This is a genomic window from Hyphomonas sp. CY54-11-8 (assembly GCF_000682735.1).
GTDB lineage: Bacteria > Pseudomonadota > Alphaproteobacteria > Caulobacterales > Hyphomonadaceae > Hyphomonas.
Genome location: NZ_AWFD01000023.1, coordinates 169,691 through 226,154, shown reverse-complemented (window position 1 = coordinate 226,154; position 56,464 = coordinate 169,691). Strand labels below are relative to the sequence as shown.

General features: G+C 62.2%; 52 protein-coding genes (2 of these 52 cut by a window edge). 32 read left to right on the top strand and 20 right to left on the bottom strand.

What is annotated here, in order from left to right; genetic code table 11:
* Positions 1–1,640, bottom strand: partial view of a hypothetical protein gene (locus HY17_RS12270; RefSeq protein ID WP_034766857.1) — the 5' portion only. Its footprint begins 163 nt before the window's first position; the window shows 1,640 of its 1,803 coding nt (coding positions 1–1,640); the start codon lies at positions 1,638–1,640; its stop codon lies beyond the left edge, outside the window.
* On the bottom strand, positions 1,630–1,764 hold the full coding sequence (locus HY17_RS20555) for a DUF945 domain-containing protein (protein ID WP_139068928.1): 135 nt from the start codon (positions 1,762–1,764) through the stop codon (positions 1,630–1,632). The genes HY17_RS12270 and HY17_RS20555 overlap by 11 nt, the downstream gene beginning before the upstream one ends.
* Positions 1,765–1,873: 109 nt before the next feature.
* On the opposite strand from HY17_RS20555, the gene HY17_RS12265 reads away from it, so the two are divergent.
* From HY17_RS12265 to HY17_RS12255, 3 genes are read left to right on the top strand one after another with little or no spacing between them, the layout of a single operon-like run.
* Entirely contained in the window at positions 1,874–2,446 is a 573-nt protein-coding gene (locus HY17_RS12265; RefSeq protein ID WP_034766856.1) for a shikimate kinase, read from the top strand.
* On the top strand, positions 2,443–3,573 hold the full coding sequence (aroB, locus tag HY17_RS12260) for a 3-dehydroquinate synthase (RefSeq protein ID WP_034766854.1): 1,131 nt from the start codon (positions 2,443–2,445) through the stop codon (positions 3,571–3,573). The genes HY17_RS12265 and aroB overlap by 4 nt, the downstream gene beginning before the upstream one ends.
* Before the next feature lie 20 nt (positions 3,574–3,593).
* Complete coding sequence (locus HY17_RS12255) at positions 3,594–4,856, top strand: HlyC/CorC family transporter (protein ID WP_034766852.1); 1,263 nt, start codon at positions 3,594–3,596, stop codon at positions 4,854–4,856.
* On the opposite strand, the gene HY17_RS12250 is transcribed toward HY17_RS12255, so the two are convergent.
* Positions 4,836–5,213: a hypothetical protein gene (locus tag HY17_RS12250; RefSeq protein WP_034766851.1), complete on the bottom strand. Its 378-nt coding sequence runs from the start codon at positions 5,211–5,213 to the stop codon at positions 4,836–4,838. The genes HY17_RS12255 and HY17_RS12250 overlap by 21 nt on opposite strands.
* A gap of 72 nt (positions 5,214–5,285) precedes the next feature.
* Complete coding sequence (locus HY17_RS12245; RefSeq protein WP_034766849.1) at positions 5,286–5,564, bottom strand: BolA family transcriptional regulator; 279 nt, start codon at positions 5,562–5,564, stop codon at positions 5,286–5,288.
* 31 nt (positions 5,565–5,595) lie between these two features.
* On the opposite strand from HY17_RS12245, the gene HY17_RS12240 reads away from it, so the two are divergent.
* The 3 genes from HY17_RS12240 to HY17_RS12230 all read left to right on the top strand — a co-directional run bounded on the left by HY17_RS12240 (position 5,596) and on the right by HY17_RS12230 (position 8,853).
* Positions 5,596–6,228 carry a J domain-containing protein gene (locus HY17_RS12240; RefSeq protein ID WP_034766847.1) on the top strand — a complete coding sequence of 211 codons (633 nt, stop codon included), beginning with the start codon at positions 5,596–5,598 and terminating at the stop codon, positions 6,226–6,228.
* An 8-nt stretch (positions 6,229–6,236) separates the two neighbouring features.
* On the top strand, positions 6,237–7,736 hold the full coding sequence (locus HY17_RS12235) for a glycerol-3-phosphate dehydrogenase (RefSeq protein ID WP_034766845.1): 1,500 nt from the start codon (positions 6,237–6,239) through the stop codon (positions 7,734–7,736).
* A gap of 127 nt (positions 7,737–7,863) precedes the next feature.
* Positions 7,864–8,853 carry a complex I NDUFA9 subunit family protein gene (locus HY17_RS12230; RefSeq protein WP_034766843.1) on the top strand — a complete coding sequence of 330 codons (990 nt, stop codon included), beginning with the start codon at positions 7,864–7,866 and terminating at the stop codon, positions 8,851–8,853.
* Position 8,854: 1 nt separating this feature from the next.
* On the opposite strand, the gene HY17_RS12225 is transcribed toward HY17_RS12230, so the two are convergent.
* A complete protein-coding gene (locus HY17_RS12225; RefSeq protein ID WP_034766841.1) occupies positions 8,855–9,709 on the bottom strand; it encodes an undecaprenyl-diphosphate phosphatase in 855 nt (284 codons plus the stop codon).
* Positions 9,710–9,940: 231 nt separating this feature from the next.
* Between HY17_RS12225 and HY17_RS12220 the strand changes: the two genes are divergently transcribed.
* Both HY17_RS12220 and gltB read left to right on the top strand, forming a co-directional pair.
* Entirely contained in the window at positions 9,941–11,383 is a 1,443-nt protein-coding gene (locus tag HY17_RS12220) for an NAD(P)-dependent oxidoreductase (protein WP_034766839.1), read from the top strand.
* A gap of 4 nt (positions 11,384–11,387) precedes the next feature.
* Positions 11,388–15,929, top strand: a complete 4,542-nt coding sequence (gene gltB / locus HY17_RS12215) for a glutamate synthase large subunit (RefSeq protein WP_034766837.1) — start codon at positions 11,388–11,390, stop codon at positions 15,927–15,929.
* A 65-nt stretch (positions 15,930–15,994) separates the two neighbouring features.
* Here gltB and HY17_RS12210 read toward each other — a convergent pair whose 3' ends face one another.
* Positions 15,995–16,930: a DUF4349 domain-containing protein gene (locus HY17_RS12210; RefSeq protein WP_034766835.1), complete on the bottom strand. Its 936-nt coding sequence runs from the start codon at positions 16,928–16,930 to the stop codon at positions 15,995–15,997.
* A 327-nt stretch (positions 16,931–17,257) separates the two neighbouring features.
* Between HY17_RS12210 and HY17_RS12205 the strand changes: the two genes are divergently transcribed.
* A complete protein-coding gene (locus tag HY17_RS12205) occupies positions 17,258–18,421 on the top strand; it encodes a histidinol-phosphate transaminase (RefSeq protein WP_034766833.1) in 1,164 nt (387 codons plus the stop codon).
* 30 nt (positions 18,422–18,451) lie between these two features.
* Here HY17_RS12205 and HY17_RS12200 read toward each other — a convergent pair whose 3' ends face one another.
* Complete coding sequence (locus tag HY17_RS12200) at positions 18,452–19,999, bottom strand: acyl-CoA carboxylase subunit beta (protein WP_034766832.1); 1,548 nt, start codon at positions 19,997–19,999, stop codon at positions 18,452–18,454.
* 209 nt (positions 20,000–20,208) lie between these two features.
* Here HY17_RS12200 and HY17_RS12195 point away from each other — a divergent pair, with 209 nt between their 5' ends.
* From HY17_RS12195 to HY17_RS12180, 4 genes are all read left to right on the top strand, one after another.
* Positions 20,209–20,511 (top strand): SCP2 sterol-binding domain-containing protein, encoded by a 303-nt coding sequence (locus HY17_RS12195; protein ID WP_034766830.1) that lies wholly within the window; start codon positions 20,209–20,211, stop codon positions 20,509–20,511.
* 82 nt (positions 20,512–20,593) lie between these two features.
* On the top strand, positions 20,594–21,544 hold the full coding sequence (locus HY17_RS12190) for an alpha/beta fold hydrolase (RefSeq protein ID WP_034766829.1): 951 nt from the start codon (positions 20,594–20,596) through the stop codon (positions 21,542–21,544).
* A 35-nt stretch (positions 21,545–21,579) separates the two neighbouring features.
* Positions 21,580–23,049, top strand: a complete 1,470-nt coding sequence (locus HY17_RS12185; RefSeq protein WP_034766827.1) for an AMP-binding protein — start codon at positions 21,580–21,582, stop codon at positions 23,047–23,049.
* A 74-nt stretch (positions 23,050–23,123) separates the two neighbouring features.
* Entirely contained in the window at positions 23,124–24,128 is a 1,005-nt protein-coding gene (locus HY17_RS12180) for an NAD(P)-dependent alcohol dehydrogenase (protein WP_034766825.1), read from the top strand.
* A gap of 150 nt (positions 24,129–24,278) precedes the next feature.
* On the opposite strand, the gene phbB is transcribed toward HY17_RS12180, so the two are convergent.
* Positions 24,279–25,004: an acetoacetyl-CoA reductase gene (gene phbB, locus HY17_RS12175; protein ID WP_034766823.1), complete on the bottom strand. Its 726-nt coding sequence runs from the start codon at positions 25,002–25,004 to the stop codon at positions 24,279–24,281.
* Between the two features lie 152 nt (positions 25,005–25,156).
* On the opposite strand from phbB, the gene phaR reads away from it, so the two are divergent.
* Positions 25,157–25,741, top strand: a complete 585-nt coding sequence (gene phaR / locus HY17_RS12170) for a polyhydroxyalkanoate synthesis repressor PhaR (protein WP_034767076.1) — start codon at positions 25,157–25,159, stop codon at positions 25,739–25,741.
* Positions 25,742–25,817: 76 nt separating this feature from the next.
* Here phaR and HY17_RS12165 read toward each other — a convergent pair whose 3' ends face one another.
* Positions 25,818–26,384, bottom strand: a complete 567-nt coding sequence (locus tag HY17_RS12165; protein ID WP_233348775.1) for a hypothetical protein — start codon at positions 26,382–26,384, stop codon at positions 25,818–25,820.
* Between the two features lie 148 nt (positions 26,385–26,532).
* Positions 26,533–27,264 carry a glycosyltransferase family 2 protein gene (locus HY17_RS12160; RefSeq protein WP_081813124.1) on the bottom strand — a complete coding sequence of 244 codons (732 nt, stop codon included), beginning with the start codon at positions 27,262–27,264 and terminating at the stop codon, positions 26,533–26,535.
* 169 nt (positions 27,265–27,433) lie between these two features.
* Between HY17_RS12160 and HY17_RS12155 the strand changes: the two genes are divergently transcribed.
* The gene (locus HY17_RS12155) at positions 27,434–29,428 is read left to right on the top strand and encodes a glycosyltransferase family 39 protein (RefSeq protein ID WP_034766819.1); all 1,995 of its coding nucleotides are present in this window, start codon (positions 27,434–27,436) and stop codon (positions 29,426–29,428) included.
* Here HY17_RS12155 and HY17_RS12150 read toward each other — a convergent pair.
* Positions 29,425–31,638 (bottom strand): TonB-dependent receptor, encoded by a 2,214-nt coding sequence (locus tag HY17_RS12150; RefSeq protein ID WP_051600042.1) that lies wholly within the window; start codon positions 31,636–31,638, stop codon positions 29,425–29,427. The genes HY17_RS12155 and HY17_RS12150 overlap by 4 nt on opposite strands.
* A gap of 191 nt (positions 31,639–31,829) precedes the next feature.
* On the opposite strand from HY17_RS12150, the gene HY17_RS12145 reads away from it, so the two are divergent.
* Complete coding sequence (locus HY17_RS12145; RefSeq protein ID WP_034766817.1) at positions 31,830–33,146, top strand: amidohydrolase; 1,317 nt, start codon at positions 31,830–31,832, stop codon at positions 33,144–33,146.
* Positions 33,147–33,156: 10 nt separating this feature from the next.
* Here HY17_RS12145 and HY17_RS12140 read toward each other — a convergent pair whose 3' ends face one another.
* Together HY17_RS12140 and HY17_RS12135 are read right to left on the bottom strand one after the other, a co-directional pair.
* The gene (locus HY17_RS12140; protein ID WP_051600041.1) at positions 33,157–33,729 is read right to left on the bottom strand and encodes an ActR/PrrA/RegA family redox response regulator transcription factor; all 573 of its coding nucleotides are present in this window, start codon (positions 33,727–33,729) and stop codon (positions 33,157–33,159) included.
* Between the two features lie 48 nt (positions 33,730–33,777).
* On the bottom strand, positions 33,778–35,163 hold the full coding sequence (locus HY17_RS12135; protein WP_051600040.1) for an ActS/PrrB/RegB family redox-sensitive histidine kinase: 1,386 nt from the start codon (positions 35,161–35,163) through the stop codon (positions 33,778–33,780).
* Positions 35,164–35,227: 64 nt separating this feature from the next.
* Here HY17_RS12135 and HY17_RS12130 point away from each other — a divergent pair, with 64 nt between their 5' ends.
* Positions 35,228–35,839 (top strand): SCO family protein, encoded by a 612-nt coding sequence (locus tag HY17_RS12130; protein WP_034766815.1) that lies wholly within the window; start codon positions 35,228–35,230, stop codon positions 35,837–35,839.
* Positions 35,840–35,856: 17 nt separating this feature from the next.
* On the opposite strand, the gene HY17_RS12125 is transcribed toward HY17_RS12130, so the two are convergent.
* A complete protein-coding gene (locus HY17_RS12125) occupies positions 35,857–36,639 on the bottom strand; it encodes a 3-hydroxybutyrate dehydrogenase (RefSeq protein WP_304412372.1) in 783 nt (260 codons plus the stop codon).
* 93 nt (positions 36,640–36,732) lie between these two features.
* On the opposite strand from HY17_RS12125, the gene HY17_RS12120 reads away from it, so the two are divergent.
* The 6 genes from HY17_RS12120 to HY17_RS12095 all read left to right on the top strand — a co-directional run bounded on the left by HY17_RS12120 (position 36,733) and on the right by HY17_RS12095 (position 42,635).
* A complete protein-coding gene (locus HY17_RS12120; RefSeq protein WP_034766813.1) occupies positions 36,733–37,164 on the top strand; it encodes a DUF350 domain-containing protein in 432 nt (143 codons plus the stop codon).
* Between the two features lie 21 nt (positions 37,165–37,185).
* Positions 37,186–38,007, top strand: a complete 822-nt coding sequence (locus HY17_RS12115) for a serine protease (RefSeq protein ID WP_034766810.1) — start codon at positions 37,186–37,188, stop codon at positions 38,005–38,007.
* Positions 38,004–38,903 (top strand): orotidine-5'-phosphate decarboxylase, encoded by a 900-nt coding sequence (pyrF, locus tag HY17_RS12110; protein ID WP_034766808.1) that lies wholly within the window; start codon positions 38,004–38,006, stop codon positions 38,901–38,903. Before HY17_RS12115 ends, pyrF begins: the two co-directional genes overlap by 4 nt.
* Positions 38,904–39,022: 119 nt before the next feature.
* Positions 39,023–41,170 (top strand): PQQ-dependent dehydrogenase, methanol/ethanol family, encoded by a 2,148-nt coding sequence (locus HY17_RS12105; RefSeq protein WP_034766806.1) that lies wholly within the window; start codon positions 39,023–39,025, stop codon positions 41,168–41,170.
* 61 nt (positions 41,171–41,231) lie between these two features.
* Positions 41,232–41,771 (top strand): hypothetical protein, encoded by a 540-nt coding sequence (locus HY17_RS12100; RefSeq protein WP_034766804.1) that lies wholly within the window; start codon positions 41,232–41,234, stop codon positions 41,769–41,771.
* Positions 41,772–41,807: 36 nt separating this feature from the next.
* Positions 41,808–42,635: a sulfotransferase family protein gene (locus HY17_RS12095; protein WP_034766802.1), complete on the top strand. Its 828-nt coding sequence runs from the start codon at positions 41,808–41,810 to the stop codon at positions 42,633–42,635.
* Here HY17_RS12095 and HY17_RS12090 read toward each other — a convergent pair.
* Both HY17_RS12090 and HY17_RS12085 read right to left on the bottom strand, forming a co-directional pair.
* Positions 42,619–43,299 (bottom strand): glutathione S-transferase, encoded by a 681-nt coding sequence (locus HY17_RS12090; RefSeq protein WP_034766800.1) that lies wholly within the window; start codon positions 43,297–43,299, stop codon positions 42,619–42,621. The two genes, HY17_RS12095 and HY17_RS12090, sit on opposite strands and share 17 nt — an antisense overlap.
* Positions 43,296–43,592, bottom strand: coding sequence for a YciI family protein (locus tag HY17_RS12085; RefSeq protein WP_034766797.1), 297 nt, complete (start codon positions 43,590–43,592; stop codon positions 43,296–43,298). The genes HY17_RS12090 and HY17_RS12085 overlap by 4 nt, the downstream gene beginning before the upstream one ends.
* Before the next feature lie 134 nt (positions 43,593–43,726).
* Here HY17_RS12085 and HY17_RS12080 point away from each other — a divergent pair, with 134 nt between their 5' ends.
* Complete coding sequence (locus HY17_RS12080; RefSeq protein WP_034767067.1) at positions 43,727–44,326, top strand: TetR/AcrR family transcriptional regulator; 600 nt, start codon at positions 43,727–43,729, stop codon at positions 44,324–44,326.
* A gap of 262 nt (positions 44,327–44,588) precedes the next feature.
* On the opposite strand, the gene tsaD is transcribed toward HY17_RS12080, so the two are convergent.
* Positions 44,589–45,698, bottom strand: coding sequence for a tRNA (adenosine(37)-N6)-threonylcarbamoyltransferase complex transferase subunit TsaD (gene tsaD / locus HY17_RS12075; RefSeq protein ID WP_034766795.1), 1,110 nt, complete (start codon positions 45,696–45,698; stop codon positions 44,589–44,591).
* A 104-nt stretch (positions 45,699–45,802) separates the two neighbouring features.
* Between tsaD and HY17_RS12070 the strand changes: the two genes are divergently transcribed.
* The 3 genes from HY17_RS12070 (at position 45,803) to HY17_RS12060 (ending at position 48,695) form a co-directional block, all read left to right on the top strand.
* On the top strand, positions 45,803–46,324 hold the full coding sequence (locus tag HY17_RS12070; RefSeq protein ID WP_034767064.1) for an RNA polymerase sigma factor: 522 nt from the start codon (positions 45,803–45,805) through the stop codon (positions 46,322–46,324).
* A complete protein-coding gene (locus HY17_RS12065) occupies positions 46,317–46,904 on the top strand; it encodes a hypothetical protein (RefSeq protein WP_034766793.1) in 588 nt (195 codons plus the stop codon). Before HY17_RS12070 ends, HY17_RS12065 begins: the two co-directional genes overlap by 8 nt.
* A gap of 102 nt (positions 46,905–47,006) precedes the next feature.
* Complete coding sequence (locus HY17_RS12060) at positions 47,007–48,695, top strand: serine hydrolase (protein WP_034766791.1); 1,689 nt, start codon at positions 47,007–47,009, stop codon at positions 48,693–48,695.
* Here HY17_RS12060 and HY17_RS12055 read toward each other — a convergent pair.
* Positions 48,692–49,531 carry a class I SAM-dependent methyltransferase gene (locus HY17_RS12055; RefSeq protein ID WP_034766790.1) on the bottom strand — a complete coding sequence of 280 codons (840 nt, stop codon included), beginning with the start codon at positions 49,529–49,531 and terminating at the stop codon, positions 48,692–48,694. The two genes, HY17_RS12060 and HY17_RS12055, sit on opposite strands and share 4 nt — an antisense overlap.
* Before the next feature lie 72 nt (positions 49,532–49,603).
* Here HY17_RS12055 and HY17_RS12050 point away from each other — a divergent pair, with 72 nt between their 5' ends.
* A complete protein-coding gene (locus tag HY17_RS12050; protein ID WP_034766789.1) occupies positions 49,604–50,029 on the top strand; it encodes a helix-turn-helix domain-containing protein in 426 nt (141 codons plus the stop codon).
* Between the two features lie 3 nt (positions 50,030–50,032).
* Here the strand turns inward: HY17_RS12050 and lepA are convergent, their stop codons facing one another.
* Positions 50,033–51,838 (bottom strand): translation elongation factor 4, encoded by a 1,806-nt coding sequence (gene lepA / locus HY17_RS12045; protein WP_034766788.1) that lies wholly within the window; start codon positions 51,836–51,838, stop codon positions 50,033–50,035.
* 199 nt (positions 51,839–52,037) lie between these two features.
* Between lepA and HY17_RS12040 the strand changes: the two genes are divergently transcribed.
* The 4 genes from HY17_RS12040 (at position 52,038) to HY17_RS12025 (ending at position 55,893) form a co-directional block, all read left to right on the top strand.
* Entirely contained in the window at positions 52,038–53,138 is a 1,101-nt protein-coding gene (locus HY17_RS12040) for an aromatic ring-hydroxylating dioxygenase subunit alpha (protein ID WP_034766787.1), read from the top strand.
* A gap of 28 nt (positions 53,139–53,166) precedes the next feature.
* Positions 53,167–54,441, top strand: a complete 1,275-nt coding sequence (locus tag HY17_RS12035; protein ID WP_034766786.1) for an SDR family oxidoreductase — start codon at positions 53,167–53,169, stop codon at positions 54,439–54,441.
* Positions 54,441–54,911 (top strand): DUF2269 domain-containing protein, encoded by a 471-nt coding sequence (locus HY17_RS12030; RefSeq protein WP_051600039.1) that lies wholly within the window; start codon positions 54,441–54,443, stop codon positions 54,909–54,911. The genes HY17_RS12035 and HY17_RS12030 overlap by 1 nt, the downstream gene beginning before the upstream one ends.
* Positions 54,912–55,095: 184 nt before the next feature.
* Positions 55,096–55,893: a helix-turn-helix domain-containing protein gene (locus HY17_RS12025; RefSeq protein ID WP_034766785.1), complete on the top strand. Its 798-nt coding sequence runs from the start codon at positions 55,096–55,098 to the stop codon at positions 55,891–55,893.
* Between the two features lie 6 nt (positions 55,894–55,899).
* Here the strand turns inward: HY17_RS12025 and HY17_RS12020 are convergent, their stop codons facing one another.
* Positions 55,900–56,464 carry the 3' portion of a hypothetical protein gene (locus tag HY17_RS12020; protein WP_034766782.1) on the bottom strand. The gene runs 293 nt beyond the window's last position, so 565 of the gene's 858 nt are visible here — the last part of the coding sequence; the start codon falls outside the window, past its right edge; its stop codon occupies positions 55,900–55,902.

Below are 56,464 nucleotides of genomic sequence, written 5' to 3'. Positions count from 1 at the left end.
GCGGCGGTGCCGGACCGGGCTGCGGCCCAGATGGCAATCGCGTCGCCGGGGGCGGACGAGGAGTCTGCCGTCGGGCTTTCGATGGACAGGAAGGTCCGCGCCTCGGATGGTGGCGCCGTCCCGGCTGCGGACCAGAGTGCGAACATGCGCGCGGCGGCTTCGGCCTTTTCTTCATTCTGTGCGGCCGCGATCAGCTGGTCGGCCGCGGCCTCAATGGCGTCCTTGCGGGCGTCAGCATCTGCAAGAATGACCAGCGCGCCGATCCAGGCAGCCTCGAAAGTCGGCGGCTCTGCAACGGGGTCTTCTTCGTCCGGCAGCATTTCGCCTTCTGCGAGAAGCTCATCGGAAGCCTCCTCCGCATCGGTATCCTCCGGCGGGCCGCCAGTTTCGATCGTGATGCCGGTCGGGACCAGCAGGTTTGCCGGGCCGCTTGCCTCGGCGTCTTCCGGGGCGGGGCCGATCTCTTCAAGCGTCGGTTCAGGGGCGGCAGGTTCCGGTTCCGGCTCTGGCGGCGTGACCCAGCGGATAGCTTCATCGAATTCACCGGCAGCAATATTGGCGCGGGCGAACAGGAAGGCCTTGTCCTCGGTGTCGGGACTGAGCGGCAGCTTCGCCATCCCGGCCCGCAACAGGCTGGCCGTCGCGGCGAAATGGGCCGGGCTTTCTTCTGCCTCGATCAGCGCGGCAGCGATGGCCTTTGCCGTTTCAGCGTCGCTGCTCATCCCGTCGGCGGCAGCGAACATGGCTTCGCTGAGCAGGGTGCGCGGATTGAACCCGTCGGCGGCGAGGGCGGAATTGTAGGCGATGCGGAATTCTTCGCGGTCGATCAAGCCCGCTTCGGCGGCAATCTGGGCCGCTTTGACGCGCACGTCCGGCGGCGTCAGCTTGCGGCGCGCCATGGCGGCGGCGATGTCGGCCCGGTCTTGCGGGACGGCGTCGGGCGTGACTTCCAGAACGGCGCGGTTCGACATGGCAAAGCCGATGCCGCTGTCGAATCTTGCCTTGGGCGGGTTCGGCGTGACGCCGGACATGGCGAAGATCGCGCTTGCCAGCCAGCCATCATCCACGCCTTGGGCCTGCGCCATCTCCATGGCAAGCTCGGCGCCGGACGTGTTGCCCGCAAGCGCGGCGCAGACGGCGCGCAGCCTCGGCCAGTAGTCGCTCTCAGGGTTCGGCGTGTTCAGCGCCTCGCAGGCGGTCGCTTCATTGCCGAGGACAAGGTTCAGGTCTGCGGCCATAGCAAGGGCATCCACACCGGGCGGAGGTGACTTCAATTCAGAGAACTGACCCGCAGCCGCCGCGGCTTCGCCAAGCTCGAACGCAATCCGGGCGCGTTCGGCGAGCAGGGTGCCACGGTCTTCACCCTCCGGGGCGCGCCCGCCCGACAAGGCCAGGCGGCGCATAAGGATCTGTTCGGCGGGGCTGAGGCCCTTGGTGCGGGCATCCTGCATCAGCGCCAGCAGGTCTTCCCCGCGCGCGCCGCGCCACATGCGCGTTCGCAGGGCCGGTTCGTCCTCGCCGAGGTAACTGATTCCCCAGGGATCGACCTGTTCGAGCCAGCTGTCCTCGATCTGCGCGTGCGCCGGACAACCAAGGAGTGTAGCCAGAACCGCGCCGGCAAGGGCCCGTCTAGACCACATCTTCAACCTCGATCCGAATCTCGCCCGGGGCCGGCTTGCCTTGCTCTGCCTTGGTGCCCAGCCACCACAGGCCTGCCAGCCCAATCACCGCCAAGAGTCCGAGCAGGATCAGGAATTTGCGCATGAGATCACACCTCTGGGTTGTATTCGGTCTTTTGCGGCCCACCTTCACCAATTGCGAAGGCCTTACCGTCTCTATAGGAAATGAACCGAACCGGCCATGAAAGTCCAGAATGCCATCTGACAGCGACAGTCCAGCGCAAGAAAAACCGGCGGCTCTGCCTTATGAGTCGCGCACAATTGCGCTTGTCGGCCTGATGGGCGCCGGCAAATCGACTGTCGGGCGGCGGCTCGCCGAGAAGCTGGGCCGACCATTCTATGACAGCGACACCGAAATCGAGAAGGCGGCGGGCCTGTCGATCTCCGACATCTTCGCCCTGCATGGCGAGGCGGATTTCCGGCGCGGCGAACAGCAGGTGCTGAAACGCCTGCTGGCGATGCCGCCGCATGTGCTGGCCACCGGGGGCGGAGCCTATCTCAATGAGGAGACCCGCGCCCTGATGCGGGAGCACGCCGTGACCGTGTGGCTGAACGCGGATCTCGAAACCCTGTGGAAGCGCGTGCAGAAGCGCGATACACGCCCGCTGTTGCAGCGCGGCGATGCCAAGAGTGTGCTGACGAACCTGCTGGCAGAGCGCACGCCGATCTATTCGCAGGCCGATCTCGTCGTGCGCTCCAAGGACGGTCCGCACACGAACACGGTGAATGCCATCCTGAAGGCCCTGAAGACCTGGAAACCCGAATGAGCGTGACTGCCCCCGAACTGGAAACCGTGTCTGTCGATCTCGGCGCCCGGTCTTACGATATCCTTGTCGGCCATGGCGCGCTGGAGGAGCTCGGCCCGCGCCTTGCGCCGATGCTGAAGCAGAAGCGCGTCTTCGTGCTGACCGATGAGCATGTCGCCGCTGCGCACCGGGCCCGTGTCGAGGCGGTGCTGTCGGCTTCCGGCATCACGTCCAGCTGGCTGATGCTGACGCCGGGCGAGAAGACCAAGAGCTTTTCCAATCTCGAAGCCATTCTCGACTGGCTGCTTGAAGGCGGGGCGGACCGGTCCGACATGCTGATCGCGCTCGGCGGCGGCGTGATCGGGGATATTGCGGGCCTCTCGGCCAGCCTGATGAAGCGCGGCATGGGCTTTGTGCAGGTGCCGACGACGCTGCTGGCGCAGGTCGATTCCTCCGTTGGCGGAAAGACAGCGGTGAACAGCCCGCGCGGCAAGAACCTGATCGGCGCCTTCTACCAGCCCCGGCTGGTGATCGCCGACACGGAATTGCTCGCCACGCTGCCGGCACGGGAGCTGCGCGCGGGCTATGCCGAGATCGTCAAATACGGCCTGATCAGTGACCCGGCCTTTTTCGACTGGCTGGAAGCGAATGGCGCGCGCGTGCTGGCACTGGAAGCAGACGCGATCACTTATGCTGTTGCCGTCAGCTGCCGGGCGAAGGCCGCCATCGTCGCGGAGGACGAAACCGAGAAGGGCGTGCGCGCGCTGCTGAACCTTGGCCATACATTCGGTCATGCGCTGGAAGCGGCAAACAATTACCGTCCGGACCTGCTGCACGGCGAAGCGGTCTCCATCGGCATGGCGCTCGCCTTCCGGTATGGCGCCGCCAAGGGTATCACGCCGGCGGAAGATGCCGCGCGGGTACGCCGGGTGCTGGAAGCCTCTGGACTGCAAGCGGCCATTCCCGGCCGGCAGGGCGGGACGTATACGGCCAGCGAACTCGTCCGCCTGATGCAGCAGGACAAGAAGGCCAGCGGCGGGAAAGTGCCGCTGATTCTCGCCCGCGGCATCGGACAGGCATACATTCATCCCGATGCAGACCTTGCCGCAGTGGAAGATTTCCTGCGCGGCGAGACACTTGAGGGATAACAGGGGACATACGGGCTGACATGATCGCCGGTTACATCATCGCCATCTTCGTCTTGCTGGCGCTTTCAGGCTTCTTCTCGGGATCTGAGACGGCGCTGACGGCGGCCTCGCGCGCGCGCATGCATGCGCTGGAAAAGGACGGCGACAAGCGCGCCGCCGCCGTGAACCGGCTGATCTCCAACCGGGAAGGGCTGATCGGCTCGATCCTGCTGGGCAACAATGTGGTGAACATCCTCGCCTCCGTGCTTGCGACGTCGCTGTTTACCCAGCTGTTCGGGCAGGGCGGTATGGCCATGGCGATGGCGACCGGTGTGATGACGATCCTCGTGCTCGTCTTCGCCGAAGTCATGCCGAAGACCTATGCGATCGGCCGCCCGGATGCGATGGCGATGACGGTGGCGGGCATCATTTCCGTCCTCGTGGCGCTGGTGTCGTGGATCGTGACGGCGATCCAGGCAATCGTTACGGTGACGCTGAAACTGCTGGGCCTTGGCGCGCCGGCCGAAGCGATCACGGCGGATGAGGAGATCCGCGGTGCGATCGACCTGCACGCCTTCGAAGGCGGTGTCGCCGCCGCCGACCGGCAGCGCCTCGTCGGCGCACTGGATCTCAAGGAACTGACCGTCGAAGACGTCATGATCCACCGCAAGAACATCAAGATGCTGAGCGCCGATCTGGACCCGCGCCAGATGGTGATGAAGGCGCTGGCCAGCCCCCATACGCGCATCCCGCTCTATCGCGGTGAGAAGGAAGAGATTGTCGGCATCCTGCATGCCAAGGATTTGCTGCGTGCGATCATCCCGCTCGGCGGCAATCTTGCCAGCCTCGACCTCGATTCCATCATGCGCAAGCCCTGGTTCGTGCCGGAAACGACACCCGTCCAGGACCAGCTCGATGCCTTCCTGAAGGAGCGCAGTCACTTTGCCCTCGTCATCGACGAATATGGCGAGCTTCAGGGCCTGATCACACTGGAAGACATTCTCGAAGAGATCGTTGGTTCAATCCATGATGAGCATGACATTGCCGTACAGGGCGTGCGCCCGCAGGAGGATGGCTCGGTCAATGTCGATGGCTGGGTGCCGATCCGCGATGTGAACCGCGCGATGAACTGGAACCTGCCGGACGATGAAGCCGTCACGGTGGCGGGCCTTGTGATCCACGAAGCGCAGACCATCCCGGAAGCCGGACAGAGCTTCGTGTTCCACGGCTACCGGTTCAATGTGCTGCGCCGCCAGCGCAACCAGGTGACAGGCCTCAATATCTCAGTAATCGAACCCGCCTGAGTCCGGCGTCACGGTCGACACATTCATGGAAGCCTGCTGGCGCGCCGCCGGGCTGTGGCAGCCATGGCGGATCAGCCAGACGCGCTGGTCGGGCGTCACGACATGGGCGCTGATCATATTCAGATTGTCTGTTGGCACGAGGGCGTAGCTCATCTCGCTTGTGGGCACGTCGTGAGACACCGGCAGGAACAGCACTTCGTCACCTGTCGCGCAGACCGTGTCGCGAATCTGGTACAGCATGCCGAGGTCAGCACGGGCTTCGAATCGCGTATCGAAACTGGCGCTTGTCTCCTGGGCGGACGCTGCGCACACGCAACCGCCTGCGGCCAGCGCCGCCATGATCATCCTGATTACCATCACCCGTTCTCCTCGACGGTGTTGAAGAGAATACGTTCAGGTAGGGAAAGGGGTTCCGAAGAATCCCAAAAATCAGGACTTTGGCGCATTCGCCTTCAGGGCCAGCGCATGCAGGCCGGTATCGAATTCCTGTTGCAGGGCCAGCATCACACTGCGCTGGATCTGTACGCGTGACAGGCCTTCGAAAGCCGCGGAGATGATTCTCACGCTGTAATGTGTTTCGCCTTCGGGGCGGGCGCCCGCATGACCGGCATGTTTTGCGCTGTCATCTGTGATTTCCAGCTCCACCGGCTGAAAAGCTTCAGTCAAAAGCTCATGAATCCGCGACAGTCTGTCAGTCAGTTGTGGCATCTTTAACGCGCACTCCCTATTATCCCGGGTCATGTCCGATGGCGATCCATACCCATACCGTGTCAAGTTCACCGATATAAGGGTGAACCCGCCGGCCGACGAGGTGTCGCGTGAGCGCGCGCGCAAGACTCGTGTCTGCGATCACAAGGGATGCGACCTCGAAGGCAGTCACCCGGCGCCGAAGCGCGGGGCCAAGGGGAACGGGCGCCATTACTTCTGCGCCAAGCACATCGCCGAATACAATCGCAGCTTCAATTTCTTCGAAGGTATGTCTCAGGCCGAAGCCGCGGCCTTCGCGCGGGCCGAGCGATTCGGCCACAAGCGTACCTGGCGTTTCGGTACCGGACCGATGGCTGGCAAGAAAAGCGCTGACCAGTTCGATCCGCGCCGCTGGGCAGGCCGCCGTTTCTTCGACATGGACGATGTGGCCGAGGCGACCGGCAATGCCACTGGCGGCCGCCGCTCCGGCCTGCAGGCCCGGGCGCTGCGCGAACTGGATCTTGAGATCGACGCTTCGCCGAACGAGATCCGCGCGCGCTATGCCGAATATGTCCGCCGCTTCCACCCGGACTCTAACAAGGGTGACCGGTCGTCGGAAGACAAGCTTCAGCGCGTGCTGCGGGCAGGCAAGCTGCTCAAGGCCGCCGGCCTGATGAAAGGGTAGGGCGCCTCGTGCAGGACCTGCTCGTCATCGGCGGGGGCATCAACGGCACCGGCATTGCCCGCGATGCGGCCGGACGCGGACTGGATGTCGTGCTCGTCGAGAAGGACGATCTTGCCCAGCATACATCTTCCGCCAGCACCAAGCTGATCCATGGTGGGCTGCGCTACCTTGAAATGTATGATTTTGCGCTGGTGCGCAAAGCACTGATCGAGCGGGAAATCCTGCTGCGCGCCGCGCCGCATATCATCTGGCCGATGCGGTTCGTCCTGCCGCACGACAAGGGTCAGCGCCCGGCCTGGCTGATCCGGCTGGGCCTGTTTATCTATGACCATCTCGGCGGGCGGAAATTGCTACCCGCGACCTCCACGCTGCACCGGGGCAAGACGGACAAGCTCGATCCGCTCAAGGAGGAATTCCGGCTGGCCTTCGAATATTCCGATTGCTGGGTGGAAGATTCGCGCCTTGTCGTGCTGAACGCAGTGGACGCGAAAGAGCGCGGCGCAGAGGTGCTGACGCGCACGGCCTGCACGAAGCTCGTCCGGCACAAGGACCATTGGGACGCAACATTCGCGTCAGACGGGGGAACGGAGACCCGCCAGTTCAAGGCAGTGGTGAATGCGGCAGGCGGCTGGGTGGACGAGATCATCGATCTTGCCGATCCACAGGATGAAACCACGCACCTCCGCCTCGTCAAAGGCAGCCACATCATCGTGCCGAAATGGCATGAGGGCGAGCATGCCTATTTCTTCCAGAATGCCGACGGCCGGATCATGTTCGCCATCCCATACGAGCGCGGCGAGTTCACCCTGATCGGTACGACAGACATTCCGTACACCGCCGACAAGGACAAGGTTGAGATCAGCCAGGAAGAGATCGAATATCTCTGCGCCGGTGCGAGCGAATACTACCAGCGCGCCATCACGCCTGACGATGTCGTTGCCACCTATTCCGGCGTGCGCCCGCTTTATGACGATCATGCGGCGTCTGCCTCCAAGGTCACACGGGATTTTGTGCTGCACTATGAAACAGAGGGCGGCGCGCCGATCCTGTCTGTCTTCGGCGGCAAGATCACAACGTATCGGGAACTCGCGGAGGAAGCGGTGGCAGAGCTTGCCCCCCTGTTCGAGGGCCTGCCGAAGACCTGGACACGCCATGCCAGCCTGCCGGGAGGCGACATTCCAGCGGCGAATTTCGACGCTTATCTTTCCGGCCTCGTCCTGACCCATCCGCACCTGCCGGTCGAATTTCTGACCCGGCTCGCCCGCGCCTATGGCACCCGCACGCGGGACCTGCTGGGCGATGCGGAGACGCTGGCAGACCTCGGCCGGGAATTCGGCGGCAGCCTGACCGAGCGCGAGGTCGCTTGGCTGGTCGATCAGGAGTTTGCCCGCAGCGCTGAGGACATCCTCTATCGGCGCTCCAAGCTCTACCTGCACATGACAAAAGAAGAGCAGGGCGCCTTCACCGACTGGTTCAATACCAGTCATCCCGTCACCCCTCCCGCCTGACGGCGCGCCTGCTGACATTATGTGCAGGCGCGCATGCGCTGCTGTGCCCCGTACGGCGGCCATAGACAGGCCCGGCGGCGTGTGGTGAAAGGCGGAAAATCAAACGTTCAGGCAGGGTTTGACCAACATGACCAAGGGCTTGGTGACCATTTTCGGCGGTTCGGGCTTCATCGGGCGCTATGCGGCCCGTGAGCTGGTGAAAAAAGGCTGGCGTGTGCGTGTGGCCTGCCGCCGGGTAAATCTGGCCGGCGATGTGCGTCTGGCTGGCGCGCCGGGCTGGGTCGACATCGCTCAGGCCAACATCCGCGACCGTGCCTCGATCGAGCGCGCGCTGGAAGATGCCGATGCGGTGGTGAACCTGGTTGGCGTCCTCACCGAAAAGGGCAAACAGACCTTCGAATCGACGCAGGCCGAAGGCGCGGCCCTGCTGGCCGAGATTGCGGCAGAGAAGGGCATCACCCGGTTCGTTCAGGTTTCCGCCATCGGCGCCGACGCAGAGTCGAAGTCTGTCTACGCAAGGACCAAGGCAGAAGCTGAAGCCGCCGTGCGCGAAGCGATCCCGACCGCCACCATCCTGCGTCCGTCCGTCGTGTTCGGGCCGGAAGACGAATTCTTCAACCGCTTTGCCCAGATGGCTCGCGTGGCCCCGCTGATGCCGGCCATCGGCGGCGGGAAGACGAAGATGCAGCCGGTCTATGCTGGTGACGTGGCCGAGGCGATTGCCGTGGCCGTCGACGATGAGGCGACCGAAGGCAAGACCTATGAACTCGGCGGTCCGCGCGTCTACACGATGAACGAGATCTATGATTTCGTCTGCAAGACGATCTCCCGCCCGCGCTTCAAGATCACGCTGCCGTTCTTTGCCGCCAAGCCGATCGGTTACCTGTCAGGCGCTGTCTGGCGCTACGTTCCGCCATTCTCCTGGGGTTTCCTCGGCGACGCGCCGGTGACGGGCGACCAGGTCGAGCTGCTGAAGACCGACAATGTCGTCGCTGAAGGCGCCCTCACGCTGGCGGATCTCGGCGTCACCACGCTGGAAACGCCCGAAGCGATCGTGCCGACCTATCTCTGGCGCTTCCGCGACTACGGCGAGTTCCACAAGGCGTCTGAAGCCTGATCTAGAACAGTCCGATCAGGGGTGAGCCCAGCAGGAGCAGGGCCCCCAGAAGGAATCTGTACAGCACGAAGGGCAGGAAGCTCATCCGTCTGAGCAGGGCCATCAGGCCCCAGATGGAGGCGAGCCCGGTGATGAAGGCAATGCCTGCCACGACCAACCCATCCTGCAGGGTCAGTACGGCGCTGCCGTCTGTTTCTGCCGTGAAGAGGCCATAGGCGCCGTAAAGGCCCGCGGCAGCCAGGATCGGCGCACCGATCAGCATGGAAATCCGCGCCGCTTCGGTGCGCTCATAGCCGAGCGCGCGGGCGGCCGTCATGGTGATGCCGGAGCGGCTGGTGCCCGGGATGATCGCGGCGATGGCCTGCGTCGCGCCGATCAGGGCGGCATGGGCAAGGGTCATGTCCTCTTCCTTGCGGGTGCGCGGACCGGCCACGTCTGCCCACCAGAGCAGGGCGCCGAAGAAAATGGTCGCCCCGGCCACGGTGTAGACGCTGCGCATCATGTCCTGCACGCCCTGGGGCAGTACCGCCTCGTAGAGCAGGGCGGCGACGAGGGCGATGGGTGTTGCCACGATAACGCAGGCGGCGAGGCGCCCACTCTGCGACAACGGCTTCTTCGAGACCGGCGCGGCCAGAAGTTCGAACCCGCCCAGGAAGGCAAGGATCACATCCTTGCGGAAATAGATCAGCATGGCCGCCAGCGTGCCAAGATTTGATACGGCATTGATCAGCAGCTCATCCCGTCCGGTAACTCCGAACGTGTCGGAAGCGAGCAAGACATGGGCGGAAGAGGAGATGGGCAGCCATTCCGTGATCCCCTGAAGGGTCGCGATGATGGCAAGCTGTAGCAGTGACAACGGGCTGGCCTTTCAGAGCTTTGCCAGAAGGTCTAATTTGGTTTGACCAGAGAGGCACGCGCTTTTCTCAATATCAAATTGATATTAATAAGGCATATCAAGTGGGCTGGATATGCCATTATCTGCGCTGTTTTTGCATGTAGATATCATAACGATATTGTATATTGCAGATTCATCTTGCCGCCTCCGTGCTCTGGTTCTATGCCCGGTGCAGATACTCGGGAGGCCGGTATGGCGGAAAGAATGCTGCAGTTTATCCATGTGCCGCGCACCATGCCGGACAAACGTGGTGCCAAACAGCGGGCTACGGATTTCGCGGAAATCTACGATGCGTTCGGCGCGGATGCGGCCAAGACGCAGGCGTCCCGGTGTTCGCAATGCGGTGTGCCTTTCTGCCAGCAGGGCTGCCCGCTGCAGAACAATATCCCGGACTGGCTGCGTCTCGCCGCCGAAGGCCGGCTGGAAGAGGCCTGGCGGGTCTCGTCCTCGACAAACAACATGCCGGAGATCTGCGGCCGGATCTGCCCGCAGGACCGGCTGTGCGAAGGCATCTGCACGATCGAGCAATCCGGCCATGGCACGGTGACGATCGGCTCGATCGAGAAATACATTACGGACAATGCGTGGGCGGAAGGCTGGGTGGAGCCGATCAAGCCGGTACGCGAGCGCAAGCAATCGGCGGGGATCATCGGTGCAGGCCCGGCAGGCCTGGCCGCGGCTGAACAGCTGCGCCGCAAGGGATATCAGGTCACGATCTACGATGCGTATGACCGGGGCGGCGGCCTGCTGACCTATGGCATTCCGGGCTTCAAGCTCGAAAAGGATGTCGTGGAACGGCGCATCCAGCGGCTGGAAGACTCCGGCATCAAGTTCAAGTTCAATACGCGCGTCGGCAAGAAGGTGACGCTGCAGAAACTGCGCGACACGCATGACACCGTACTGATCGCAACCGGCGTCTATGCGGCGAAGGACCTGAAATGCCCGGGCTCCGGCTCTGACGGTGTGCATGCGGCGCTCGATTACCTGACGGCGTCGAACCGCAAGGGATTTGGCGATCCAGTGCCGGAATTCGACGTCGGCACCCTTGACGCAAAGGACAAGCGCGTCGTCGTGATCGGCGGCGGCGATACGGCGATGGACTGTGTGCGTACGGCGATCCGCCAGGGCGCCAAGGAAGTGACTTGTCTCTATCGCCGAGACCGGGCCAACATGCCGGGCAGCCAGCGCGAGGTGCAGAATGCCGAGGAAGAAGGCGTGAAGTTCGAATGGCTCGCCAGCCCCGAAGCGATCCTCGACACCAAGGGCAAGGCCAAAGGCGTACGCGCCGCACGGATGAAACTCGGGGAACCGGATGCCTCCGGCCGCCAGAGCCCGGTGAAGACCGGCGAGACCTTCAATGTAAAGGCCGACATGGTGATCAAGGCGCTGGGCTTCGACCCGGAAGACCTGCCGGCCCTGTTCGACGAGCCGGCCCTGTCGGTCAATCGCTGGGGCGCGGTGAAAGTGGACTATTCCACGATGGAAACCAGCCTGCCGGGCGTTTACGCCGCTGGCGATATCGTTCGCGGCGCGTCTCTCGTTGTCTGGGGCATCAAGGATGGACGCGACGCAGCAGAGGCCATGCACCAGGCCATGAAACAGGACGCACGTGCCTCCAAAGTGGCGGCGGAGTAATCAGATGTCAGACTATGTGAAACAGTACGAACAGAACCGTCAGCGCCTGATTGAGGCGAACGCCTACAATCCGGAAAACGAGCATGATGCCTGCGGCGTGGGCCTTGTGGCCTCACTGGACGGCAAGCCGCGCCGTGAAATCGTCGAGATGGGCATCAAGGCCCTGAAGAATGTGTGGCACCGCGGTGCTGTCGACGCGGACGGCAAGACCGGCGATGGCGCCGGTATCCGTGTGGAAGTGCCGCAGGAATTCTTCCGCGAGCATGTCACCCGCACCGGCCACAAGCCGACGGACGATCCGATCTGCGTCGGACAGATCTTCCTGCCGCGTACGGATTTCGCCGCACAGGAAGCCGCGCGGACTTTGGTAGAAACCGAAGTGCTGCATTTTGGCTTCTATATCTATGGCTGGCGCCAGCCGCCGATCGACGTGTCCGTCATCGGTCAGAAGGCGAAGGATACGCGCCCGGCGATTGAGCAGATCATGTTCCGCGATGCGATGGGCCGCTCCAGCGAAGAACTGGAACGCGCACTTTACATCTGCCGCCGCCGCATCGAACGCCGAGCCCGCGAAGCAGCGATCCCGAGCTTCTATATCTGTTCACTGAGCAACGCGTCCCTGATCTACAAGGGTATGTTCCTGGCGCAGGACATCGACAGGTTTTACCTCGACCTGCAGAGCGAGCAGTTCAGCTCCGCCTTTGCGATCTACCACCAGCGCTATTCCACCAACACGTTCCCTCAATGGGCCCTGGCCCAGCCGTTCCGCATGATTGCCCACAATGGTGAGATCAACACGGTGCGCGGCAACAAGAACTGGATGAAGAGCCACGAGATCCGCATGGTCTCGGAAACCTATGGCGAGCATGTCGAAGACGTGAAACCGGTGATTCCGGATGGCACGTCGGATTCCGGCGCGCTTGATTCCGTGTGGGAACTGCTCTGCAAATCCGGCCGGTCTGCTCCGATGGCGAAAGCCATGCTGATCCCGGAAGCCTGGTCGAAGCGCGACTCGGTGATGCCGCTCGCGCATCGTGCGCTCTACGATTACTGCAACTCGGTCATGGAGCCGTGGGACGGCCCGGCCGGTATCGCGGCCTATGATGGCCGCTGGGCGATTGCGGGTCTCGACCGTAACGGCCTGCGCCCGCTGCGCTATGCGCTGACGACGGACGGTATCCTCGCCGTCGGGTCCGAAACCGGCATGTGCCCGCTCGGCGATCACGAAGTTGCCAAGCGCGGCTCGATCCCCGCTGGCGGCATGATCGCGGCAGACCTGAAAACCGGCAAATTCTATGACCACAAGGACATTGTGGACTATCTGGCCGCCCAGGCGCCTTACGAGGAATGGCTGTCGGCCGTGACGGAACTGGATCCGGAAATCGGTCCCGGTGAAGAACCGGCGATGTTCGCCAAGGAAGAGCTGCTGCGCCGCCAGACAGCCGCCGGCTATTCTCTGGAAACGCTGGAACTGATCCTGTCGCCCATGGTGGAATCCGGCAAGGAAGCCATCGGCTCGATGGGGGATGACACGGCCCCGGCGGTGCTGTCCTTCAACTACCGCCCGATGAGCCATTTCTTCCGGCAGAACTTCAGCCAGGTGACCAATCCGCCGGTTGACCCGCTTCGCGAAGAACGCGTGATGAGCCTCAAGACGCGGTTCAAGAACCTCGGCAACGTGCTCGACACGGACAAGTCGCAGCAGGAAGTCTTCGTGCTGGAAAGCCCGGTACTGACGAACGGCATGTATGAGCGGCTGCTGACGCGGCTTGGCGTGTCCTACACCGAGATCGACTGTACCTTCCCGGCAGAGGACGTCACCAATGATGGTAGCGCCCTGAAGGAAGCATTGTCCCGCATCCGTCAGGAAGCCGAAGATGCCGTGCGCGAAGGCCGCGAGCATATCGTCCTGACAGACCAGTATCAGTCCGCCACCCGCACCGCGATCCCGATGATCCTCGCCACCGGCGCGGTGCACTCGCACCTCGTGGCGCAGGGCCTGCGGACGTTCTGCTCCATCACGGTGCGCTCGTCCGAATGTCTCGACACGCATTACTTTGCCGTGCTCGTCGGCGTCGGCGCGACCTGCGTCAACGCTTACCTTGCGCAGGACGCGATCACCGACCGCCATGCCCGCGGCCTTTACGGCGACCTGACGCTCGAAGAGTGCGTGCACAATTACAAGGCCGCCGTGGAAGCGGGCCTGTTGAAGATCATGTCCAAGATGGGCATCTCGGTCATTTCATCCTATCGCGGCGGGTACAATTTCGAGGCGCTCGGTCTCTCCCGCGCGCTGGTGGCCGATTACTTCCCCGGCATGAACAGCCGTATCTCCGGCCTTGGCCTTGCAGGCCTTGAAGAGAACGCGCTGGTCCGCCACGAAATGGCATTTGACGACGATGTCATCTCGCTCCCCGTTGGCGGCTTCTACCGCCTGCGCGCGAACGATGAACCGCATGCCCTCGATGGCCAGCTGATCCACACGCTGCAAACCGCCTGCAACACGGGCGATTATTCGGTGTACCGAAAATTTGCGGACGCGCTGGAGGCACGCAACCCGATTCAGCTGCGGGACCTGCTGGACTTCAAACGCAACCTGCCGCCAGTGCCGCTGACGCAGGTTCAGTCGATCAATGAGATCCGCAAGCGCTTCGTGACGCCCGGCATGTCGCTCGGCGCGCTCAGCCCTGAGGCACATGGTACGCTCAACATCGCCATGAACCGGATCGGGGCCAAGTCTGTCTCGGGGGAGGGCGGCGAAGACCGCGCCCGTTATCGCCCGCTGCCGAACGGCGACAATATGAACTCGTCGGTCAAGCAGATCGCGTCCGGCCGTTTCGGCGTGACGGCGGAATATCTGAACCAGTGCCGCGAGATCGAGATCAAGGTGGCCCAGGGCGCCAAGCCCGGCGAGGGCGGCCAGCTGCCCGGCTTCAAGGTGACCGAGTTCATCGCCCGCCTGCGCCACGCGACGCCGGGTGTAACGCTGATCTCTCCGCCGCCGCACCACGACATCTATTCCATCGAAGATCTGGCCCAGCTGATCTACGACCTGAAGCAGATCAACCCGGAGGCCCGTGTCTGCGTGAAGCTCGTCGCCCAGTCCGGCGTCGGCACGGTGGCTGCCGGTGTGGCGAAAGCGAAGGCGGACATCATCCTGATCGCTGGAGGTGTCGGCGGGACGGGCGCGAGCCCCCAGACCTCGGTGAAGTTCGCCGGCCTGCCTTGGGAAATGGGCCTTGCAGAAGCGCACCAGATCCTGTCGCTCAACAATCTGCGCGACAAGGTCACCCTGCGGACCGATGGCGGCTTGCGCACGGGCCGTGACATTGTCATCGCGGCCATGCTGGGCGCTGAGGAATACGGCATCGGCACGGCCTCGCTTGTGGCCATGGGCTGTATCATGGTGCGCCAGTGCCATTCGAACACCTGCCCGGTCGGCGTCTGCGTGCAGGACGAGGCACTGCGCGCGCACTTCACCGGCACGCCGGAGAAGGTCGTCAATCTGATGAGCTTCATCGCAGAAGACGTCCGGGAGATCCTTGCCTCGCTTGGCCTGAAGTCTCTCGACGAAGCCATTGGGCGGACGGACCTCCTGGCCCAGGTCAGCCGCGGCGCGACGCATCTCGATGACCTCGACCTCAACCCGCTTCTGGTCCAGGTCGATACCGACAAGCCGATCATCTACCATCCGGCTCACCGCGAGGAAGTGCCGGATACGCTGGATGCTCAGATCCTGCGCGATGCAGAACCCTTCTTCGAGCGCAGTGAGAAGATGCAGCTCGAATACGACGTGCAGAACACGATGCGCGCCATCGGCACACGGTCGAGCTCCGCCATCACGCGCAAGTTCGGCATGCATGCCCTGCCGGAAGGCCGCCTGCACATCCGGCTTGAAGGCTCGGCCGGCCAGTCACTCGGCGCCTTCTCGGTGCAGGGCCTGCTGCTGGAAGTCATCGGCGATGCCAATGACTATGTCGGCAAGGGCCTGTCCGGAGCGACCATTGTCGTGGCCCCGCGCCCGAAAGACCGCCGCTCGGCTTCCGGCGATGCCATCATCGGCAACACCTGTCTCTATGGTGCGACCAGCGGAAAGCTGTTCGCGTCCGGAACGGCAGGCGTGCGCTTCGCGGTCCGGAACTCCGGTGCGAAGACGGTGGTCGAGGGCTGCGGCGCGAATGGCTGCGAGTACATGACCAATGGCCGTGCGGTGATCCTCGGCCCCATCGGCGACAATTTCGGCGCCGGCATGACGGGCGGCGCGGCCTTCATCTGGGATCCGACGAACCGGTTCGAACGCGTCGCCAACCCGGATTCGATCGACTGGTATCCGCTGCCGGAAATGCCGACCGAACATATCGGCGAGGCCAAGGCCCTGATCGAGGAACATGTCCGCCGCACGGGCTCTGTCCGCGGCAAGGAAATCCTCGACGACTGGGACCGCGCCGTCCACGACATGCTGATGGTCGTGCCGAAGGAAATCGCACACCTGCTGCTCGGCCGTACCAAGCCAAAGGCGAAGAAAAAGGTCGCCGCGAAGGCCTGATTCCAGACCTGTAAAGAAAAAGCCCCGCGGAGCGATCCGCGGGGCTTTGCTGTTTGGGGGCAGGATCAGGATTTCTTGCGGCGGATGCGCGGCCAGATCAGTTTCAGCCATATCCAGACGAAGACGCCAATCAGGATCAGCCAGGGCAGGCCAATGGCAAAGGCGGTGATCACGGCGGCCAGCGCGCTCGACAGATTATAGAAGAAATCCCCGAAGGCGCGGGCCAGCGGCTCCAGCGCGCCCTGCGAGACCGGGTTGCGCTTGGTTTCATAGCCGATGGAGAGCTGGCTCATGTTCACCCTCTGGCGCAGGGCCGCGAGGGAAGATTTCAGGGAATCGATCTCGCCGTTGACGCGGGCCAGTTCCCGCTCAGTTTCCAGCAGTTCGCCCAGTTTGCCGGGCCGGTCGGCCAGCAGCTGTTCCAGCCGGGCCTGCAGCGTCTCCTGCGCCTTCAGCCGTGCATCGGTATCAATGATGGAAACGGTCAGGTCTTCGGCAGTCGTCTGGCGGTTGGTGATTTCGCCTTTCGCCGCTTTGGCTTCGGCTTCGACGCCGTTCAGGAACTGTTCGATCCAGGCCGGTGTGGCGCGCAGGTTCAGCGAGGCGGAGGCTTCATCCTCCGAATAGGCATTCATCCAGGAATTCGTCACCATGCAGACCGTGGGCCCGGCCTTGTTGCAGGCATCGATATGGCCCTGCAACGTCGGCTCGATCGCATTGACCGGCAGGCGCATGCCGATGGAGTGGGAGTAGGCAATGTACTGCTGGGCGACGGTCTCGCCACCCATGCTGCCATCTGGCCCGCCGCCGGCCTCCATCTCTTCCATCAACATGCCGTCGTCGGCGGCGTATTTCGCGCCCATCGACATTTCGACCGGGGGAGGGGGCGCGTTTATAGGGCGGGCGGATTCCCGCGATGCGCCGGGTCCGCCGCAGGCGGCAAGGCCCATGGCCGACAGGGTCAGCGCCGACAGCGCGAGGCGAAGTGATTTGGTGTTCATGTGTGTCCCTCCAGTGGACTCATCTCCCACATGAAACGCGGAAAAAGGCAAGATTCCGCTCGCAAAGCGAAAAATTGCGGCGGTCGGGTCCGCGGGAGGGGGCAGAGTGCGGCTCAGGCGCGCGACCCGCCCGCAACGGCGCCCGCCTCACAGGCGAATCTGGTCATCAAGGAAGCAATCGCCAGCGGATTCCCCGGCAGGGTAACCTTTGTGTTGCCGACGCAGCAGGCGAGGCGGATCGTTCTTGCACATCCGGCGCCTCGGAGGGTGCGCCGGTCCTCCAGCCTCGGTGAGAGACCCTCCGGACCATTCTAAGGACCCAAGGTCATGAACAGATTTTCCAGCGAACCGCTCTTTTCACCTTCCCGCCGCAGCCTGATGAAACTGGCCGGTGTCGGCGCCGTTGGCGCGGCGACCGCCCTCTCAGCCTGCTCGGAAACCGCCACTGCGGCCACCCCGGCCAATGACGCGATCGACCCGGATGCCCTCGCCATCCTGTCGGCCAACGAAAACCCGTATGGTCCGTCGCCCAAAGCGGTTGAGGCGGTCAGGGCCGAAGCTGCGAACCTCTATCGCTACACCTATCCGACCGTGTCGAAATTTGCCGCGATGGTCGCCGAGCGCGAAGGCGTTGCACCGGAGCAAGTGCTGGTCACCAACGGCTCAACCCCAATCCTGGCGGCGTTCTCCGACTGGGTGAATGTGAAGGGCGGCAAGATCATCACCTCCGCGATTACCTATGAGGGCGTGCCGCGCGTCGCAGAACAGGCAGGCACCGAAGTCGTCTACATGCCGCTGACCCAGGACATGGGCTATGACATGGAAGCCATCGCGGCCCGTGTCGGCCCGGACACGGGGGCTGTCTATCTCTGCAACCCGAACAACCCGACCGGCAAGACGATCCCGACAGCGCAGCTGAAAGCCTTCGTCGAAGACGTCAGCAACAAGGTTCCGGTCTTCGTCGACGAAGCCTATCTGGACATGTCGGACGACTATCCGGGCAATGTGATGTCCGAATTTGTTGCCGCTGGTAAGCCGGTTATCGTGGCACGGACCTTCTCGAAAATCTACGGCATGGCCGGTCAGCGTCTTGGCTACGGCCTGATGCCGGCCGACATGGCGATGGATATGCGCATGACGGGCCGCCTGTCGAACGTCAACTATCTCGGTCTCGTTGCTGGCATGGCCAGCCTTGAGGACACGGCCCATTTCGAAAAGATGCGCGCCACCATGATCCGTGGACGCCAGAAGTTGATCGCCATGGCCGCAGACCTTGGCCGCCCGATCGCACCGGATCCGCAGGGCAGCTTCATCTACATGGATGTCGGTATGCCGGCGAAGGATTTCGCCGCCAAGATGCTGGAGCGCAATGTGCGCGTTGTTGGTGAGCGCTGGAGCGACCTGCCGAACTGGACACGTATCTGCGTGGGCCTCGATCACGAGATCGACAAGTGCCACGCGGCCGCAAAAGAAGTCCTGACCTCGATCTAAAGGGGGGTGGGGCCCCGGCCCTGGCTTCGGTCAGGGCCGGTAGCCCACCTTGCGCTCGCCGGGTTCGAGGACCCGCCAGGCGTGATGGATGAAATCCACCAGCAGCGGCCGCGTGTCGCGCGGGTCGATGATTTCCTCCGCAAGGAAACTTTCCGCCGTTCGGAACGGTGAGCGGATCGCTTCAAACTTCCGGTACAATTGCTCCTTCAAGGCGTCGGGATCTTCCGCCTCGGCCAGTTCCTTCCGGAACGCGGCCTCGATGCCGCCCGCCATGGGCAGGCTGCCCCAGTCGCCGCTCGGCCAGCAATAGCGCCACTTCGTTTTCGACTGGTTCATCATCGCCGACCCGGCGAGGCCATAGGCCTTGCGGATGACCACCGAACAGACTGGCACGTCTGCCTGATAGACGGCCGTCATGGCGCGTACACCTGCGCGGGTGACGCCGGCTGTCTCCGCCTTCACGCCGACAGCGAAGCCCGGACAGTCGACAAAGTGAATGACCGGCAGGTGGAACATGGAGCAGAGGTCCATGTGCCGTGTGACCTTGTCGCAGACATCTGCCGTCCACGCCCCATCCAGGAAGAAGGGGTCGCCCGCCAGGATACCGACGGGGTAGCCATCGATCCGCGCGAAGCCGGTGACGATGCCGCGGCCCCATTCCTTGCCGATCTCGAAGAAGCTCCCATGGTCGACCGTGGCGTCGATGATCTTGCGCGGCTTGTAGGGGGTCTTTCCGTCGGTTGGCACGATGGAGAGCAGGCTCTCTTCCTTCCGGTCCGGATGGTCGGCCGGGGACGTGCGCTGAGGCAGGTCGTGTACGGACGGGGGCAGGTAGGACAGGAAGCGCCGCGCCGCGATGAAGGCGTCGGCTTCGGTATCGACGACATTGTCTACCGTGCCGTTCTGCGCCTGGATCTTCCAGCCGCCGAGCTCTTCCTTGGTCACGTTTTCACCGAGTGCGATGGCCACGGGCGGTCCGGCCACGAACACCTGGCTGAGTTCCTTGACCATGACCGAAAAATGGCTGGCCGCCACACGGCCCGCGCCCATGCCGGCGCAAGGGCCGAGAGCCAGCGAGACGAACGGCACCTGCGTCATGCCGTGGACGATCTCGTTCCAGCCGGGCGTTTCGGGAATATAGGTGCGCGGGTCTTTCTCCAGCGATTTGACCGAACCGCCGCCACCCGTGCCGTCAATCATCTGAACCAGCGGCATGCGATACTCCGCCGCCATTTTGATCATCTGGACCATTTTCTGCCAGATCGAGGCATCCGAGGCGCCGCCGCGCACGGTGAAATCGTCGGCGAGGATCACGGTCGGACGGCCATCCAGCGTCGCCCGCCCAGTGACGGAACTGGCTGGCAGGAAAGTCTCGAGTTCGTCGTCCGCGGTATAGGTCGCCCGGCCGGAGATCTTGCCGATCTCATGGAAGCTGCCCGGATCGACCAGGAAGGCGACCCGTTCCCGGACGGTCAGCTTACCGCGCCCGCGCTGGCGTTCGACGGGTTCTTCGCCGCCCATTTTCTCGGCCAGCCGTTCACGGCGGCGGAGTTCCTCAATCGATTTTTCCCAACTCATGCCGCGACCTTCCACGCTTCCCCAGCGCAACGTCAAGCAGATGTGAAACCGATCTCACAAGATTTCAGCGGGCATGGCCCGGAGAACACAAGGCCGTACCGCGAGAATCTGAAAGCTCCTTCACGATACGGTATGTCACACAGCTTTTCCTTGATTTTCATACCGCGGGTCTGCTTTATCGCATCAAATCCATCCCAAGGAGGAATCTCATGGATCTCGCAGAACTCACAGCCAAGGCCAATGACGCTGTTTCCGCAGGCGGCGACTTCAAGAAAAAGGTGAAGTTTGATTTCGGCGATGCCGGCAAACTTTTCATCGACGGCATGAATGGCGTGGCCAACAATTCTGACGACGCAGCCGATGCGACGATCAAGGTTGATTGGGAAGACTTCAAGAAGATTGCCTCCGGCGGCCTCGACGCCACGATGGCCTTCATGCAGGGTAAACTGAAAGTTGAAGGCGACATGTCGGTTGCCATGCAGCTTCAGAGCCTGATGAAGGCGCTCTCCTAAGGCGAACCGCCCTTCGGGTTTGACAGGTCAGGCCGCCCCGGGACACCCTGCGGGCGGCCTTTTCCGTCTGGGATAAAACTGCATGGACACGACCCCTTCGCCGGATACCGAATTCGTCCTCGTTCCTGGCAATCCGCCGCCTACAGGAGCGGAGATCGTCTGGTTCAAGGGCACGGGCGGACGTGCCCTGCGTGCCTGCGTCGCCCCGGCGCTGGCGCCTGACAAGCCACGCGGCACGGCCATCGTCTGCCCGGGCCGGACGGAATTCATCGAAAAATATTTCGAGGTCGGGCACGAGCTGCAGGCGATGGGCTTTGCCGTCGTCATTCTCGACTGGCCGGGGCAGGGCCTGTCGGAGCGCCTGCTCGACGACACGAAGAAAGGCCATATCGACCGGTTCGAGACGTTCATGGGCGCGCTGGCCAACGGGCTGGAGGCGCTCGATGACCGCCTGCCGCGGCCTTATGTGTCGCTTGCTCATTCCATGGGCGGCGCGATTGCGCTGGCCGCCATTGCACGAGGTCTTGTGAAGGTGGACGCCGCCGCGTTCTCTGCGCCGATGTGGGGGATCAAGTCGAAATTCCTCGGCATGCGCTATCTCGTCTGGGCGATGCGGGCGACCGGCCGGTCCGGTGACTATGCTGTCCAGCCCGGCCCGCCGGAGACGTTCGAGACGAACATCGTGACCCATGACAGAAAGCACTGGCAGCTGCAGCGCGACCTCGTCGATGCCCGGCCGGAGCTGGACCTCGGCCCGGTAACATGGGGCTGGCTCGGTGCGTCGCTGGATATCCTTGCGACCTTCACAAAAGCCAGGACGCTAAACTCTGTGACCATTCCCGTCTTCGTCGCCTCTGCCTCAGAAGAGCAGCTGGTCGACAATGCGACCCATACCGCTGTCTGCAAACGCCTGCCGGATTGTGAGCACGTGATGGTTGAGGGCGCGATGCACGAGATCCTGATGGAAACGGACGACAAGCGCGCGCAGTTCTGGGAGGGCTTCCAACGCCTCCTGAAACGTGCGGATATATAGACAAGAAAAAATAGACTGGGGTTAGGAGGAAACCTGTGGCGATCATTACGCTTTCACGCATTCTGGCTTTCTGGGCGGCGAAACAGCCGGACCGGCCTGCGATCGATCATGAAGGGGCCCAGATCAGCTGGGCAGACCTTGACCGGCGCACCAACCGCCTTGCGCGCGCTTATGAAAAGCTGGGCGTGAAGCAGGACGATTTCGTCACCATTGCGCTGCCGAACGGGATCGAATTCTTCGAAGCCTGCCTCGCCACCTGGAAAGCCGGCGCGACGCCGCAGCCGATTTCTTCCCGCCTGCCCAAGCATGAGCGTGACCAGATCGTGGAGCTTGGCAAGCCATCCCTTGTGGTCGGCGTTCCGGCAGGAGAATATGGCGACACGCCGTCTGTGCCCGAGAACTACGAGCCGGACGCCAGCCTTCCGGACACGGAACTTCCCGAACGCATGGCCGCTTCGCTCAAGGCGATGACCAGCGGCGGCTCCACCGGCCGGCCGAAACTGATTGTATCCAAGATCCCGGCTGCCTGGGATCCGGAACTGCCCTATCTCGAAATCCCGGTGCAGGGCGCGATGCTGATCCCGGGGCCGCTCTATCACAATGGCCCGTTCATGTGGGCGATGATTGCCCTCTTCAAGGGCTGCACGGTCGGTATTACGACACGCTTCGACGCGGAGAAGACGCTGTCGACGATCGAGCGGCTGAAAGTGGATGTCGTCTACACCGTGCCAACCATGATGCGCCGCATCTGGGCACTGCCGGAAGACGTGCGGAACAAGTACAACCTGTCCAGCCTCAAGGCGCTCTGGCACCTCGCGGCGCCATGCCCGGCCTGGCTGAAGGAATGCTTCATCGAATGGCTTGGCGGTGACGTGATCTGGGAGCTCTATGCCGGCACCGAAGGGCAGGGCACGACCATCATTCAGGGTACGGAATGGCTGGAGCATCGCGGCTCGGTCGGCAAACCGGTCGAGGCGTGCGAGATGAAGGTTGTCGGCGAGAATGGCGAAAACCTGCCGCCCGGCGAAGTTGGCGAGATTTTCATGCGCCCGCTGGAAGGCCCGGGCACGACCTATCGTTATATTGGCGCAGAGGCCAAATCGCTTGAAGGCGGCTGGGAAAGCCTCGGCGACATGGGCTACATGGATGAGGACGGCTATCTCTACCTGACAGACCGCCTGTCGGACATGATCCTGTCGGGCGGGGCGAACATCTATCCAGCGGAAGTGGAAGCGGCGATCGATGCCTATCCGGGTGTCCAGTCGTCCGCCGTGATCGGCCTGCCGGACGAGGATATGGGCGCGCGCCTGCATGCCGTCATTTGCCGGCCGGAGGGCGCGGTGGACGAGGCCGACATGGTGGCCCATCTCGCCACCATGCTTGTGCGCTACAAGATCCCGAAGAGCTTCGAATATGTCAGCGAAGCGGTGCGCGACGATGCCGGAAAGGTACGCCGCAAGACACTCCGCGAAGAACGGATCGCGGCCATGGCCCAAAACGCCTGAAGTGATTCCGGTTCCGCTTGACTTACCCTAGGGCGGGACCGCTCCCTTCCTCCCAAATTCAGGAGGAAAACCCCATGAAAGTTGCAGCCGTCAAGAAGCCGGGCGGACCCGGAAATCTCGTCATCGAAGAACGCCCCGATCCGAAACCCGGCCCGGGAGAAGTGCTGGTGCGCGTGCGCGCCTCCAGCCTTAATTATCACGACTTTGTCGTCGTCATGGGCGGCATCCCGACCCCGGATGGCCGCATTCCGATGTCCGACGGCGCCTGCGAAGTCGTCGCCGTCGGCGAGGGCGTCACCAAATGGAAAGCGGGCGACAAGGTCCTCTCGCTGTTCTTCCCAAGCTGGCAGTCCGGCCAGATCGAGGCGGCGGGCTTCCAGTCCGTTCCCGGAGACGGAGCAGACGGTTTTGCGGCGGAGCTTGTTGCTGCGCCGGAAACGGCCTTCACCCGCATGCCGGAAGGCTGGACGTTTGAAGAGGCCGCAACCCTTCCGTGTGCAGCGCTGACCGCTTGGCGCGGCATTGTCGCCGAAGGCAAGATCAAGCCGGGCGACTGGGTGCTGACGCAAGGCACGGGCGGCGTGTCGATCTTCGCGCTGCAGCTCGCCAAGGCGGCTGGCTGCCGGGTGATCTCGACCTCGTCGTCGGCCGAGAAGCTCGAAAAGCTGAAAGCCCTCGGCGCCGATCATGTGATCAATTACAAGGAAAACCCGGAATGGGGCGCTGAAGCCTTCAAACTGGCCGGCGGACGCGGCGTCGATGAAGTCGTCGAGATCGGCGGGCCGGGCACAATGGCCCAGTCCATCGCGGCGTGCCGTCCTGGTGGGCACATCTCGCTGATCGGCGTGCTCACCGGCGTCTCCGGTGAAGTACCGACGGCGGCGCTCTTCTCGCGCAATATCACCCTGTCGGGCATTACGGTCGGCTCGCGCCGGATGCAGGAAGACATGATCGACGCAATCGAGGCGAACGGCATCAAGCCGGTGATCGATAGCACCTTCCCGCTGGACAAGATCGCCGACGCGTTCGCCCATCAGGCGAGCCAGAAGCATTTCGGCAAGATCGTCCTGACGGTCTGATCCGGCAATGTCCGTTATAGTCCGGCATGGTCTTCATTGGTCATGCCGGAGCAGGCCTGGTCCGGTATGATCATGCCATGTTCTATGTGGACATGAAAAAACGCCCTCCCGGCAGGGGAGGGCGTTTCTTTGTCCCGGAACGAAACAGGCTTAGCCGGCGATATATTGCGCGCCGTTCACCGTCATCGTCGCGCCGGTAATGAAAGCGCCGTCGTCGCTGGCGAGATAGGCGCACATGGAGGCGATTTCTTCCGGCTTGCCGAGGCGGCCGACCGGGATCGTCGCGATGATGCCTTCCAGCACTTTCTCAGGCACGGCACGCACCATCTCGGTGTCGATATAGCCCGGGCAGACCGTGTTCACGGTGATGCCCTTCTTGGCGCCTTCCTGGGCAAGGGCCTTGCTGAAACCGATCAGGCCGGCCTTGGCGGCGGAATAGTTCGCCTGGCCGAACTGACCCTTCTGGCCGTTGATGGACGAGATGTTGATGACGCGGCCCCAATTGCGCTCGCGCATGCCTTCCCAGACATGGTGCGTCACGTTGAAGGCGGAGGTCAGATCGATGTCGATCACCTGCTGCCATTGGTCTTTCGTCATTTTGTGGAAGGGCGCATCGCGCGTTACGCCGGCATTGTTCACGACGATGTCGATCGGGCCGAGGTCTTTTTCAATCGCGGCGATGCCGGCGCCAACGGCGTCATAATCGGCGACATCGAACTTGTAGACATGGATGCCGAGCTCGTCGGCGGTCGCCTTGGCGGCTTCCTCGTTACCGGCATAGTTTGCCGCGACTTTGTAGCCGGCTTTCGCCATGGCTGCGCTGATGGCGTGGCCGATACCGCGTGTACCGCCTGTGACCAGAACCGTTTTGGACATGGGTGCTCCTCCCTTAAATTTTGCACTGCAGCATGCTTAGCGTTACTGTTGCAGAAACTTCAATAGCGCATTGGTCGCATGCAGATTTTATGCGAGATTATGCGGCATAGCACAAAAATTGCTTTCCCCTTGCGGAAAGCTGAGGGATGAAAATGGTCAAAGGGTCGGGTTCTTCGGAGCCAATCATCATCAAAAAATATGCGAACCGGCGCCTCTACGACACGTCGACCTCGTCTTATGTGACGCTGGATCACCTGTCCGAACTTGTCCGCGAGGGTCGGGATTTTGAGGTCCGCGATGCCAAGACGGGCGAGGATCTGACGCGCCAGGTTCTGACGCAGATCATCTTCGAACAGGAAACCAAGGGTGAGGGCGCCCTGCCGCTGAACTTCCTGCGCCAGCTGATCGGCTTCTATGGCGGTGGCGCGCAGACCTTCCTGCCAGCCTTCCTAGACATGTCGATGAACTCCTTCGCCGAAGCGCAGAAGGAGTGGCAGAAGGCGGCCAATCCGATGACCATGTTCGAGAAACAAGCCCGCCGGAACATGGCGATGTTCGAACAGGCCATGAAGATGTTCATGCCGACGCTCTACAATTCGTCGAAGCCCCAAAACTCGTCCTCGTCGTCTTCCCCGGCCGGTTCCATGATGGAAATGCAGGCCGAGGCGCTCGCCAACATGCAGGCCCAGATGTCCGCCATCCAGGACCAGCTGGCAGAGCTGTACCGCAAGGACTGAGACGCGCGCTCAAGGTGAAATCAAAAAAAGCCCGCTCCATCGAGCGGGCTTTTCTGCTTTTAGTTTCGGTACCGGATCAGCCGTGATCCACGCCAAAGTCGCGCCGCGCAGACACGATGGTCACCACCACACCGGCCAGCACATCCAGAAGTGTCATCGACATCAGGATGAAGAAGGTGGAGGTGGCGAAGTTAGGCGCCAGCAGGAACTCGATGAGGCACAGGATGAACAGCATCATCGAAATCGCGTGATTGATGATGGTCGAGGTGCCGGTGCTGGTCGACTTCAGGATTTCCAGGAACAGGAAAACGATCGACAACAGCAGGATCGCATCGCCCTGGGTCAGCACCCATTTGACGCCGGAAATCATCGGAAGCGAGAAAAAGGTCTCGTTCAGCACGGCCTGAAGCGGGGCGGTATCGCTGACAATGATCTGGCCAAGCTCATTGGTTGTCGTCGCCGGGCCGCCGGCCATGACGGCCAGAAGGTTGTAGAGGGCCACCGGCACGACCAGTAGCGGAAAGATTCCGAAGATTGCACGCATCAAATACCCCTTTTCGGTGCTGCTGCGGGACCCGGCATTTTGCCGTTTGCGTCTGGCGATGAACCCGCCAATGACGGCTGCCTGCGTGTCCTTTTTCATGTTCACTAACCCGTCGCTCAGCGCGTGTTAACACGAGGTGTACCGGATAGTTTCCGGCGAGGCGAGGAAAAACCCCCACGGCCTTAACCACCAGTATTCCCGCAAATCGGGCGATTTGCAGGCGGTTTGCCCATGAATTTAAGGGGGCTCAGATTTCGTCCGCGCCGCCCGGATTGCGCCGGCGGCGGATCAGCCAGGTGACACCGCGCAGATCTGAGAAAGCATCGTTCAGGCGGCCGAAATTTGTATAGTTCGATTTGCCCGTCCCGCGCTCGCGGTGGTTGACGTCCCGGTATTCCACATTGAACCCTTCAGCCCGCATCAAGGCCGGCATGTAGCGGTGCATGTGATCGAAATAGGGGAGCTGGATGTAGGCAGCGCGCTTCATCACCTTGATGCCGCAACCGCTGTCGTCGCAATCATCCTTCAGCATGCGCTTGCGGATATTGTTCGCAAAGCGCGAGCCGAACCGCTTCCAGGCCGTGTCCTTGCGTTTGGCCCGGCGGCCCATGACCATGTTCAGCTTTTCCGGGGCATCCTGACGGGTGAGCTGGCGGTAGAGATCCGGCAGGTCAGCCGGGTCGTTCTGTCCATCGCCGTCCAGCGTGCCGATGACCGGAGCTTTTGCGGCCAGAATGCCGGAGCGGATCGCACGGCTCTGGCCGGCATTCTTCCGGTGTCCGAGCACACGCAGCATCGGATATTTCGCTTTCAGCTCCACCAGCTGGGCGCGGGTGTCGTCGGTCGAGGCATCGTCGACAAAGACCATTTCATAAGCGCGCCCGTCGAGCGCCTTGGCGATTTCGCCGATCAGGGTCGCCACATTCCCGGATTCATTATGCACCGGGACGACGACGGAGAACTCAAGAGCCTGGTCCAAATCCAGATCCCTTCTGCTGGTGCGCCCCCCAAACTGGCGCTCGAAAAAGTCTTCGCGTCATACAGAGCGTTCCGGCGAAAGGCGAGCCCTGCGCTTCACTTGCGGCTGACACGGCCTTCACGCCCAAAAGCGCAAGACGAAGCGGCGCGAACCGGTTAGAGGAGGGGCCATGACATTGCTCGACCGCCTTTCGACCGGCTGGAAAGCCTGGGTCGCTCTCTTCCTCATCACCTTCAGTGCGGCTGCGCCGGGTGTTTTCATGTTGCCGGCGCTGGACCGGGACGAAAGCCGGTTCGCCCAGGCCTCAAAGGAAATGCTGGAAGAGCACGACTATATTCGCATCCAGTACCAGGACGAGCTGCGCAACAAGAAACCGGCCGGGATTCACTGGCTGCAGGCGGCCTCAACGGCGGTTTTCACCGGGCCGGAAGCCAAGCAGATCTGGACCTATCGTTTCCCGAGCTGGATCGGCGCGAGCCTTGCGGCTGTGGCCTGTTTCTGGTGCGGCATCCCGCTGGTGGGCCGGCGCGCGGCCTTTCTCGGCGCGGCGATGTTCGGCTCAACGCTGCTGCTCACGTCCGAGGCGCATATATCAAAGACCGATGCGGTGCTCGTCTGCCTCACGACGATTGGCATTGGCGCATTGGGGCGGCTGTACCTGCGTGAGGGTTCGCCCAAGCAGATGGCGCTCCTCTTCTGGCTCGCCATGGGGCTCGGCTTCCTCATCAAGGGGCCGGTGACGCCGATGGTCGCCTTCTATGCAGGGCTCGGCGTCTGGGTCTGGGGCCGGGCGGAGAACGGGAAGGGCGGGGACTGGTGGCGTCCGCTGCTCTGGTGGCCGGGACCGCTTCTGTTCGTCGCCTTGGTCCTGCCCTGGTTCATCTGGGTTCAGGTGGCGACAAGTGGTGAGTTTCTGCAGGGCGCGGTCGGCAAGGATCTGAAAGACAAGTTCACGGGCGCGTCGGAAGGTCATGGCGGCTGGCCATTCTATCACCTCACCCATCTGCCGATCTGGTTCTTCCCGGCGATCCTGCTGATCGTGCCGGGGCTTGTCGCAGGCTGGAAGGGCGTGCGGCAGGCGACTGTCGCCCGAACCGGTCGGCCGGGCTTGCTGATTGGCGGCGCGCTGCTCATGATCAGCCTGTTGCTGGCGCTGGTCCTGCCGACGACCGCCGCAAACGGCGTGAAGGTCGCTTATCCGTCAGTACTGCTGCTGGTTTTCTGGTTCCTCTCGACACGGGACGAATGGTGGCGCCGGGCACCGGCCTCTCCCGAAGCCTCAGCGGAGGTGAAGGGCCTGCGCCTGCTCTTGTGCTGGACGCTGCTGACCTATGCCTTTTTCGAACTGATGCCGACGCTGCTCAGCCACTATATCCTGCCAGCCTATCCGGGCATGGCGCTCCTTTGCGGCTATGCCGCGGTGCGCCTGATGGAAGGGGTCAAGATGCCGGTCTCACGCTGGCTCTCGCTTGCCCTGTTCGGACTTGGCGCCGTCTTGTTGCTGGCAGTCTCCTATCCTGGAGTGACCCATAATTTCATGACGGAAGCGGCAGGCGATTTCACTACCGCATCCAGTTCTGAAGTGTTGGAGACCTGGCAGGGCTACCGTGTGTTTCCGGTCTGGCTCTGGTGGGCGGCGTTTGTACTCTGCGGCGCCGCGGCGATCGAATTCAGCCGTGCGCGGATGGCTGTCTCCATCGGGCTCAGCATTGCGGCCGCTTTCGTCATCGGTTGGCATATCCGCATCTTCATGCTGCCGAGCCAGGTCTGGGTGCAGCCGACGGAAACCGCGCGTCTGGCGCTGGAAGATGTCTGCGGCATCCCGGGTGAAGCCTGCGCGATGACACCACCCCAGCGCATCCTTGCGCTTGGCTATGCGGAGCCGTCCTACATCCTCACCATGGGTACTCAGAATACGCACCCACCGGAAACGCCGCTGGATTTGCCGTCAGATGAGAGCGCCTATCCGGTCGTTTATCTCGTAAATTACGAGGACCGGAAGGCCGAACCTCCGGTGGCCGAAGAAGTGGCGCATTTGCGCGCGCAGGCCAAAGGCATGGGCCTCTGCATCACGGAGTCAGAACCTTACTATGCGCTCAACTATTCCAATGGCGATCCGGTGAATTTCGTCGCCATGCGGTTCGACCGGGAAAGCTGCCGCTAGAAAGTGTAGCCGATGCGGAAGCCATAAGTTCGCGGATCGGACCGGAACGTATCGTAACCGATAAAGCCATACCCCGAGAGGGCATAGTCTTCGTCCGTCAGATTCCGGGCCCACAGGGTGACATCTATTCCGGGATCTGAAAACCGGAGACCGGCTTCTGCCTGAAGCGTTGTGAACCCTTTCTGCATGCGGGACGCCAGTCCTTCCGGATCCAGATAATAGCGGCTGCGATACTTCGCGTGCAGCGAGACATGACCATCTGTATTGGGAGTGAAGGCGAATTCATACCGACCACCCAGCATGGCGGAGACGTCCGGCGCGAAAGGCAAGGGATTTGCATGGAACTTTCCGGCATTGCCTCCAATATCTGAGGTTTGATCGATTTCCGTGTCGAGCAGGGTGAACCCGCCTTTCAGAGACAAGGCATCGGTTGCCTGCCAGCGCATATCGGCATCCAGGCCATAAACAGTCGCTGCGTCGAGATTTGAGAGAGAATTGGACGTGATGCTGGAACCGTCCGGAAGCGGGAAGTTCACGAAGATGCGCGCCTGGGGGGCGTCATAGTCCTGATAGAACAGGGCGGCGGTCCAGATGAAACGGCCTGAAGGCTCTGACTTGAACCCCGCCTCATACGCCGTGACGGTCTCTGCATCGAACAGGCCTTCATTGGAAAAGTGGGTGGCGTTGTTCTGCACTTCCCCATTGAAACCGCCGGACTTGTAGCTGTTTGCGATGGACATATAAGCCGTGCCCGCATCCGTCTCATAGGCCAGCGCCGCATTCCCGGTGAGCTTTGTGTCTTCAATTTCGTTCGAACCGGCGGCAAGGCCAAGACCGCCGACATTGTTGTAGCCGATTGTGCCGTCATCGAAGAGGTGCCGTCCCGCGCCGGCACCTTCGATTGTCTCGCGCGTGATCCGGGCGCCGAGCGTGGCGGTGAGCCGGTCGGTCAGCGCCACCTCATTGTAGGTGAAGGCGGCAAGGACAGAGCGTTCCTGCCGGATGTCCGTGATGAGCGTCTTGGCGGTTCCGTCCGAAACAGGCTGAGGACCTGCCCGGCTGGCGGCCCCGACATAGGGGCAGGTGCCGAGGAGGGTGTCCGGGTTCAGCTCTCCGCACCAGATTGTGTAGGTCTGGCTGAAATCCTCTGCGGCGGCATAGATGCCGAACAGGGTGGAGTTGTGGTCGCGCTCCGTCGTCAGGCGGACTTCCTGCGAATACTGCCTGAAATTGCGATCGTAGGAGAGGTTTGCATTGAAGAGCGGGTTGCCGAAGAGGGCCACACCCCCGTCGAAGTCAAACCCGTAAGACTGGTTGAAGCCTTCAAACGCGGTGAGGGAAGTCAGCGTCCAGTCGCCGATTTCGCGCACATAATCTGCGGAGGTTCCGTAGAACGCATTATCTGTATCCTGAACACCATCGCTTCCAACGGAAATATCATGATCCGACAGGCCAAGCGTATCGTTTCGCGGCGCGGCATTCACGCCATTGTCTTCCTCATAGTGCGTACGGATCAGGAGTGAGCCGCCAACGGCATCTTCCCAGTTGAGACCGAGCCGCAGGCCGAACTCGTCCCGTATGCCGCCTGCCGCGTCTGGCCCGCCGGTATTGTCGAGTGCCGCATCGCGGGAAAGGTAACGTCCGGCAAGGCGGTAGCTGAACCCGCCGGACGTCTGACCGAACGCACCTTCCACATCGGTGCGTTCCAGATTGCCATATCCGGCGCGCAGATAGCGGGACTGGCCATCTTCCGGGCGGCTGGTCAGGAAGCTGATTGCGCCAGAGGATGCATTGCGCCCGAACAATGTGCCTTGCGGGCCTTTCAGAACCTCGATGCCGGACAGGTCGTACAGCATCAGGCCGGTCTGCACATTTGTCGCCAGCAGGACACCGTCGGAATAGACGGCCGCTGCGCCCGGTGTCAGCGCCTGATGGTCTACAGCGCCGATCCCGCGGATCTGGAAGGACACCTGGCTGCCATTGGCCACGGCGGCTTCCACACCGGTGAGCAGGTCCGTCACATCCTCGGCGCCGAGATAAGCGGAGGCGAGCCCGAGATCCTCCCCGTTGATGACGCTGACCGACATCGGGATGTCGCTGAGCGGCGTCTGGCTGGCCGTTGCCGTTGTGACGACAGGATCGAGTCTTGCCGGGGCATCTTCCGGACCGGCAGTGAATGTTGACGCGGCGAGGATAAGCGCAAGAGACATTTTGAGGGACCCTTCTTTGGGAAGAGGGCGCTTATCAGGCTTGGCGAAAGCGCATCAACCGGTTCGCTGCTGCACGTCTGCTAAAGTGACTTTGCACTTTACTTGCTGCAGGTTCGGCCGGGGCTGACAGGTCGGTGATTTACACCGCCGGGCATGATGCCTAGCCTGCGTCCAACAGCGGGAGACATCACATGAACTGGAAGCTTCGGGCGTGCGCCGCCTCACTGATCGCACTTGGGACTGCCGGTATGGCATCGGCCGACAGCGAGCTCAGCGCGGCGATCGACAAGGACTACAAGGAAAACCTCGGCCCGCTTTTCCAGTATTTCCACCAGCATCCGGAGCTCTCCTTCCTGGAGACCGAAACGGCCAAACGGCTTGCCTCAGAACTGCGCGCCCTCGGCTATAACGTTACCGAAGGGGTTGGCGGCACCGGCGTGGTCGCGGTCCTGAAAAATGGTGACGGCCCGACGGTCCTGATGCGCGCCGATATGGATGGCCTGCCGTTGAAAGAAGACAGCGGCGTCGCCCAACCCTCCACGGTCACACAGGTCGACATCGACGGCATCGAGAAGCCTGTGATGCATGCCTGCGGGCATGATGTGCACATCACCTCGCTCGTCGGGGCGGCCCGCCAGATGGCTGAGCGCAAGCAAGACTGGTCGGGCACGCTGGTGCTGGTCGGCCAGCCGGCAGAAGAGCGGATCGGCGGGGCACGCGCCATGATCCAGGACGGGCTTTATGAGCGGTTCCCGAAACCGGATTATGCAATTGCCTTCCATGTCGCGGCCGATCTTGAGACCGGAAAACTCCAGGTGCCACTGGAGCAGGTCGCCTCCAGCTCCGACAGTGTGGACATCATTGTGCACGGTGTCGGCGCGCATGGTGCCTATCCGCATTTAGGGATCGACCCGGTGCTGGTCGCATCGCAGATCGTCGTCTCGCTTCAGTCGGTTGTCTCGCGGTCGATCGCGCCGCTGGAGCCGGGCGTGATCACGGTTGGGGCCATCCACGGCGGCTTCAAGCACAACATTATCGGCGACAAGGTCGAGATGCAGATCACTGTCCGCTCCGACGATCCGAACATCCGGGAAGAGTTGCTGGACGGTATCGACCGGGTGGCGCGCGGGGTTGCGATCTCGATGAATGTGCCCGAAGACCTGATGCCGGAAGTGATCCGGTCCGAGACGGAAACCACGCCGCCCACGATCAATGACCCGGCGACCGCCCAGCGCCTGCGCGATGCCTTTGCCGCGCGTATTTCAGACAACGTGCTGGTCGATCCGCCGCGCGACGGCATGGGGGCCGAGGATTTTGCCTATTTCGTCACGCCCGATACCGGCGTGAAAGGCGTCTATTTCAATGTCGGCGGCACGCCAGCCGATGAGCTGGAAAATGCTTCGTCCCACCATTCCCCGTTCTTCAGGATCTGGCCGGAACCTTCGGTGGAACTGGGCACGGAAGCCATGGTTATCGGAGCGATGACCCTGATGCCTGCGAAGGACTAAAAGGAGAAAGTCAGCGCGGCGCGCGCTTGGCGAGAATTCGCTGCAGTGTGCGCCGGTGCATGTTCAGACGGCGAGCTGTTTCCGAGACATTGTGATTGCACAGCTCATAGACGCGCTGGATGTGTTCCCAGCGGACCCGGTCAGCTGACATCGGATTTTCCGGCGGGGCAGGCTTCTCGTCAGAGGTGGCCGTGAGCGCACGGATGATGTCTTCCACGTCAGCCGGTTTTGAGAGGTAGTCCACGGCGCCTGCCTTCACTGCGGCGACGGCCGTTGCGATGGCGCCATAACCCGTCAGAATGACGGCGCGCGCTTCCGGGCGACTCTTCTGCAGTACTTCCACAACGTCCAGGCCGCTGCCGTCTTCCAGGCGCAGGTCCAGAACAGCAAATGCCGGCGGATTCAGGCGGGCGATATCCTTGCCTTCCGCAACATTCGTTACAGCAGATACGATGAAACCGCGCTGCGCGAGTGCCCGGGCCAAACGCTGAACGAACGGGCCATCATCGTCCATTACGAGACAGGAGCGGTCTTCGACGCCCTCCAGGCTCTCATGAAGATTAATATTTACTGGCCGTTCCATGCTCAGCTTCCCTAGCTACCTGATTCTTTTATAGGACTTCCAAATCAATTAATCCAACGCGGATGCTTCAAGAGCTGCACGCGGCCAGAGGGCCTGAACGATGGCGCCCGTCCGGGGTGGTGTGCGGTTCCTGGTGGCTATCCTGCCGCCGGTTCTTTCGATCAGGGTTTTTGCAATAAAGAAGCCAAGCCCCATGTCTCCGCCGCCGAGATGTGCTTCGCTTCGTTCCGAGACATAAGGCTCTCCCAGCTTCGGCAACACTTCCTGAGAAAAACCGGGCCCGTCGTCACTGATCGAGATCATGATCTGGTCAGCGGTCCAGCTGGCCTGCGCGGTCACCCGGGAATCGGCGAAGCTCACGGCGTTCTCCACAAAGGCGCTGATGGCGTGGAGGATTTCGGGGCTCCGGTTCAGGATCGGCGGACGGGAATCTGCTTCGTCTTCTGAGGGCCGGACAACGACTTCCACAGCGACGCCCAGGCCTTTGAAGGGCGCAGCGGCTTCGGCGACCAGCGCATCCAGCGTGACGCGGGCGTGCACGATGTCGGTGGCATCGCGCGCCTCACGGATGGTCGCCAGAATGTTGCGGCACCGGTCGGCCTGCTCGGCCAATAGAGTCAGGTCCTCATATTTCGGATCGTCTTGCGGGGTCTCGGTCAGCAATTCCTTGGCGACGAGGTGAATGGTGGCGAGCGGCGTGCCGAGCTCATGCGTCGTCATGGCGGACATTGCACCGATGGCGGAGAGTTTCTGTTCGCGCGCCATGACAATGCTGGCCGCATCAAGCGCCCGCACCAGCTTGGCCTCGTCCTGGCTGACGCGTCCGGCGGAGACCGCGAAGAACACCACGCCGACGGCAAGCGCCGCAAACTGGCCGAGGTGAAACAGCGGCGGCAGCTCCACCATGGCGCCATTGATCCAGGGCAGGGGCAGCGAGATCAGGGGCATGATCGCCGCAAGGGTCAGCGCCAGCAGGGCGATCAATACGGCCCGCGTGGGAGACAGGCTGAGCGCTGCCACCGTTACGGGCGCGACCAGCAGGAGAAGGAAGGGGTTCGACAGGCCGCCTGTCACCGCCACAAGGGCGGCGAGCTGTACCGTATCGAAGGCCAGTTGCAATGAGGCTTCCCAGCCGCGCGTCAGGCGCTGGCTCTGGAACGCGAACGACAGGAACACGTTCAGCCAGGCCGATGCCGCAATGATGGCCAGACAGGCCGCGAGCGGCAGGTCGAAGTGCAGCACGAAGGCCACGAAGAGCACGGCAGCGGTCTGTCCAGCGACGGCCAGCCAGCGCAGCGTGATGAAGGTGCGCAAACGCGTCCGTCCAAGGGCCGATTGGGCCGACCCAAGCCCTTCCGGGGCGAGGGTAAAGATTGCATCATCGAAGCCGAGCCGGTCGGCGCGATTCACGTCTTGTCGGGACAGATCACTCATTTGTGTCTTATGCGGCAGCGTGACGCCCTCGCCAAGCGGCGGGTCCACGTCCTAGAGGAAGGTCATGACCAGACTTCGTATGTCCGCGGCCTTGCTGGCCGGATTGCTCGCCGCCTGTGGCCCTGCAAAACCTGCTGAACCCTCTGCCGGCGGGTCGGCCGGAGGCTGTATGTCGCGCGCCTATCCGAACATTGGCGGACCGATTTCGCTGGTGAACCAGGACGGGGAGCCTGTCACGGAAGAGACCTATAAGGGCCACCCGACGCTGATCTATTTCGGCTTCACCTATTGTCCGGATGTCTGTCCGATGACTCTGGTGACTCTGAAGCGGGCTTATGACCGGCTGCCGGAAGATGTCAGCCCCCCGCAGACCCTGCTGATTTCCATCGATCCCGAGCGGGATACGCCGGAGCAGCTGGCGCAATATGTGTCGACCAACGCCTTCCCGGACAATCTTCAGGGACTGACCGGAACTCCGGAAGACGTCCGCGCGGCTGCGGATGCTTTCCTGGCGGATTACTCGCGGATCGAGCAGCCGGGCAGCCAGAGCGAATACTCGATGGATCACACGTCTTTGCTGTACCTCATGGATGAAGACTGGAAGCTGAAAACCTTCTTCACCCATGAAGACACGGACGAGACGATCGCCACCTGCCTCACCGAACTGCTGGAATAGGCGGCCAGGCGGCCCGTTTACTGGGCCGTCCAGCCGCCATCGACCGCCAGCAGGGCCCCGTTGATCTGACTGGCTGCAGGAGAGCAGAGGAACGCCGCCATCTCGCCAATCTGCTCGGCTGTGACGAATTCCTTGGTCGGCTGGGCGGCGAGGATCACATTCTTCACGACTTCATCCTCGGTGATGCCGCGAGCTTTGGCCGTGTCGGTGATCTGTGCGTCGACCAGCGGCGTGTGGACATAGCCCGGGCAGATCGCATTGCAGCGGACGCCATGGGTGGCGCCTTCCAGCGCAACTGTCTTGGTCAGGCCTGCGATCCCGTGTTTTGCCGCCACATACGCCGCCTTGTAGGGCGAGGCGACGAGCGCATGGGCCGACGCCGTCTGGATGATCCTGCCCCAGCCCTTTTCCTTCATGCCCGGCATGGCCAGACGGATCGTGTGGAAAGCCGCGGAAAGGTTCAGCGCGATGATCAGGTTCCACTTGTCGACCGGGAACTCCTCGACCGGTGAGACATGCTGCATGCCGGCATTGTTGACGAGAATATCGGCGCCGCCGAATTCGCTCTGCACATAAGCCATCATGTTCTCAATGGCCGGAATCCGCGTCAGGTCGGCACTCGAATAACCTACCATGACCGAGTGTTCTGCGGCGAGCGACCGTTTCAGCGCGTCGATCTCTCCGGAATCGCCGAAACCGTTGAGCACGATATTGCAGCCTTCAGCCGCCAGTCGCTCTGCAATGGCTTTTCCAATGCCGCTCGTAGAGCCCGTGATAAGGGCTGTTTTACCTTTCAGCATGATGGTCTCCTTGAGTGGCGGAAGCGCCATGTTAGGAATAGGGCCGGGCCCCCGCCGGGTCACCACTATAATCACACAGGATTATCAGGATTCATGGGCGGAGAAATCGGTGCATTTGTCGAGGCGTTTCCAAGATTCCTGATCTGGACGGCCAGTGCTGGTGTGATGCTGGTCGTGTCGAGCACAATTTATGTTCTGCTGACACCCTGGAAGGAGTTTGCCGAGGTCCGGCGGGGTAACGCCGCAGCGGGAATCGCCCTGGGCGGTGCGATTGCGGGTCTGGCTTTGCCGATGTCTTCGGCGCTCGCTTCAAGCATCACCCTGATCGATTTTGCCATCTGGGGCCTGGTGGCGCTATTGCTGCAGCTGATCGTCTACCGGCTGGTGGATCTCCTGCTGGGCGGCCTGCCCAAACGGATCGAACAGGACGAAATAGGCGCTGCCGCAGTGCTCGTTTCTGCAAAGCTGGCATCTGCCCTCATTCTTGCCGCAGGATTGTGGGATCCTGCGTTGCAGAGATTTTGATCTGAGGAGCAGATAAGGCCGATGCGCAAGTTCGATTGGCTGCTTTATGTTACCGCGCTCGGGTTGGTCGTTTTCGTCCTGTTTGCGCAGGGCGATCATGCTGACGCGCCTGAGGCGCCGCCCACCGTCCTTGAGGCGGACGGCCCGACCTTGCCGCCGCCCTCCCCATTTGATGAGCAGATCCTGATTCAGGTCGATGCGCCGAAAGACGGCATCGGCACGGCGTTCGCCGTCAATCGGAAGGGCCAGTGGATTACGGCCCGGCACGTGGTTGATGGGTGCGATTCCGTCGGCCTGCTTGTCGCGCCGGGTCAGTATGTGCCGGTGGAGTCAGTTACCCTCGATCCGGATCACGACCTCGCCCTGATTTCCACGGGCCGCAGCCCAAATCCGGTTGAGCTTGATCTTGCGACGCCGCTGCGCATCGGCAGTGAAGGTTATCATGTCGGCTACCCGCAGGGGCGGCCCGGCGAGGTCGCGACAAGACTGATGTCGCGGTCCAACCTGATCACGCGCGGGCGGCGGGAAAACTCCGAACCGATCCTGGCCTGGGCGGAATTCGGCCGGACCCGCGGCCTCGATGGCACGCTGGGCGGGATCTCGGGTGGCCCGGTATTCGATGCGCAGGGGCGTGTTCGCGGTGTCATCGTGGCGGAAAGTCCGCGCCGCGGACGGATCTACACCACGGCGCCAACCTCGGTCGAAGCCTTCCTGACGCGCCTGAATGTCAGCCCTGAAAACGGTCCGGCGGAAGCGTTCGATGAAGCGACGTACGGGCCACGATCCGACAATGCCCGGCGTCTGTTGCAAGTGGTCAAGGTTGCCTGCAAGGTGAAGCCATGACTTGCTTTGCCGACCGCCTGATCTATGCCACCCGCCGGCATGGGCCGCTTTGCGTCGGCATCGACCCGCATGCCGGCCGGATCCCGGCATTGTTCGGCGGCGATACATCGGAAGGGCTGGCAGCCTGGGGCCTCGCCATGATCGGCGCTTGTGAAGGCCGGGTCGCCTGTATCAAACCGCAGGTTGCCCTGTTCGAACGTCACGGCCCGGAAGGCATGAAAGCGCTGCAGACCATTGCCCGCGCCGCAAAAGAGGCCGGCCTGATCGTGCTGATGGACGCAAAGCGCGGCGACATCGGCTCGACGGCGGAAGGTTACGCTGCCGCCTATCTCGGCAAGGACGCGCCGTTTCATTCCGACGCCCTGACCGTGAACCCCTATATGGGGCTGGATACGCTGGAACCCTATGTCCGCGAAGGCGAGGCGAACGGGAAGGGCGTGATCGTGCTTGTGCGTACTTCCAATCCCGGCTCGGCCGATTTTCAGTCCCGCGACCTTGAGGGCGCGCCGCTCTACGCGCGCGTCGGTGAGGCGCTGGCCCCGCTTGCAGAGCGCCTGCTCGGCCAGTCTGGCTGGTCCGGCCTGATGATGGTGACCGGCGCGACGGGACCTGACGAAGCACGGGCCATCCGCAAGATTGCCCCGACATCTCTGTTCCTGGTGCCGGGCTATGGCGCGCAAGGCGCGGACGCAGATGAAGCCCTGGCCGGCTTCACGCGGACCGGCAACCGGCTTGAGGGCGGCGTGGTCAGCGCGTCCCGTTCGGTGAATTTCCCGGCAGGTTCCGAAAAAGCGGCCAATCTGGCCGATTGGCGGGTTCGCGTCGAAGCGGCCATCGATGCTGCGCAGGCCGATCTCTCAAGCCGGACCGGCAGCACGTCTGCAATTCCGGCCTGAAGCGGCCCCGGCGTGCCGCCGGGTTATGCCTCGACAAACGCATTCGAAGGACTAGCATTGCCTGCAACAGAGCGGCTCGAAGACCGCGTGCGAAATATGTCGAGGGGAGGAACACCGACATGGCTGTTTGGAGTCGTATTCTACTGGCTGGTTCAGCGCTGGCGCTGCTGGCCGCATGCGGGCCGAAGGACACCCCGCCTCCGCCGGAGGAAAAAGGATTTGCTGCCGTCGACACGGCGCGCATCGAAACGGCCTCGGCCGGTGCAGAATGGCTCACCTATGGCGGGACCTATGATGAGCAGCGCCACTCCTCGTTGGACGCGGTCAACAAGGACAATGTCGACCAGCTCGGCGTTGCCTGGACGTTCGACCTCGCGACCAACCGGGGCGTGGAAGTCACGCCGATCGTTGTCGATGGCGTGATGTTCGTCACCTCTGCCTGGTCCGTCGTGTATGCGCTCGACGCAAAGACTGGCGAGCTGCTCTGGGAACATGATCCGGATGTCGACCGTGCGGTTGGCGTCAACGCTTGCTGTGACGTCGTGAACCGCGGCGTCGCTGTTTATGACGGCAAGATCTATGTCGGCGTCATCGATGGCCGCCTTCAGGCGCTGGATGCGAAGACGGGCGATCTCGTCTGGGAAAAGGTGACCGTAGACCAGTCCAAGCCCTACACGATTACAGGCGCCCCGCGCGTGGTGAACGGCAAGGTGCTGATCGGAAATGGCGGCGCGGAACTTGGCGTGCGCGGATACATCTCCGCCTACGACGCAGAGACCGGCGACAAGATCTGGCGCTTCTACACAGTGCCGAACCCGCAAAAGCAGCCAGACGGTGAAGCATCTGATGCAGCCTTCGAGCAGGTCGGTAATGCGACCTGGGGCGACGAAGGCGCGTGGGTCACCGATGGCGGTGGCGGCACCGTCTGGGATTCGATCGTCTATGACGAAGTGAATGACCAGATCATCTTCGGTGTCGGCAATGGCTCTCCGTGGAACCGGACATTCCGTGACCCGTCGGGCGGGGACAACCTCTTCCTGTCTTCCATCGTCGCGGTCGATGCGGATACTGGCGAGTACAAGTGGCACTTCCAGACGACGCCTGGCGACAACTGGGACTACACCGCCACGCAGACCATCATTCTGGCGGACCTGCCGCTCGGACCGGATGGTGCCAGCCGCCGGGTTGCGATGCAGGCCCCGAAGAACGGCTTCTTCTATGTGATCGATGCCGCGACCGGCGAGTTCATCTCTGGCGATGCCTTCGGTCCGATGAACTGGGCGACGGGTCTCGATGAGAACGGCCGCCCGATCGAGATCGCTGCGGCACGTTATGGCAAAGAGCCCTACCAGCAGCTGCCGGGCCCGCTGGGCGCGCACAACTGGCATCCGATGGCCTATAATCCGGACCTGGCGCTGGCCTACATTCCGGCGCAGGAAATTCCGCAGGCCTATGCGGAAGACCCGCTTTTCTTCTCCAAGGACACTGCGTGGAATACAGGTGCGGACTTCGCCGCCGGCGTGCCGCCGATCGCGCCGCCGGAAGTGGCCAAGTTCCTGCGTTCGACCCTGAAGGGCCGCCTCATCGCCTGGGATCCCGTGGCCCGCGCGCCGCGCTGGACCGTGGAGCATGACAATGCCTGGAATGGCGGCGTGCTGTCGACGGCTGGCGGTCTGGTCTTCCAGGGCAAGCTGAACGGCCACTTCGTTGCTTATGATGCTGCCACCGGAGACGTGCTGTGGGACTACAATGTGAAGTCCGGCGCTGGCGCCGGGCCGGGCACCTACATGATCGATGGCGAACAGTATGTGACCATCGCAACGGGCTGGGGCAGTGCGTTCGCCTTGGCTGCAGGCTTCGCCTATGACGACAAGGTGCCGTCGACCGTTGGCAAAGTGGTGACCTTCAAACTGGGTGGTACCGGTGAGATTGCAGATGCAGACCTCACGCCGATTGACCGCACGCCGAAAGCCGAACCGTTCGGAACAGATGCTCAGCTGGCGGAAGGCGTCGTCGACTTCTCCCGCAACTGTGCTGTCTGCCACGGCCCGCTGGCCGTCAGCTCCGGTGTGCTGCCGGACTTGCGCTGGTCGGCCATCTCGGCTGACCCTGAAGCCTGGAAAGGCATCGTGCTGGAAGGGCACTATTCGGCAAACGGTATGGTCTCCTTTGCGGAGTATCTGAGCGAAGACGATGTCGAGGCGATCCGCGCCTATGTGCTCGCTCAGGCGCATGCGGCGACCGCAGCGGAGGATGGAGGCGAGTAAAGCCTCTTTCCATCCGACGAATCCTGTAGCGCGGCCCACTGGGCCGCGTTACTGTTTTCGGATGCAAGTACTTCTGTTCCTGCTCGGCATTCTGGTGGCGATCGGTGTCTGGTCGTGGCGGATCCGTATGGCGCGGGAAGGTCTGCGTGAGGCCGGCAAACTGGCGCAAACGGCGATCAACATGCCGCGCAAACTGGCATTCAAATACAGGGCAGGGCGGGGCGGCCTGGGCCTGATCGAAGATCCGCGGGAAGCGGCCGCCATCATGATGATGGAAGTAGCCCGCGCCCGCGGAGGCCCGCTGACGGAGAGCCAGACCGCCGCGATTGACCACGAAATCATGCATCATTTCGAATTCAGTCAGGAAGAAGCCGATGCCCTGACAGCGCATGCGGCCTGGGTTACCAACTCAGCCCCGCCGCCGGCAGAGACCATGCGCAAGCTGAGCCAGTTGATCGTGTCATCTTCCGTGCTCGGTCCAAAAGAGATTATCGATCTTGATGCCATGCTTGTGGCGGTGTCCGAGGCCGAAGGCCTGCCGACCCGTGACCAGCTGGCGCTGCTGCAGGTCTATCGGGACAAGGCCGGCCTGAAGACCTGAGTTGCGCCGTCTGTCATCTGGCCCTAGGGCAGTTCAATGACTGCGACGACTCTGCCTTCTGCCTATCGGGCCAAAGTGCTCAACGAAAACTGGACCAATTTTTCGGTGCTGCGCCATGGTGCGTTCGATGGCGTGCTGGTCACATCGAAGAATTCGGGGACGCACTGGCTGAAATACATGCTGGCTGTGGCGCTTGCTGAAACGCACGGGATCGAGCCACCAAAGTACTTCTCCGAGAATGCCGTGCGGCCCTATATCGGCTGGCCAAAGGATGCGCCGGTTTTCCCGCAGCTTCCCAGACTTGCCTTCAGCCACACGATCCCGCACCGCCTGGTGGACTGGGGCTGGGCGCGTGGCTTGGCCGGTCTGCCGCCTTATGTGTTGGCGGTCCGGCACCCGATGTCGATCCTCGCCAGTCACCACGCAAAATGGGAATACGACATCAAGGTCGACTGGCTGACCTATCTGGAAGGTGATCCGGCCGGCTCAAGATACCGCTGCGATCTCTACTGGCTCGCCCGGTTCTGGAACCGCTGGGGGGAAGTCCTGGCCCGTCACGGTGAGTCCATCCTCGTGGTCCATTATGAGGACACGCTGAAAGACCCGCGGAAGATCCTGGAAGCCGTTGACCGGCATTGGAACCTGAAGCTCACGCCAGCCTCCATTGATGCGGCGCTGAAGGCAGGCACGAAAGAAGCCATGGCTGAGAAAGTCGACCCGGAAGCCGAGCCGAACGTCCTGCAGAATCGCAAGACCAGCCTGTCGGACCTGTTTTCTGGTGAAGCGCTGGAGATTTATCAGCGCAAGATCGGCGAATTGTTCCGGCACGACCTTGGATACGACCTGCTCAGTCTTCCGTCTTGAGATAGCCGCTGGATCGTCCGTCCGGCCCATATTTGATCCACCAGGGTTCTGCCTTGGCCTGCGCCTCCAGTTTCAGGAAGTCGGGATCTGACAGAACGGCAGCCGAGTAATCCGCTGCGGCACCACTGAGCGGCAGGCCATAAGTTCTGAATCTTGTGACGACTGGCAAGTAGAAGGCATCTGCTGCGCTCCATTTACCGAACAGGAACGGGCCATTCCGGCCATATTCGCTGCGCAGGCCGCTCCACAATTCCTGAATGCGATCAATATCGGCAGCGAGCTTGCTGGTCATTTCCGGCGGAAGCTCCCGGCCCCGGATATCCATCGGGCACTGGCTGCGCAGTTCCGGGAAGCCGGCATGCATTTCGCTCGCGGCGGCGCGGGCGACAGCGCGGGCGACCGGGTCTTCCGGCCAGACCGTACCAGGCGGGGCCCATTCGGCGATCCATTCCGTGATCGCGAGACTCTCCCAGATCGTCTGGTTATCCCAGATGAGGAGCGGCACTTTTGCGGTCGGGCTGATTTCCTTCAGGCGTGCCGTCGTTTCCGGAAAATCGAGCGGCACGATGATTTCCTCCACTGGTAGACCCACTTTGCGGGCCACCATGAGCGGGCGGATCGACCAGCTGGAATAGTTCAGGTTTCCCAGAACGAGGCGCCTCATGCGGGTTTGCCTTCCCCGATAGCCCAGCGGGTCTCATTGATATGAACGTGTCCGAACACGCCCCCGGTGACATAGGGGTCCTGCGCATGGATCGTTTTTGCAGCGGCAAGATCCTCTGCTTCGATGAGGAACACAGAACCGACCATGTTGCCGCCCTCGTCCAGAAGCGGTCCGGCCATGCGTACGCAGGCGCCAAGTTCCGCTGCCCAGGCCAGGTGGGCTGGCCGGGCCTTGGCGCGCGCTTCGGCGCCACCATCGGTCTTATCCAGGCAGTGCAGGCAGAAAAGGGGCATAGGTTTACTCCATCCAGACGTCCGGCGGACGCTATCGCACAGTCGGCCGCACCTGCCTATGGCTGCCGCGACAGATTTTGTGCTTCCTGAATGAATCATTGATCCTTCAGTATTTCCCGGTATGGTCCGGCTCCATGAACGATACCACTGATACCCGCCAGCTGATCCTGGATGCCGCCATCGAGCGGATCCTTCATTATGGCTATGCCAAGACCACGATGTCGGAGATTGCCAAGGATTGTGGCATGTCCGCCGGCAATATCTACCGCTTCTTCGCGTCCAAGCTGGATATTGCTGAGGCATTGGCCCGCAAATTCAATGGCGAGATGTATCAGGCCTATGCGTCGATCGCCCGCGAGAAGAAACCTGCGCCCGAACGTTTGCGGGAGTTCTTCGATTACGGCATGGTCAGCACCTATCAGGCGATTGAAGCGAAAGCGAAGATTCTCGAAGTTGCCGAAGTTCTGGCGGACGAACGGCCGCTGTATATGAACGAACAGATGGCGCAGGAGCGTGTCTATCTGGTGCAGATTCTTGAAGATGGCATTCGTGACGGCGTATTCCGGCCGCTCGAGCGGCTCGATGAAACTGCCGAATTCATGCAGGCGGCATTGATGAAATTCCGGTTCCCTCAGCTGTTTTCCCACCTCACCCTGCCGAAACTGAAGCGGGAGCTGAAAGGAGTCCTCGACCTGATCCTCGCGGGCCTGTCGAAAGACGCCAGCGTTCCATGAGTAGGTAAAAATACTAAACTCTGAATAATTTTAAAATCGTTCATTGATTTGTGTTCATGGTTTCGCTATATGAAGCTCGTGGACGGCAAATGTTGCCGTTCCCGAACAAGGAACAGAGACAATGACCCTTTCGAAAACTGAATCCCGCCAGTCGCTCGTTGCCCTCATGGCAGCTCTGCCGTTCACGGTTGGCCTGATCGCCACCATGGTGTCATTCGCCGAATTCGTGGTTTAAGGCGTTGAGCCGTTTCGAGCAGACCCTTCAGGCCTTGGCGCCCCGGCGTCCCGTCGCATAGGCCGGATCTGACTTCGCCGCCGCTTCATCCAGCGGCCAGCGCGGTCTAGCCCCGGCGCCAAGGTCACCTGCCTCGTTTTCGAGGCCGCCTGCAAGCCGCTCCGCCCCGGCAAGGGCAATCATCGCGGCATTATCCGTACAGTGCCGCATGGGTGGTGCGATCAGGACCGCGCCTGCTGCATCTGCCACTTTTTCCAATCCGGCGCGGATTGCCTTGTTCGAGGCGACGCCGCCCGCCACGACAAAACGCTTTCCGGAATCATTGCCCGGATTGAAATCCTCGAGCGCCCGCCGGGCCTTTTCCGATAACACGTCCACGATGGCCGCCTGAAAACTGGCGCAGATATTGGCCATGCGCGCATCCGTCAGCGCTTCTGCCTCGGCGGCGCGGGCGACGGCTGTCTTCAATCCGGCGAAACTCATGTCTAGGCCCGGCCGGTTCAGCAGCGGCCGGGGAAAATCGATCGATTCGGGGTCGCCGTCTGCGCCAATACGCTCGACGGCTGGTCCACCCGGAAATCCTAATCCCAGCAATTTTGCGGTCTTGTCGAAGGCTTCGCCGGCGGCATCATCAATCGTCGAGCCGAGTCGGCGGTAGTCGCCAAGGCCACGCACTTCCAGAAACTGGCAATGCCCGCCCGAGACCAGCAAGAGCAGGTAGGGGAAGGGGCAGTCATGCGTCAGCCGGGGGCTCAGCGCATGGCCTTCCAGGTGATTGACCGCCAGGAAGGGCTTGCCCGCCGCCTGCGCAATCGCCTTGCCCGTCATCATGCCGACCAGGACGCCGCCAATCAGGCCGGGGCCGGAGGTTGCCGCCACCGCGTCGAGATCTGTATAAGACAGGCCGGAATCGGCCATGGCTGCAGCGACTGTCTGGTCTGCGAGTTCGGCATGCGCCCGCGCAGCGATCTCCGGCACGACGCCCAGATAAGGTGCATGTTCTTCCAGCTGGGTGTGGACTTTTTCGGACAGGATCTGGACCCCGCCGTCAGGTGCGAGGCGGATCACTGCCGCCGCGGTCTCGTCGCAGCTGGTTTCAATGCCGAGGAGGGTCAGCGGGCGTGTCATGCCGGGCATATAGCGCCGGTTTCCAGCCCGCCCAAGCGGGGATGTCTTCGGCACCGGGCGCTTTTCTGCAGAATATCTGTAAGAACATCGAGTGGGCTGACACTAAAAAGGGCATGACACAACAGGCTGATCAGGATGCGCTTTATCAGCGGGCCGCCGATGCGTTCGGTCCGGCGCTGCAGCGTGTCGCCCGCGCTAGTGAGGCGAACCCGGAAAAGTGCCGGGACCTCCTTCAGGATATGCATGTCGCGCTCTGGAAGAGTTTTGCTGTGTTCGATGGGCGTTGTCAGCTCAGCACCTGGGTCTATCGCGTCGCGCACAATATAGCCGCGCGCCACGTCGATCGGGAGCGCAAGCACAATCATGCAAGGATCGATCTTGGCGATATCTCCGAGATCGCGGACGACCTTAATATGGCTGGAGCGGTGGAGAAAATCGACGCGCTTGACCGCCTGAACGCCTGGATCCGGCGCCTGCAGACGCCGGACCGGCAGGTCCTAACGCTTTATCTCGAGAACCTGCCTGCCGCCGAGATCGCCGACATCACCGGTCTTTCTTCCGGCGCCGTCGCCACTCGTATTTCCCGCCTTAAGGCGCAGCTTGCCAAAGACTTCCAGGAGCCGCCACATGCCTGACCGTGATCCTTTTCAGGCCCTTTGGACTCAGCAAAAAAAGGAGACTTTCACCATGTCGCTTGCCGATATTCGCTCCCATTCGCGTCGCTTGCAGTCCCGTGTCCGTACGCGGAATTTTACTGAATATGCCGCTGCAGGCCTCGTAATCGTCCTGTTCGGCTGGGTGGGCTTCCTCATTCCGGACGCAGTCGTGAAGACTGGTGCGTTTCTCATAGCGCTCGGTGCGGTCTATGTGGCTTTAGCCCTCCACCGGAAAGCCCGCGCCATGAACTTGCAGCCAGATGGTGGACAGCCTCTGATAGCTTTTCACCGTGCGGAACTCATACGTCAGCGAGAGGCGTTGGCGACCGTGCCGCGATGGTATCTGGCGCCCTTCGTGCCGGGCATCCTGATATTCATGGGAGGAGTCTCCTTTGCGCCGGATACCGGTCTGCCATTGCTTGACCGCCTCAGCCAGTTTGGCATTTCGCTGGCGATTGTGAGTGCGGTCTTTGCCGGTGTTGCTTGGTTGAATGTTCGAGCCGTGAAGCAACTTGATGCCGAAATTGCTGCATTAGATGCTGCAGGTGCCAGTGAGTGATCCATAATCGCAGCGTCAATTGACCCGACGCAGGGTTGCCCCTTTTCCGGGACCGGGAACAGGATAAGACTTTCCGCGGAAGACGCAGGAAAGGGCGGCTGAATGGATATAGATCGCAGGGCGTTTATTGGCGGCGCAACCTTGTCGGCCAGTTTCCTGGCGGCTTGCCAAAAAAGTACGAATGCGCCGGAGAACGCGCCGCCGTCCAATACGCCATTGGTTCCTGACGATCAGGTCACCGGACCGCTGAGAGATTATATCGAGCAGCATCGTACCGCTTGGGGCTTGCCGGGAATGACCGTCGCCCTCGTCACGCGAGACGGCTATGAGGCGGTCATAACATCGGGCTTTGCGGATATTGAACAGAACATTCCGGTTGGGCGGGAACATCTGTTTCAGGTCGGCTCGATCTCGAAAATGTTCACGGCGCTGGCCGCTTGGTCGCTCATTGATGAAGGCCGTCTGTCTCCGGATGTGAAAGTGCTGGACGCCCTGAACGGATTGAAGATCCGTGACGGGGAAGACATTCACCTCCGGCACCTGCTGGATCATACGTCTGGACTGCCAGGAGACTCTGCCCTGTTTCCGGAAGATGGCTTGTGGACTGGCTTCAAGCCGGGATCGGACTGGTCCTATTCGAATTGCGGTTACCGGCTGGCAGGCAAGATCATTGCGCATGCAGACGGACGTCTGTTCCCGGACGTCGTGAAGGCGCGTGTACTCGACAAGATTGGCATGGTGGAAAGCGTCGCTGCGATGCACGTTGCAGACCGCCCGCGCTATGCACAAGGTTATGAACCTGCGCTGACAGATCGGTTGAATCCGATCCCGGTCCGGATGACGCCTGCCCCATGGGTGGATAGCGACAGCGCGGCCGGAAACATCGCGTCCACGCCAGACGATATGATAAAATTCCTCCGCTTCATGATCCATGTCGCGGATGGCAAAGGCGGCGGCGTTTTTTCCGACGAGGCCGCAAAGCGCTTCCTCGCAGATCCAGTGCAGGGCTGGGGCCCCGGATCACAATACGGAAACGGTGTTGCGCGGGTCGAGATCGATGGGCGGGAATACCTGCACCATACAGGCGGCATGATTTCCTTCAGTTCGTCCCTCGACATCGATCCTGAGGCGGGCGTCGCTGCCTTCGCCTCAACCAATGTCCATTACTCGCTCAATTACCGGCCGAAGGATGTGACCGTACATGCCTGCGAACTCATGCGGGCCATGCAGGAGGGTGCTGCAGCGCCTGCGCCGAAGCCGCCGCGTGAACCGCTGGATACGCCCGAACAATATGCTGGCCGGTTCATTGCCAAAGACGGCGACCAGTTCGATGTTGTCGTGTCGGGCGGAGACGTGCGTTTGCGGAAGAACGGACGGGACAGCGCGCTCTACTGTGCAACCGACCGCCTGTTCGCTACCGATGACCCCGACCACGCGATCACTGGCATCGTGATTGAGTCAGTGGATGGCAAGGCGGAGCGTGCCTGGTGCGGGGATGTGGAATACCTGATCGATCCATCCACGGGGTACAAACCACCGCCGCCAGAATCGCTGAGCGTTCTGGGCGGGCGGTATGACAATGACGATCGCTGGGCGGGCCCCATCTATGTCCATGTCCGAGACGGGAAAGTCCTGCTCGGTAATATCGTGGAACTTTTCCCGGGTGACGGCGGCATCTGGCGAACGGCGGATGCCTCCTCGCCAGAGCAGATCCGTTTCGACGGTGTGATCAATGGCGTCCCGCAGAGAATGCTGTTCTCCGGCATCCCCTATATCCGGCGGTTCAGCTAGGCCGTCGCGCGCGTCAACCAGCAGGCGGCGGTGAACTGAATATCCGGGCCGGAGATATACTCGCTGAAGCCGTCGCGGATGGCTGAAATGACGCGTTCGCGGGTGGCGTCGTCTGATTTCGCCAGCATCTGCCCGACCGGGCCCATGAGGCTGAGATAAGTGTCGAGCGCCGCAGCCGGGAAGGCGCAGACCATGTCGAGCGCTTCACTGGAAACATCGGTCCATCCAGCTGCGTCGAGAATGCCGTGCACTTGATCCTGGTCAGCAAAAGCGAACTGACCGGGGCCGCCGCCCCGCTTCGGCAAGTCTGGCAGGAGCGGCGCGGCTGCCCGCTCGGCGACGGTCATGAACGGATTCTCGGTGATACTCCGCCAGGAAATCATGGCGAGCCTGGCATCGGGTTTCGCGGCGCGGCGGAGGTTCGCAAAGGCTGCGACGGGATCGGAGAAAAACATCACGCCGAAGCGGGAGACGATGAGGTCAAATTCGCCGGGCGGGAAGGCATGGGTCTGCGCATCCCCGGCGAGGAAGCGGGCAGGGGAGCCATCTTTTTCCGCAAGCGATTCCGCATGCGCGATCATCGGGGCGGAAAGGTCGAGCCCGAGCGCCGTGCCCTCCGGCGTTATGCGGCCGGCAATGGCGCGCGTTGTGGCGCCCGTGCCGCAGCCGACATCCAGCACGGCGTGTGCGCCGGCCTCTGCCGCCATGTCCGCCAGCAGCGTCTCAAAGCCGTGGAAGGCCTGGTCCAGCACGGCCTGCGCGGTGATCCAGCTGCGCGCGCCGGGGCCGTTCCACAGTTCGGCCATTTGGGGGTTTGCCGTGTTCGTATCGCTCATGTCCGGTCCTCTGCCTTGTGTTTCGAATTCGATAGGCGCACATTGCCACTTCAAGCCAGCTTGAGGTCAAGCATGAAAGATCCGGATATTTCAGAGGTCGCAAAACAGTCCGGCGTGCCGGCCTCGACGCTTCGATATTATGAAGAAAAAGGGCTGATCGCCTCAAACGGGCGGCGCGGCCTGAAGCGAACCTTTGATCCGGGCGTGTTCGAGAAACTGGGCCTTATCGCCCTCGGCCGGGCGGCCGGTTTCACGCTGGACGAGATCGCCGCAATGATGTCACCGGACGGGCCGCGGATCGACCGGAAGCGCCTGATCGAGAAGGCCGACGAACTGGATGAGAAAATCCGCCAGCTGACCGCCATGCGCGACGGCCTGCGCCACGCTTCTGCGTGCCGCGCACCCAGCCATATGGAATGCCCGAGCTTCCGCCGGATCCTGAGGGCGGCCACGGTGGGAAGGATTGCCGCACCTGCGAGTGCGGCGCCCGGAAAGTAGGGATCAGTCCCCATCCATCCGCAGGGCGGCGACGAAGGCTTCCTGCGGGATTTCCACTTTGCCGAACTGGCGCATGCGCTTTTTACCGGCGGCCTGCTTGTCGAGCAGTTTCCGTTTCCGGCTGGCATCGCCGCCATAGCATTTCGCCGTCACGTCTTTTCTCAGGGCGCTGAGCGTTTCGCGCGCGATCACTTTGCCGCCGATCGCAGCCTGGATCGGGATCTTGAACATCTGGCGCGGGATCAGGTCTTTCAGGCGTTCGCACATCTGGCGGCCCCGGCTCTCAGCCCGGTCGCGGTGCACCAGCATGGCGAGGGCGTCGACCGGCTCGTCATTAACGAGGATTTGCAGCTTGACGAGGTTTTCCGCGCGGTGGCCGATGATCTCATAGTCGAAGCTGGCATAGCCGCGGCTGATGGATTTCAGGCGGTCATAGAAGTCGAACACGACCTCGTTCAGCGGCAGTTCGTATTTTACCAGCGCCCGCCCGCCGACATAGGAAAGTTCGGTCTGGATGCCGCGTCGGTCCTGGCAGAGTTTCAGGATCGCGCCCAGATATTCGTCCGGCGTGTAGATCGTCGCGTTGATCCACGGTTCGCGGATCTCCTTGATCTTGGTCACTTCCGGCATGTCGGCCGGATTGTGCAGCTCGATCTCGGTGCCGTCGGTCATCGTCATTTCGTAGACCACGGACGGGGCCGTCGCGATCAGGTCGAGGTCGAATTCGCGACTGAGGCGCTCCTGAATGATTTCGAGGTGCAGGAGGCCAAGGAAGCCACAACGGAAGCCCATGCCGAGCGCCGCACTGGTTTCCATCTCCCAGGTGAAGGAGGCATCGTTGAGACGCAGCTTGCCCATTGCGGCACGCAGATCGTCGAAGTCGCCTGCATCCATTGGGAAAAGGCCGCAGAAAACGACTGGCTGGACTTCCTTATAGCCGGGCAAGGCCTTTTCGGCCGGGCGGCGCTCTTCGGTGATCGTGTCACCGATGGCCGTGTCGCCGACTTCCTTGATCGAAGCGACGAAATAGCCGACTTCGCCGGGCCCGAGTGTGTCAACTTCGGTGAGCTTCGGATTGAATGTGCCGACCTTGTCGACCTCATATGTGCCGCCGGTCCGCATCATGCGGATCTTCTGCTTGGCCTTCAGCACGCCGTCATGCACGCGCACGATCACGACGACGCCGAGATAGGGGTCATAATAGGCATCGACCAGCGCTGCCTTGAGCGGCGCGTCCGCATCGCCGGATTCCGGCGGGGGCAGGCGGGTGACGATCGCTTCCAGCACGTCGGTAATGCCAAGGCCCGTCTTGGCGGAGGTTTCGATCGCATCGGAGGCGTCGAGGCCGATAATGTCCTCGATCTGGTCCTTCACGCGCTGCACGTCGGCTGCCGGTAGGTCCACCTTGTTGAGCACGGGCACGATTTCGAGGTCCTGGTCGATGGCCTGGTAGACGTTCGCCAGCGTCTGGGCTTCCACGCCCTGGGAGGCATCGACCACGAGCAGTGCGCCTTCACAGGCGGCAAGGCAGCGGGAGACCTCATAGGAGAAATCGACGTGTCCGGGCGTGTCCATCAGGTTGAGGACGTATGTCTCACCATCCTTCGCCGTATAGTTCAGGCGCACTGTCTGGGCCTTGATGGTGATCCCGCGCTCCTTCTCGATGTCCATCGAGTCGAGCACTTGTTCCTTCATTTCCCGGTCTGTCAGGCCGCCGCAGGTCTGAATCAGGCGGTCCGCCAGCGTCGACTTGCCGTGGTCGATATGGGCGATGATGGAAAAATTCCGGATTTTGTCACGAGGTGTCATTCGCGCGATATAGCGGTGCCAGAGCGGGGCGGGAAGAGGGCTTTGGCTGGGCGCGTCGCGCAGCGGCCCGCGCCAGACGAAATGTTGCCCTCAATCGCAGCCCAAGAGGGTGTTTGGGTACGACGACGCCATGACTGTACCGGACTAACTACGTGCCTCACCGGGTTTCCGCTGCACTTTTGCCGGTGTAAGGGGGATCATGGCTGACACACAGCACTCCTCACCGGCCAAGACCGGCATCACCGAAGACGGCTTCCTCACGGATTGCTGGTATCTCGCCGCGCCCTCGGTAGAGCTGAAGGCCGGAAAGCAGCAGCGCATCATGGTTCTGGGCGAGCCGGTCGTCGTGGGCCGCACCCCGGCGGGCGAGCCGTTCGCCCTGCGAGATATCTGTCCGCACCGCCTTGTGCCGCTGTCGGCCGGCCGGCAATTGGAGACCGACGGTGAATGGGCGCTGCAATGCCCGTATCATGGCTGGCGCTTCGGCACCGATGGCGGCTGCAAGCTGATGCCGAGCCTGACGCCGGATTCGCCCTATGATGCTTCCAAGGTGAAGGTGCGCCGCTATCCGGTGCATGAGGCGAATGGGGCGGTCTATCTCTACGTCGCGCATAATCCGCGTTTCGAGGGCGAGCCCGCCGTGTCGCCGCCAGATTTCGGGCCGCTGCCGGCGAAGCCCAAATTCATCATTCACGATGTGTTCAACGCACATATGGACGATGCCGTCGTCGGCCTGATGGATCCGGCGCATGTGCCCTTCGTGCATAATCAGTGGTGGTGGCGTCCGCCGTCGGCGGGCCTGAAGCTGAAAGAGAAGCCCTTCGTGCCGACCGAGCGCGGCTGGGCCATCGATCGGCACTCGCCCTCGTCCAATTCGAAACTCTATCGCTGGATCTTCGGCGGCGACGTGCAGACGGAAATCCGTTTCCAGCTGCCCGGCTATCGCTGGGAGATCGTCTCCAACGACACTGCGCGCCTGCTGACGCTGACCTGCCTGACCCCGGAAGCGCCGAAGAAGACGCGCATCACCCAGTTCACCTGGTGGACGGGCGCGCCGCTGCTGAACCTCGCCATTCCGATTGCGAAGCCTGCGGGCAAGAAATTCCTCGATCAGGACGGCACGATGGTGAACCTCCAGAATGAGGGTATGGCGCACCAGAAAGCGATGCTGTGGATCGACGACATCGACGTGCAGGCGAAATGGTACCAGCGCCTGAAACGCGAATGGACCGAGGCGCGCACCGAAGAGCGTGAGTTCAACAATCCGATCGAACCGCGCACGCTCCGCTGGATGAGCTAAGGCGGCTCGCTTCAGGCAGGGGGACAATTTGAAAATTCTTGTCCTTGGCGGATACGGCCTGATCGGCCTTTCAATCACGAAAGCCTTGCTGGCCGCCGGGCATGAGGTGACCGGGCTTGGCCGCTCAGCCGCGAAGGGCTGCGCCGCTGCACCACAGGCGGACTGGGTTGCGCGCGACCTTTCTCAGATGACGGAGGAAGCCGGCTGGATGGACGTTTTGGCCGGCATGGACGTTGTGATCAACGCGGCCGGCGTGCTTCAGGACGGCATGAATGATCGCGTCATGGCGGTCCAGCGCGATTCCGTGCAGGCCATGGCGGCTGCCTGCAAGCCAGCGGGTGTCCGGCAGATTGTCCAGATTTCCGCCCCCGGCGTTTCAACAAGTTCGGATACGGTGTTTTACCGGTCAAAGGCCGAAGGCGACGCTGCCGTGAAGGCGAGCGGCGTGCACTGGGTTATTTTCCGCCCCGGCCTTGTCCTGTCGCCTCAGGCTTATGGCGGCACCAGCCTGCTGCGCCAGCTGGCCGCCGTGCCGCTGGTCCAGCCGGTCATGCTGGCGGATGCAGATATCCGCACCGTGCATGTGGACGATGTGGCCGGCGCTGTCGTCCGGGCGGTCGAGAAGGGGCTGACGGAGGTGGATGCAGACCTTCTTTCCTCCGAGCCCGCACGCCTTGAAGACCTGATCCTTGCCATCCGGTCCTGGCTCGGCTTTGCCCCGCCAAGGGCGGTGATCCGTGCACCATACTTTCTGGGCGCGTTCACCGCGCGGCTGGGGGATCTTGCCGGTTGGCTTGGCTGGCGCCCAGCGCTGCGGACAACGTCCCTGAAAGTCCTGGGGAAGGGGGTGACGGGAAACGCAGAGCAATGGCCGGTGAGAAACCTGTCTGACACGCTGTCGGCCTTGCCTTCCACGGTGCAGGAGCGGACCTATGCGCGCACCGCGCTGCTCTATCCTTTCCTGCTATTTATCCTGTCGGCTTTCTGGATCGTCTCCGGCGTCATCGGCTGGACGCAGCAGTCTTCAGCCATGGCCGTCTTCGGGCCGGAGATGCCCGCAGCGCTCGCGAAAGCGTTCGTTCTCGGCGGTGGGGTTGCCGACATCGCCATCGGCGCAGCGCTGCTGATCCGGCCGCTGACGCGCGCGGCCGCGCTGGCCGCTGTGTTTGTCAGCCTCGCTTATCTTGCAGGCGGCGCGGTCCTTGCGCCCCATCTCTGGGCTGATCCGCTGGGGCCGATGGTGAAGGTGTTTCCGGCCATCGCGCTGACCCTGACTGTCTGGACCCTGACGGAGGCGCGCTGATGGAGTGGATGCATTTCCTGCGCTGGACGCACATTATCGGAGCGACGGTCCTGCTTGGCACTGGCGCGGGCATCGCCTTCTTCATGGTGATGGCGCACCGCACACGCGATGCGCGGCTGATTGCGCACACGGCGTCCATTGTCGTGATTGCGGACTGGCTGTTCACGGCGACCGCGGTGGTGGCCCAGCCAATCACAGGCGCGCTGCTGGCCATGGAAATGGGCTGGCCGCTGACGCAGGGCTGGATCGTCGCGGCGCTGGGGCTCTACGTCTTCACCGGTCTGTTCTGGCTGCCGGTCGTCTGGATCCAGCACAAGCTGCGCGATCTTGCGCGCGACGCGGCGGAGACGGGCGCGCCGCTGCCGGAGCGCTACTTCCGTCTTTACCGGATCTGGTTTGCCTGCGGCTTCCCGGCTTTCTTCGCCGTGCTCGCGATTCTCTGGCTGATGGTTGCCCGCCCGGCCTTCTGATTATCTTGTCAGATTTAGCGGACCCTGCCGGGAGCCGGAAAGGGGATGATGGCATCCTGACTCAATTGAATCTGGGCGCATCACCCCCACCCAGCCTGCGTATTGGTCAAAAAGTGCGAGAATTGACCTTCAGCGTGACAATTCTTGCCGCTCCTGAGATGAGTGCGGTATTCAGGAAACGCCAATGAATGTCGAAAACCTGCCAGATTTGAACCCGCCACAGGACCTTGGGGACGTTCATGACCCTTCACGTCCGATTCTGTCCCTGGCTGTTGAGAAGGATGGAGCGCACCGCGTCGCCGCCCACGCGCATGATCGCGGGCATATCGTCTGTCCCACGAGCGGCGCCTATTGGATCGTTACGCCGGAAGGCACCTGGCTGGTTCCGGCGGGGTTCGCCTTGTGGATTCCGCCGGGCATGCATCACGAAATCTACTCCCACGGCTCGGTGGCGGCCCGCATCCTGTTCATCGATCAAGCCTGTGCCGGGCAGCTGACGCCCAACGGAGGGGTCGTGAAAGTCACGCCGTTCCTCGAAGCGCTGCTGGAGCGCGCCATGCGATATGGCAACGATTATGAGGCGGACAGTCCCGCCGCACGACTGGCGCAGGTGACGCTTGACGAATTCGCGGATCAGGAATTTGCCTCACTGTTTCTGCCGGTGGCGAAGGAGCCGCGGCTGGCGCGGGTCATGCGGATCCTGATCGATGCGCCCGGTCAGTATGCCGGTATCGCGGAACTCGCGCGAGAAGCCGGGGCGAGCGAACGGACGCTGGCGCGTCTCTTCCGGAAAGAGACCGGCATGACGTTCACGCAGTGGAAAACCAACCTCACCCTGCTGCATTCCATGGAGCGGCTGGAGAAGGGGGAGGCGGTTGCGGATGTGGCGCACGATCTCGGCTATGCCAGCCCGTCGAGCTTTGGATACATGTTCCGGCGGCGCCTGGGCGTCTCGCCCGGATCCTTCCGGAAGAGTTCGTAATAGCGCCTAGTTGCCGGTTGCGAGAAACACCTCAGACGCCGCGACCGTCAGGGCGGAGACGTCTGCATCCAGAGTGTCCGGCCGGGCAGCGGTCGGATAGGCTTCGTCCAGCAGGGTCAGCGCCCCGCGGATGGCTTCGGCCGCATCCGGGTTCTCGGCTTCGATGGCGACCTCAGCCTCTTCGAACTGGTCTTTCGCCGCCGTGTAGAAGCCGTAGCCATCGAGATAGGGTTCGTAGAATTCCGACTCCATGGCGAGGCGATACATCTTGGTGGCGCGGTCGATCATGTCGGCGACCACACCGGTGGTGATGCTGGATGGGCTGGAGCCATCGTCCGGGGCATTGCCGGCGACCGTGCGCAGCGTGGCGATAATGGTCGCTGTGCGGGCATTGATGTCCTCGACGCTGGCGCCAGCGAACACGGCGGCGGAGGCTTCCAGGAACTGGTCGGTGAAATCGGATACGCCGCGCGCCTCGAACACCGGCTCCATGTCGAACAGGACTTCGGACACCGGGTGGGCAAACATTTCGCCGGCGGCCTGCGCTTCGCCGTCACGATAGGCATCGCGG

Bases quoted from the DNA above. Each gene is read 5' to 3' on its own strand.
- HY17_RS20555 (WP_139068928.1), bottom strand. From the start codon at position 1,764: ATGCGCAAATTCCTGATCCTGCTCGGACTCTTGGCGGTGATTGGGCTG.
- HY17_RS12265 (WP_034766856.1), top strand. From the start codon at position 1,874: ATGCCATCTGACAGCGACAGTCCAGCGCAAGAAAAACCGGCGGCTCTG.
- aroB (WP_034766854.1), top strand. From the start codon at position 2,443: ATGAGCGTGACTGCCCCCGAACTGGAAACCGTGTCTGTCGATCTCGGC.
- HY17_RS12255 (WP_034766852.1), top strand. From the start codon at position 3,594: ATGATCGCCGGTTACATCATCGCCATCTTCGTCTTGCTGGCGCTTTCA.
- HY17_RS12250 (WP_034766851.1), bottom strand. From the start codon at position 5,213: ATGGTAATCAGGATGATCATGGCGGCGCTGGCCGCAGGCGGTTGCGTG.
- HY17_RS12245 (WP_034766849.1), bottom strand. From the start codon at position 5,564: ATGCCACAACTGACTGACAGACTGTCGCGGATTCATGAGCTTTTGACT.
- HY17_RS12240 (WP_034766847.1), top strand. From the start codon at position 5,596: ATGTCCGATGGCGATCCATACCCATACCGTGTCAAGTTCACCGATATA.
- HY17_RS12230 (WP_034766843.1), top strand. From the start codon at position 7,864: ATGACCAAGGGCTTGGTGACCATTTTCGGCGGTTCGGGCTTCATCGGG.
- HY17_RS12220 (WP_034766839.1), top strand. From the start codon at position 9,941: ATGGCGGAAAGAATGCTGCAGTTTATCCATGTGCCGCGCACCATGCCG.
- gltB (WP_034766837.1), top strand. From the start codon at position 11,388: ATGTCAGACTATGTGAAACAGTACGAACAGAACCGTCAGCGCCTGATT.
- HY17_RS12210 (WP_034766835.1), bottom strand. From the start codon at position 16,930: ATGAACACCAAATCACTTCGCCTCGCGCTGTCGGCGCTGACCCTGTCG.
- HY17_RS12205 (WP_034766833.1), top strand. From the start codon at position 17,258: ATGAACAGATTTTCCAGCGAACCGCTCTTTTCACCTTCCCGCCGCAGC.
- HY17_RS12200 (WP_034766832.1), bottom strand. From the start codon at position 19,999: ATGAGTTGGGAAAAATCGATTGAGGAACTCCGCCGCCGTGAACGGCTG.
- HY17_RS12195 (WP_034766830.1), top strand. From the start codon at position 20,209: ATGGATCTCGCAGAACTCACAGCCAAGGCCAATGACGCTGTTTCCGCA.
- HY17_RS12190 (WP_034766829.1), top strand. From the start codon at position 20,594: ATGGACACGACCCCTTCGCCGGATACCGAATTCGTCCTCGTTCCTGGC.
- HY17_RS12180 (WP_034766825.1), top strand. From the start codon at position 23,124: ATGAAAGTTGCAGCCGTCAAGAAGCCGGGCGGACCCGGAAATCTCGTC.
- phbB (WP_034766823.1), bottom strand. From the start codon at position 25,004: ATGTCCAAAACGGTTCTGGTCACAGGCGGTACACGCGGTATCGGCCAC.
- phaR (WP_034767076.1), top strand. From the start codon at position 25,157: ATGGTCAAAGGGTCGGGTTCTTCGGAGCCAATCATCATCAAAAAATAT.
- HY17_RS12165 (WP_233348775.1), bottom strand. From the start codon at position 26,384: ATGAAAAAGGACACGCAGGCAGCCGTCATTGGCGGGTTCATCGCCAGA.
- HY17_RS12155 (WP_034766819.1), top strand. From the start codon at position 27,434: ATGACATTGCTCGACCGCCTTTCGACCGGCTGGAAAGCCTGGGTCGCT.
- HY17_RS12150 (WP_051600042.1), bottom strand. From the start codon at position 31,638: ATGTCTCTTGCGCTTATCCTCGCCGCGTCAACATTCACTGCCGGTCCG.
- HY17_RS12145 (WP_034766817.1), top strand. From the start codon at position 31,830: ATGAACTGGAAGCTTCGGGCGTGCGCCGCCTCACTGATCGCACTTGGG.
- HY17_RS12140 (WP_051600041.1), bottom strand. From the start codon at position 33,729: ATGGAACGGCCAGTAAATATTAATCTTCATGAGAGCCTGGAGGGCGTC.
- HY17_RS12135 (WP_051600040.1), bottom strand. From the start codon at position 35,163: ATGAGTGATCTGTCCCGACAAGACGTGAATCGCGCCGACCGGCTCGGC.
- HY17_RS12130 (WP_034766815.1), top strand. From the start codon at position 35,228: ATGACCAGACTTCGTATGTCCGCGGCCTTGCTGGCCGGATTGCTCGCC.
- HY17_RS12125 (WP_304412372.1), bottom strand. From the start codon at position 36,639: ATGCTGAAAGGTAAAACAGCCCTTATCACGGGCTCTACGAGCGGCATT.
- HY17_RS12120 (WP_034766813.1), top strand. From the start codon at position 36,733: ATGGGCGGAGAAATCGGTGCATTTGTCGAGGCGTTTCCAAGATTCCTG.
- HY17_RS12115 (WP_034766810.1), top strand. From the start codon at position 37,186: ATGCGCAAGTTCGATTGGCTGCTTTATGTTACCGCGCTCGGGTTGGTC.
- pyrF (WP_034766808.1), top strand. From the start codon at position 38,004: ATGACTTGCTTTGCCGACCGCCTGATCTATGCCACCCGCCGGCATGGG.
- HY17_RS12105 (WP_034766806.1), top strand. From the start codon at position 39,023: ATGGCTGTTTGGAGTCGTATTCTACTGGCTGGTTCAGCGCTGGCGCTG.
- HY17_RS12100 (WP_034766804.1), top strand. From the start codon at position 41,232: ATGCAAGTACTTCTGTTCCTGCTCGGCATTCTGGTGGCGATCGGTGTC.
- HY17_RS12095 (WP_034766802.1), top strand. From the start codon at position 41,808: ATGACTGCGACGACTCTGCCTTCTGCCTATCGGGCCAAAGTGCTCAAC.
- HY17_RS12090 (WP_034766800.1), bottom strand. From the start codon at position 43,299: ATGAGGCGCCTCGTTCTGGGAAACCTGAACTATTCCAGCTGGTCGATC.
- HY17_RS12085 (WP_034766797.1), bottom strand. From the start codon at position 43,592: ATGCCCCTTTTCTGCCTGCACTGCCTGGATAAGACCGATGGTGGCGCC.
- HY17_RS12080 (WP_034767067.1), top strand. From the start codon at position 43,727: ATGAACGATACCACTGATACCCGCCAGCTGATCCTGGATGCCGCCATC.
- tsaD (WP_034766795.1), bottom strand. From the start codon at position 45,698: ATGCCCGGCATGACACGCCCGCTGACCCTCCTCGGCATTGAAACCAGC.
- HY17_RS12070 (WP_034767064.1), top strand. From the start codon at position 45,803: ATGACACAACAGGCTGATCAGGATGCGCTTTATCAGCGGGCCGCCGAT.
- HY17_RS12065 (WP_034766793.1), top strand. From the start codon at position 46,317: ATGCCTGACCGTGATCCTTTTCAGGCCCTTTGGACTCAGCAAAAAAAG.
- HY17_RS12060 (WP_034766791.1), top strand. From the start codon at position 47,007: ATGGATATAGATCGCAGGGCGTTTATTGGCGGCGCAACCTTGTCGGCC.
- HY17_RS12055 (WP_034766790.1), bottom strand. From the start codon at position 49,531: ATGAGCGATACGAACACGGCAAACCCCCAAATGGCCGAACTGTGGAAC.
- HY17_RS12050 (WP_034766789.1), top strand. From the start codon at position 49,604: ATGAAAGATCCGGATATTTCAGAGGTCGCAAAACAGTCCGGCGTGCCG.
- lepA (WP_034766788.1), bottom strand. From the start codon at position 51,838: ATGACACCTCGTGACAAAATCCGGAATTTTTCCATCATCGCCCATATC.
- HY17_RS12040 (WP_034766787.1), top strand. From the start codon at position 52,038: ATGGCTGACACACAGCACTCCTCACCGGCCAAGACCGGCATCACCGAA.
- HY17_RS12030 (WP_051600039.1), top strand. From the start codon at position 54,441: ATGGAGTGGATGCATTTCCTGCGCTGGACGCACATTATCGGAGCGACG.
- HY17_RS12025 (WP_034766785.1), top strand. From the start codon at position 55,096: ATGAATGTCGAAAACCTGCCAGATTTGAACCCGCCACAGGACCTTGGG.